A 56,532-nucleotide genomic window follows, 5' to 3' on the forward strand; every position below is an offset into this window, starting at 1 on the left:
CGAGAGGGTAAAATAATGGCCAAGAACCGCAGCCGTCGCTTGCGTAAAAAAATGCATATCGACGAGTTTCAGGAATTAGGTTTCTCCGTCGCGTGGCGCTTCCCGGAAGGCACCAGCGAAGCAGAGATCGATAAAACCGTCGATGACTTCATTAATGAAGTGATTGAGCCCAACGGCCTTGCCTTTGACGGCAGCGGATATCTGGCCTGGGAAGGGCTTATCTGCATGCAGGAGATCGGCAAGTGCACCGAAGCCCATCAGGCCGCGGTGCGCAGCTGGCTGGAAGAAAAGAAATTCGAAGAGGTGCGCACCAGCGAACTTTTTGACGTCTGGTGGGACTAAGTACCTATACCCGTCATACTTCAAGCTGCTTGTGCGTTGGCTGCGCTCGCTCACCCCGGTCACTTACTCCAGTAAGCTCCCGGGGATTCACTCTCTTGCCGCCTTCAAGCAACTCGAATTATTTAGGGTATACCCCTCATACTTCAGGCTGCATGCGCGCTGCTGCGTTAGCCCACTCCGGTTACTGCCTTGAGTGAGCTTTCCGGGATTTACCCACCGGCCGCCAGCATGTCGCTCGAATGATTCAGGGTAGCTAAGGGCCAGCAATCGCTGGCCCGTTTTGTCTTTACAGGAGTTTCTATGATGCGCAAATCCTTGCTGGCAGCGACCTTAGCGCTGTCGGCTTTTGCCGCCCAGGCGGACTATCAGTGCAGCGTCAATCCCCGCGACGATGTGATCCTCAACCCGCAAACCGTGCAGGTCAAAGGGGAGAACGGCGATCTGGTGATCACCCCGGAAGGTAACGTCACCTATAACGGGAAGCAATACACCCTGAGCGCCGCCCAGCGCGAGCAGGCAAAAGATTATCAGACCGCCCTGCGCGCCGCGCTGCCGTGGATTGACGAGGGCGCCCGCGCCCGCGTGGATAAAAGCCGCGCCGCGCTGGATCGCATCATCACCGAGCAGGTGGGCGCCAGCAGCAATATGCACAGCCGCCTGACTAAGCTGGACGCGCAGCTGAAAACCCAGATGAACCGCATTATCGAGCACCGCACCGACGGCCTGACCTTCCACCACCGCGGCGTTGAGCAGGTGCGGGCCGACGGCCAGACGCTGGTCAATCAGGCGATGGGCGGCCTGCTGCAGGACAGCATCAACGAAATGGGCATCAAGGCGGCGACCAAAGGCGGCAGCAACCCGCTGGAAGGTATTCTTGGCAGCATGGGCGGCCTGCAGACCGCGGTGCAGAACGAGTGGAAGAATCAGGAAGCCGACTTCCAGCAGTTCGGCAAAGACGTGTGCAACCGCGTGGTCTCTCTGGAACAGAGCCGCAAAACGCTGGTGGGCAGCCTGAAATAGCGCCCGACCACGCCTGAATAAACGCAAAAAGCGCAGATCGCCTCTGCGCTTTTTTTTCGTTTGTAGAATCGGGAGAGCCCGTCCGAATGGCGGTTATTCTGCGAGGAACAGTTCCAGCAGCGAGTTGAGAAAAAGCTTCCCGTGCTCGGTTATCTGCCAGCACTCGGCGCTTTCCGTAAGATAGCCCTGCGCCAGCGCCGCGTCGATTTGCGGACGAATGACCGACTCGTCCAGCCCGGTAAATGCCGCAAACTCGGCGCGCGGCGCGGGCTCCAGCAGGCGGAAGCGGTTCATAAAGAACTCAAACGGCTTGTCGGCGTCGGCCACGTCGTGCTGGCGCTCCAGATAGCGGCCTTCCATAAATCCGCGCGGATGGCGCGTTTTGGCGGTGCGCAGGATCCGCCCGTCCGGGAAGGTGATTTTACCGTGCGCCCCGCAGCCGATACCGAGGTAATCGCCGAAGCGCCAGTAGTTCAGATTGTGCTGGCACTGGTAGCCCGGCTTCGCATAGGCCGAGGTTTCATACTGCTGGTAGCCTGCGGCGGTCAGCAACTGGTGGCCACGCTCGAAAATATCCCACAGAGCGTCGTCGTCCGGCAGCACCGGCGGGCGTGAGCCAAACAGCGTATTCGGCTCAATGGTGAGCTGATACCAGGAGAGATGCGGCGGGCTGAGGGCAATAGCCTGGCGCAGATCGTCAAGGGCTTCGTCCAGCGTCTGGTCCGGCAGGCCGTGCATCAGATCGAGGTTAAAGCTGCGCAGCCCGAGGCCGTCAGCCAGCCGCGCGGCGCGCTTTGCTTCACCGGCGTCGTGAATGCGCCCCAGCCGCTTCAGTTTCGGCTCGCTAAAGCTCTGTACGCCGATGGAGATACGGTTCACGCCGGCCCGCTGATACTCGATAAAGCGGTCGGCCTCCACGGTGCCGGGGTTGGCCTCCATGGTGATCTCCGCATCCGCTGCCAGGCGCAGTCGGGCGCGAACGCCGTCGAGCAGGGTCTGCATTGCGGCCCCGGAGAGCAGGCTCGGGGTGCCGCCGCCGATGAAAATCGTCGCCACTTCCCGGCCCTGGGCGTAAGCGGCGTCTGCATCAAGATCCGCCAGCAGGTGCTGGACGTAGTCGTCGTGGGGCACCTCGCCCTTCAGGGCGTGGGAGTTAAAATCGCAGTACGGGCACTTCTGTACGCACCAGGGAATGTGAATATAGAGGCTCAGGGGAGGTAGCACGCTCATTAACGCAGGGCTTCCAGCAGCAGTTTCAGCGCTTTCCCGCGGTGGGAAATGGCGATTTTCTCTTCCCGGCTCAGCTCGGCGGCAGTTTTGCCTTCTGAAGGCACGAAGAAGATAGGATCGTAGCCGAAGCCGCCGCTGCCCGCCGGCTGGCGGGTAATCACGCCGGGCCAGGCGCCGTGGCACACCAGCGGCGTTGGATCGTCCGCATGGCGCAGGTAAACCAGCACGCAGTGGAACTGCGCGCCGCGGCGGGCGTCGGGAACATCGTCGAGCGCCACCAGCAGTTTTTGCAGGTTCTGCTCGTCGCTGGCCTCTTCGCCGGCGTAGCGCGCGGAGTAGATCCCCGGCGCGCCGCCGAGGGCGTCCACCGCCAGCCCGGAGTCGTCAGCAATCGCGGGCAGGCCGGTGACTTTCGCCGCGTGGCGCGCTTTCAGGATCGCGTTTTCAATAAAGGTCAGGCCGGTCTCTTCAACGGATTCGACATTCAGCGCCGTTTGCGCCACTACGTCAAAGCCAAAATCATTGAGCAGCGAGGCCAGCTCGCGCACTTTGCCGGCGTTGCCGGTCGCCAGAACTACTTTTTGCATGGAGCTTCCTGAATGGTAAGGGCTTCAATAACGGACGGTATTTGCTGCGGATGCAGAACTTTTACCTGCTTGTGGCGGCCAAGTTCGCCCTTTTCGATGATCACCTGGCTTTTGGCGACCCGAAACTGCTTGGCCAAAAACTTCGTCAGGTGGGCATTGGCCTGGCCGTCTACCGGCGGGGCGGTAATGGCGACTTTCAGTTCCTCGCCGTGAACGCCAACGATGCTGTCGCGGCTGGCCTTTGGCTGAATGTACAGCCGCAGCACCAGCCCGTCAGCGCAGGGTGCAACGGCACTCATAGCGCCATCCACAGCCCCGGCAGTAAAATATTACCGGTTGCCTGCAGCAGCTCGCCGATGCCCATATTCACCGCGTACAGCAGCAGAACCAGCACCATCGGCGAGAAATCAATACCGCCCATGGACGGCAGCAGCCTGCGGATCGGGCGCAGCAGCGGATCGGCCAGCTGCATCAGTACAAACTCCACCGGGCTGCGGCCGCGGCTGACCCAGCTCATAATGGCCATCAGCATCAGCACCCAGAAGATCAGCAGGCCGATAGTTTTAACCAGAATAAGGACCGCAGAGATCCAGATGATCGGCTGAAATGTAATCACCATAAACAGCGCGATGGCTTTCAGCACGCAAAGAACAAACGCCACCAGTAGCGAGGCGCTGTCGATGGGGCCCATTGCGGGAATAACCTTGCGCAGCGGGCCGACAATCGGCTGGGTGGCTTTCACCACAAACTGCGAGAAAGGGTTATAAAAATCACAGCGGGCCCACTGCATCCAGACCCGCAGCAGGACAATCATGGTGTAGAGCTCAATTACCGTAGAGAGCAGGAAGGTCAACGTCTTCATGGCGTTCCTCAGTTTCCTTATTTATTGTTTTGTGTAATCGCGGGCGCCGAAAATGGCGGTACCGATACGAACCATCGTACTGCCCGCTGCAATGGCGGCTTCCATGTCGTCTGACATGCCCAGGGAGAGGGTGTCGACAGAGGCATAGCGCGCTTTGAGGCGTGCAAATGCTACCGCCATTTGTTGAGCGACGGCAAACTGTGTTTGATACTCATGTTCCGGGGCCGGGATCGCCATCAGCCCGCGCAGGCACAGGCCCGGCAGCGCCGCAACCTGCTCGGCCAGCGCGTCCACTTCTTCAGGTACAATCCCGGATTTGCTCTCTTCATCGCTAATGTTTACCTGAATCAGGACGTTGAGCGGCGGCAGGCTTGCCGGGCGCTGCTCGCTGAGGCGGCTGGCGATGCGCAGGCGATCGATGGTGTGGCACCAGTCAAAGTGCTCCGCCACCAGGCGGCTCTTGTTCGACTGCAGCGGGCCGATAAAGTGCCACTGCAGCGCGTGCGGGCTCGCCTCGCTGAAATAGCGAATTTTATCCACGCCTTCCTGCACATAGTTCTCGCCAAACGCGCGCTGCCCGGCGGCGATAGCGTCTGCTATGGCGCTCGCAGGTTTCGTTTTACTCACTGCAAGCAGCGTAATTTCTTGCGGATCCCGGCCGCAAAGGGCCGCCGCCGTTGAGATTTTGTCCCGGACCTGTGCCAGGTTATGCGCAATGTCGTTCATATGTAGGGTGATGATATGGATATTGAAGAAATAGTGGCCCTTAGTGTAAAGCATAACGTCTCGGATCTACACCTGTGCTGCACCGGACCGGCGCGCTGGCGGCGGCGGGGAAGCCTCGAACCCGCGCCGTTTCCGCCGCCGGATCTGGCGGCCCTGATGCAGGGCTGGCTGAATGAAAAGCATCGCCAGCAGTGGCAGATGCAGCAGCAGTGCGATTTTGCGGTTGAGCTGGCGAGCGGGCGGCGGCTGCGCGCCAGCGCGTTCCACCACGCGCGGGGCTTTTCGCTGGTGCTCAGGCTGCTGCCCGAGCGCTGTCCAGCGCTTCCCGATCTGGGCGTTCCCGCGGCGCTAACCGAGCTTCTCAACGAGCCGAGCGGCCTGATTCTGGTCACCGGCGCTACCGGCAGCGGAAAATCCACTACCCTTGCGGCGATGGTGGATCACCTCAACCACCTGCGCGACGGGCACATTCTGACGCTGGAGGATCCGGTGGAGTTCATTCACCGCAGCGAGCGCTGCCTTATCCACCAGCGGGAGATAGGGCTCCACTGCCCCTCATTTGCCGACGGGCTGCGGGTAGCCCTTCGGGAAGATCCTGACGTGATTTTGATCGGCGAGCTGCGCGATACGCAAACCATTCGCCTGGCGCTGACCGCGGCTGAAACCGGGCACCTGGTGATGTCGACTTTGCACACCCGGGGCGCCGCGCAGGCGGTGGAGCGCCTGATTGATGTTTTCCCTGCGGGAGAGAAAGAGCAGGTGCGCAGCCAGCTTGCGGGCAGCCTCTGCGCGGTGCTGGCGCAAAAGCTGCTGCCGGACAGGCACGGCGGGCGAGCGGCGCTGTACGAGCTGCTGGTGAACACCCCCGCGGTCGGGAACCTGATACGCGAAAGCAAGACGCATCAGCTGCCCGGCATTATGCAAACCGGCCAGCAGGCGGGGATGATGACTTTCAGCCAGCACTACCAGCAGCGGCAGGCCGCCGGCGTACTGTAGCGGGCGAGCACATAAATTTTCATAAAATAACGTAGAGTGGCAATTACAGGTGTAATTAAAAGAAACGTCAGGATAAATAGAGTTAAATTTGCCGTTGTGAATGCAGTGTTAATTAATTCCCGCGTCCTGGTGAACTCAATTCCACGTGTGAATGAATTACACATAAAATTAACATCGCCGGCATCAAAAAAAGTAGATAATTCAAAACTCGGGTTGAGGTGAGTGATTTATGAACAGTAAGCGTTCGTGATATATCTTTGACAGCCGTCAGACATTCGTTCTATTCTCCTTGCGTGATTAAGAATTTTCCTGGTAAATTCTTAATACGCATAATAAGGCTGTGAAAAGGTTTTTCCCCCACTTATTTGTTCTTTAACTATTTAATCACCATGAAGGTGAGTTTCAACTATGGAGAGTTTTTAAATGCTTGATGTAACAGAGTTTCCAGACAAATCCCGACTGATTACGCTCATTACTCATCCCTCCATCCAGGCGAACGCATTTGCCAGCCACATTGCTGGCCTGCTTTCGGTACCGGTAACGGTACACAATATTAACAAGCCGCTGACCGAACAGTTAGAGAAGGGAACCGTGGTGCTGTTTGATATTGCGGTATCCAACAAAAAGCTTAATGGGATCTGGCGCGAAATTATTGAATCCCACACCGAGAATCCGCGCCTGCTGATTATTAATAGCGCACAAAAATATGAGCTGTACGAAATGGCGAAGTGGCCGGCGCTGTATGGCGTATTCCGCCACGATGATGATGAATCACGTTTAATTGAGGGCATTAAAGCCGTACTTAACGGTGAACAGACGGCTGAATTGAGCGTGATGCACCCGGCAATGTACGCGGTGGAAAAAAAGCCCCGCGAGCAGGAAAGTATTCCGTTAACCGAGCGCGAGTGCGAAATCCTTAACGAACTGCGCCACGGCGCAACCAACGTCGATATCGCCCGGGCGCTGTTTATCAGCGAAAATACCGTGCGTACCCATCTGTATAACGTGTTCCGCAAGCTCAGCGTTAAAAACCGCACTCAGGCGGTCAGCTGGGCCAACGAAAACCTGCGCCACTGATGCGCCGATCGGGCCCGCAGCGCTGCCGCCGGGCCTGAATCAGTAGCCCTGCTCGAAGAAGCTTTCCAGAATTACTACCGCGGACGCGGAGTCTATCTTGCCTTTATTGAGCGCGCGGTAGCCGCCCTGCTCAAACAGGCCGGCGCGGGCTTCAACCGTGCTGAGCCTTTCATCGTGAAGAATAATTTTTACGCCAAAGCGGCCCTGGATGCGGTTGGCAAACTTGCGGGCTTTGGCGGTAAGCGGCTGTTCGGTGCCGTCCATATTCAGGGGCAGGCCGACAATCACCGCTTCCGGCTGCCACTCTTTCAGCAGGCGCTCAATCAAATTCCAGTCCGGCGTACCTTCCTGGGCCTTCAGCGCCGCCAGCGGTCTGGCCGTGCCGGTGATGCGCTGGCCTACCGCCGTACCGATGCTGCGGGTGCCGAAATCAAATGCGATCAGAGTGCCGCTCATCAGGCATGCCCCGCAACGTCGGGCATGGTGTGAATGTCGATGCCAATCAGGCGCGCTGCGTCGCGCCAGCGGTTGGCTATCGGCGTCTTAAACAGAATGTTCATGTCGGCAGGGGCGGTGAGCCAGGCATTTTCGAGGATCTCCTCTTCCAGCTGTCCCTTCTCCCAGGAGGAGTAGCCCAGCGCCACCAGCACGTCAGACGGCTGATCGGGCGTGCCGAGTGTTTCCAGCACGTCACGCGAGGTAGTGATCACCGTATTGTCGGAGATGCGGATGCTGGAGGCAAAAGAGGACGGCGAGGTATGCAGAATAAAGCCGCGATCTTCCGCCAGCGGGCCGCCAACCATCACCGGCTTATCCAGGCGAATAGACGGATCGCGCGGCTCCGGCGTGATTTTAAGCTTTTCAAGAATGCCTTCAACCTTAAGGTTTTCCATAGGCTTATTGATAATAATGCCCATCGCGCCGTCTTCATTGTGTTCGCAAATGTAGACCACGGCGCGGCGGAACATCGGATCCTGAAGAGCAGGCATGGCAATAAGAAAGTGGTGCTGTAAATTCATTGTCAGAGGTTCTGTTCCTGGTTTAAAAAGCAGCAGCGCCCAGTATGCGATTAAAGCAGGGCGCTGTCACTTAGGATGATGTGGGCGGGCGACGGGCCCGCCGTGAAAAAGCGTTACTGAGCGAGACGTTTCTCAATCGCGTCCATCAGCATGCCGGTGATGGAGATGGGATACTCGGCTTCGATTTCGCGGATGCAGGTCGGGCTGGTGACGTTAATTTCGGTCAGGCGGTCGCCGATAATGTCCAGCCCGACGAAGATCAGGCCTTTCTCTTTCAGCACCGGTGCGACTTTGCGGGCAATTTCCCAGTCGCTTTCGGAGAGCGGGCGCGGTTCGCCGCGGCCGCCTGCGGCCAGGTTACCGCGGGTTTCGCCGCCCTGCGGAATACGCGCCAGGCAGTAAGGTATGGGTTCGCCGTCCACTACCAGCACGCGCTTGTCGCCCTCTTTGATCGCCGGCAGATAGTTCTGCGCCATGCAATAGCGGGTACCCAGCTCGGTCAGGGTTTCGGCAATCACCGGCAGGTTAGGATCGCCCTGCTTAACGCGGAAAATCGACGAGCCGCCCATGCCGTCCAGCGGCTTGAGGATAATATCGCCGTGTTTTTCCCAGAAGCTTTTCAGCTGCGCCTTGCTGCGGGTCACCAGCGTTTCCGGGGTGAGATCGGCAAACCAGGCGGTGAACAGTTTCTCGTTGCAGTCGCGCAGGCTCTGCGGTTTGTTCACGATAAGCGTGCCCTTCACTTCTGCGCGCTCAAGAATATAGGTGGCGTAGATGTACTCCGTGTCGAACGGCGGATCTTTGCGCATCAGCACCACGTCCAAATCCGCCAGCGCGATATCCTGCTCGCCGTTAAAGGTGTACCAGCCGTCGTAGTTCTGCTCGACGCTGAGCAGGCGGGTGGTGGCCCGGGCTTCGCCGTTGGTCAGATAGAGATCGTTCATCTCCATATAGTGAAGCTCGTAACCACGACGCTGCGCTTCCAGCAGCATGGCGAAGCTGGAGTCTTTCTTGATATTGATCTCCGCGATGGGATCCATCACGATGCCGAGCTTAATCATCTCTTGTCTCCTTGAAGCCTTTGATTAGCCGAGGTCGCCAAAACGTACCTGCAGCGCAGTAATTGCGGTCAGCGCGGTGGTTTCCGTGCGCAGTACCCGCGGGCCGAGCAGAATATCTGTAAACGCGTAACGTCCGGTCATGGCAATTTCGTCAGCGGAGAGGCCGCCTTCCGGGCCAATCAGCAGCCGCACCCGCTCAACCGGCAGCGGCAGCGTATTGATGCTGGCGCTGGCGCGCGGGTGCAGATTGAGCTTCAGGCCGCTCTCTTCTTCGGCGCACCATTGCTCAAGGCTCATGGCCGGACGAATTTCCGGCACCACATTGCGCCCGCACTGCTCGCAGGCGGCGATGGCAATTTTCTGCCACTGCTGAATCTTCTTATTCAGGCGTTCGGCGTCCAGTTTAACGCCGCAGCGCTCGGAAGAGAGTGGCGTAATGAGGCTTACCCCGAGTTCAATCGCCTTCTGGATAGTGAACTCCATCTTCTCGCCCCGGGACATTACCTGACCGAGATGAATATGCAGCGGCGATTCGCGATCGTCGGTTTCGCCGCTGAGGATCTTCACCTGCACATTTTTCTTGCTGGCCTCGGTGATTTCGGCCTGAAAAAGCTGGTTGCTGCCATCAAACAGCGCAATAGCCTGGCCCGCGCCCATGCGCAATACGCGGCCAACGTGATTGGCGGCATCTTCGCTGAGGGCGACATGACTTCCCACAGTAACGGGCTCGGGATGATAGATGCGGGGAATGCGCATAGTTCAGAACTTCCGGATATCAGTTTACGTTTGACGCTAGTGTAGGGTAGCTCTTTTGCGCCTGGCAAGCGCGTTGGATGTAAGGATTGTGGTTGCCCTGCACCCGGGCAATGCGCTCGTCGCGGATACACTCCCACTGGCTGACCGGATAGAGCCGGTCCCAGGCGCTGAAAAGCTGGGTCTGCTGGCGGGAGAGGCGCAGCTGATACTGGTCGCGCATATAGAAGTAGGTACGAGCAATAGCACCGCGGGCGCGGGCGGGCGGTTCGGCCACTTTCCCCTTGAAATCGACTTTCATGGCGCACTGACCGTACTGCTGTTCGCCGCCGTTCCACTGGCTGTACTTGAAGTTATTGCGATCGCCATTAACCTCGCCCACCGCGGGCTGAAGATTGTGCATATCGCTTTCCATCTGGCGATAAACCGGATCTTTGGCGCAATTTTTACGCCCGCCGTCCTGCCAGCACTGGCGCTGGTGGCCGAACTCCCAGGCCGGAACCACGTGCTCCCACTCGACCCGTTCGGCGCGCGTCTCATTTTTCCGCACTTTATAACCGCAGGACGCCAGATCGATAACGCCTTTTTTCCCCTGCCAGCTGATTTTACAGCCGCAGTAAAAATCGCCGGGCGCGTCGGCGTTGATCTTCACGCCTGCTTTTTTAGCCTGCGCAAAGTTGTGAATACCGGCCGCCTGGGCCGAAAGCGAAAACAGGCCGGCAGCCATCGCCAGCATTAAAAAACCATTACGGGACATCACGAACTCCGTGTCAAAACGAGCCCGCAACGTAGCGAATGGCAGTGTCAGATGCAATCAGTCAGATCAGAAAACTTCCAGATATTTCCGCAGGTTACTTTTCAGGCACCAGCGGCTGGCCGCAGTGAACACAGCGGTAGATGGCCTCGCCGCGCAGCACACGATTGTGGCGGCGAACGGTCAGCTGGTGCTGCTGGCAGCCGCAGCGGTAGGGGAAGGTGTTTTTACGCACGGAGTCGAGTTCGAACCGGTGGGTGCGGCGGGCGGGCACGCCGAGCACGCTTTCCATCATCCATTTCCACTCTTTGCCGTGGGGCGCCACGCGGCCAAAATGCTTCCACACCAGCAGGTGGGCCAGCTCGTGGGGCACCACTTCGTCGATAAACGCCTGCTGATTTTCCAGCAGCAACACCGGATTAAGGCGAATTTCGTAACTTTCCAGCCACGCGGTGCCCGCGGCGGTGCCGCGCTGCTGCCAGAGCAGCGCCGGTTCTGGATAGTGCCGCTCCAGCTTCTGGTTAGCCAGCGCGAGATTTTCCCGCAGGCAGCGCATAACCGCCTGCTGAAGGGCGATGGGGATTCGGGGGGATTTCATAGCGGGTGATGATAGAGCGCTGCTGAAAGGAGTGCAAATAAAGAACGGGCCGCTGATTGCGGCCCGTGGGCTGGGGATATTCAGGACGCTTTATGCGCCATAATTTCAATAATCTGGCGATCGGTTGCCTGCATGGCGTTTCGGGCCAGCGCGCAGAGGTTGGCGATGGAGTCCTCAACATCGCCGGCGACGATCCCTTCATTGCCGGTCACCGCCGAATCATCCAGTGCCAGCAGGACTGACTTCCACGCGCTGCCGACGCTGGTGGATACCTTCATGGCGCAGCTGTTAGACGCCCCGTCGCAAATCATGCCGCTGACGTCGCCTATCATGCTGCTTATTGCCATTGAAATGCTTCGATAATCGCCATCCAGCAGCAGCGTCATCCCTGCTGCGGCCCCCATTGCCGCGGTGGTCGCGGCACAGAGTGCGGAGAGGCGCGGCAGCTGGTAGTGAATGTAAATCGCGCTCAGATGGGAAAGGATCAGCGCCCTCGCCAGCTCATCTTCGTCGGACTGCAAATGCTCGGCCAGCACTACCACCGGCATGGTGGCGGTAATGCCCTGATTGCCCGAGCCTGAGTTACTCATCGCGGGCAGCGTGGCGCCGCCCATTCGCGCATCGGATGCGGCGCTGGTGCGAATAACGATGCTGGAAGACAAATCCTGGGCTATTAAGCCGCGCAGACCCTGCTTTTGCAGCGTTCTGCCGACGTGAAGTCCCCATTTTCCATGCAGGCCCTCCTGAGAGAGCGCATCGTTAATGCGGGCGGCGTCGAGAATAAAGCGGATCTTATCGAGTGGAACTTCTTGCGCAAAAGTTACGATCTCCTGCAGTGAGGTGCGGGAAAGCGCTTCCAGCGGCGACTGCGCGATGTCTGCCGCCTGCTCGTCAAGAGAAAAGCAGATGCGATCCTGCTTTCTGATTTCAACCACTCGGGTGTGCCCCCCGGAAAGTGTCGCGCTTGCCCACTCTTCTCCGGCGTAAACTTTAGCGCAGGAGTAGACCAGCTCGTCGCAGGGTTCCTGCAGCATTACCCGCACTTTGTTTTGTGCCAGCAGCGCTTTTGCCAGGGCAATATCCTCCTCTGTCGCATCTTTAAGTACCTCAAGGCCCGCATCAGGATTGCCACCAACCGCGCCCAGCGCAGCGGCGACAGGCAAGCCCACCATGCCGGTGCCGGGTACCGTAACGCCTAATCCATTTTTCATCAGATTGGGAGAAACCCAGGCCTCAATATGCGTGATTTCACCCTCAAGCTGACCTGCCGCGATGGCGCTAGCCAGCGCCAGAGAAACAGGCTCTGTACAGCCGAGCGCGGGTTTAACCTCTTCATGCAGGATGAGAATAAAGGCATTCCATAATGGGTTCAGTGGCTTATACATTGTGTTGACCTTAATAACGACTCATGAAAACGCGAGAAATGGTGATACGCAAAGCAGCAGGCCGGTAATAACGATAATGACCAGCGATACTCCTTTGTATTTATGCAAAGCGGGTACCTTCCACACCAGCCAGGCGGGAATTAAGCAGCCAACCATGCCAAAGATGGGACTGCAGATTGAGGTAAAGCTGAGGACCGGCGCGTTCAGCACGATGGCGCTCCAGGCCAGCAAGATAGCGAATAACATGATGCCGCGCTGTACGGCGCGGGTGTTGATTTTGTCTTCGGGCATTTTTCTGCGCAGCACGTTCATCACGATGCCCTGAGTGGCTTCCCGAAAGCCGAGATAAACGCCGAAAAATGCCGTCATCACCGCAAAAATATTGAGGATCACGCTAACAATTTTGACCCAGCTCGCGCCTTCCCCGTTAATAAACTGGGCCGCAATCGCCAGTGCTGAAATGTTCTGCTCGTAGGCTTTTACTGCTTCATCGTGGCCCATGGCCAGGGTGAAGGAGACTGCATAGAAAAAGACCGTCACGAACAGAATGCCGAACGCAATATTCATTGCTCTGAGCGCTTTGTAGCGAGCAACTTCTACGGACTTTTCCCGCGAGCGGTAGGAGATAACCATCGGGCTGAGTGTCTGAATAAAGAGAATGGACGTTAAGGTGAAGGGCAGCGTGATGATGGCATTTTTAATTAACAGCCCGACCGGCGGGAGCGCACCAACGTTATACAGATGCCACATGCCAATCATTGAAAGCCCGAGCGCAGCAACCACAAACAGCTTGGTTAGTACCATCAGGCTGGAGATTTTAAACAGCAGCTTTTCACCGCGGGAAGAGATAGCCACCAGGATGCAGATCAGCAGCAGACCATAGAACGGATTTTTAGATAACAAATCGTCAGTCACGCCGAAGGTATGCAAATAAGAGGCGCTGTCGTTAGTGATCGCCGTGGAATAGACGAACATCCAGATAACCAGCATCACAAAATAGAGCGCACCGAGCAGAATGCCCCAGTTTTTACCGAGGTAGCCGCTAATCACGCTGGGATAATCTTTGCATTCCGGCGATTCAGCCAGCGTGTTTATAAAAAGACGCTGGAAGAGGTACATTGCCGGATAGCCAATAACAGAGGAGAGCAGAAAGACCCACAGGCCCATCAGCCCTACCTGCACGGGTAGGAAAACTATTCCTGCGCCAATGGCCATACCGATACTCATAATGATCCAGCCGGTATCAGTACTGTCGAATTTAATGGCTTCGTGCCACTCCGCTTCACGCATTCCGGAAGGGTGCCGCTGTGAGGCACTTCCTGTTGACTGGATATTGCTCGCCGTTTCCATGAGGCTCTCGCTTATATTTGTAGGGTAGAAGAATTTTTATTATTGAATTCTGTTCACCAGCGATAATGAGTCAGAGGGGCAGGCGTTTATTATTGGAATAGAAACGATAATAGCGGGGAGGGGAGAGAAAATTATTGCAATGTTTATATGGTTTTTGGCGACTGTTAGAAAAAAATTCTCTCAAAAATGAGTAATAAAGAAAAAATCAGGATAAATGTGCCCAACCTCAAAAAAGAAAACAAAAAAGGCATCCGGATGACGGATGCCTTTTTATGTCAAATGCCCTTAATCCTGCGAACCAATCTCCCGCAGCTTGCGGCCGCGCATCAGGTTGCGCTCGATATGCTCCAGCGACACGTGCTTGGTTTCCGGTACCAGCCACAGGGTCAGCAGAATGAACAGCACGTTCAGGCCGCCGTATACCCAGAAGGTGTTGGCGTTGCCCAGCGTGTTGAGCATGGTGAGGAAGGTTGCACCGACGATCATGTTGGCAATCCAGTTGGTGGCCGTTGAGCAGGTGATACCGAAGTCGCGGCCTTTCAGCGGCTGGATTTCAGAACACAGCACCCAAATCAGCGGGCCGGCGCTCATGGCGAAGCCGACAATAAACATCAGCAGCATCGCTACGGCAAAGTACTGCGCCGTCGGCGAATGAATGCCGGTGTGGATCATGGTGCCCAGTACGCCCATGCCGACCGCCATCACCAGGAAGCCCAGCACCAGCGTCGGCTTGCGTCCCCAGCGGTCTACCAGGCCGATCGCAATAAAGGTTGCCAGCACGTTGGTCAGGCCGACAATCACCGTGCCCCACATCTGCTCGGTGGTGTTGGTGTAGCCGGCGATTTCGAAGATTTTCGGCGCGTAGTACATGATGACGTTCATACCGGTGAACTGCTGCATCACCTGCAGCAGCACGCCGAGGAACACCGCGCGGCGGAAGTTGCTGTTGTCTTTAAACAGCGCCCAGCCGGTCTGCTTGATTTTCAGGCTTTCGCGGATCTCTTCCAGCTCCTGCTTTGCCTCTGCGCTGGTGTCGCGCAGGCGCTGCAGCACGCGTTCGGCATCGTTAAACCGCCGCTTGGCGGCGTACCAGCGCGGGCTGTCCGGCAGGAAGATCACCCCAACCAGCAGCAGTATGGCCGGAATGATGATGACGCCCAGCATCCAGCGCCACGCGCCGCTGTAGCTGAACGCGGTATCAGACAGATAAGCCGCCAGAATACCGATGGTGATCATCAGCTGATACATGGAGATCATGCTGCCGCGAATTTTCTCCGGCGCAATTTCCGACAGGTAGAGCGGGGCGGTGTAAGAAGCAACACCCACCGCCAGGCCCAGCAGAACGCGGGAGATAAGCAGGATCTCAACGTTTGGCGCTGCCGCGGAGCAGAGGGAGCCTAAAACAAACAGCACTGCGCCAATCATCAGGCTCTTCTTACGACCGAGGCGATAGGAGAGCCAGCCGCTGCCGACCGCACCCACTGCTGCGCCAAACATCATCGAGCTGACTACCCACTCCTGAGTATGAGAGTCAATCTGAAAGTCTTTGGCGATGAACGGTAGGGCACCCGCAATAACGCCGATATCAAGCCCAAACAGCAATCCCGCCAGGGCCGCGAGGAAGCAGACAAAGAACGTTACTGCCTTATTTGAACGCCCTTTTTTATTATTGCCAGGCATATGCTCTCCAGTTGGATTATCAATTTTTACGATGTAAAGGGTAGGTTAGGGCCCGGTAAAAAGATGTGAGGCTAATCACAATGGTGTAATCGCTTACACTATTGTCAATTTGGGTAAGTTGTTTTTGTTGTTATAAAACAGTTAAATAGAATTATAGCTTAACAAAAGTAGACAAAGTGTTAGGAAATCGCTGAAAAGAATGTAACTGGTAACAACTGGAATGTTTCAACGTATTCAGGGGCAGGTGGAAAGGGTAATCGCTTCCACAGCGTGGTTAGCGGGTTCAATTAAGCGTAGCGTCTTTAGGGTGAAACGGCAGCATATCCGCACGATAAGCTCATCGTTTGATAAACCGGCGTAAAGCGTGCGCCGCCGCCGCACAGGTCGCGCGGCGGCGGATTTTACCGCCGTACTCAGGCGTAGCGCGCGATATTGCGCTCAATCAGCGCCAGAAGGCGCGCGTTATCGACGGTTTCGAGGATGGTTACCGGCGCGCCTGCGGGCGCGGGCACGTTGACCGACAGGCGCAGGCTCTCCGGGCCGCAGCGGAAGCTTTTGCCGCGGCTGATGCCCTGCAGCGAAACCTCAACCGTATCCTCGGCAGCGGTGGCGAGCGTGGGGTCCAGCAGCCAGGCCACCGTCAGCACGTCGTGGATCCAGCAGCCCGGCAGCTGGCGGGTCTGCATCGAAAAGTCCATCCACGGGCGGATGGTTTGCACCAGATAATCGGCGAGCGGGTTGCCGAGGGCGGCCAGCTGGTCTAAATCTGCGTGGGTCATCATCGTTCGGGTAGTAACGTCCATCGGCACCAGCACTATGTTTGCGCCGCTGACGAGCACTGCCCGGGCGGCCTCGGGATCGAGCCCGAAGTTGGTGTCCTTCAGGTAGCCCGGTACGTTAAACGCGCCGCCCATAATCACAATCTGCTTCACGGCGCTGGCCATTTGCGGATAAAGCTGCATCGCCAGCGCCACGTTGGTGAGCGGGCCGATTGCCACGAGCGTTATCTCGCCGGGATGGTTGCAAATCAGCTCGCCCATCTTCTGCACCGCCAGCGGCGCAACGTCGGGAACCGTCTCCGGGGCCTGAACATCGTTCCACAGGTGGCGCAGCCCCGCGCTGTCGACCTTGCCGTCGAGCTGCCTGCGCCACGGCGCGGCGGGCTCTACCAGCGCGGAGGAGGCACCGCGAGCGACATCGGCCGACGCATTAAAGCGGCGCACGAAGTCCAGCGCCACGCTGTAGCCCACCTCGCCGGGGGTATTTCCCGAGACGGTGGTGATCAGCTCAAGGCTGATTTCCGGCGCGGCCAGCGCCAGCGCCAGGGCCAGGCCGTCGTCGACGTTAGCACCGGCAATGCCGTTGCCCGGATCGCAGTCAATAATTAAACGTTTCATATTACTCAGCTATCGGTAAGTGTCCGCCGGGGCGGCAGCCGCAGGACTCGCCGATCTCCAGCTCGAAGGTAAATTCGCAGCGGCGCGGCTCGCCGTCCCACTGCTTGAGCATCTCAATGGCTTTTTTCGCCATCCGGGCGACCGGCTGGCGCACGGCGGTGAGGGACGGTACGCAAAAGGCCGATTCATCGGTGCCGTTAAAGCACACCAGCGCCAGATCGCCCGGCACCGTAAGGCCGCGCTCCGCCAGCGCCCGCAGGCAGCCGAAGGCCTGCTGCTCGTTGCTGGCGAACAGCGCCCGGGGCAGGTTGCCCTGCAGCATCTGTTGCGCGGCATCGTAGCCGCCCCGGCGGGTGTAGTCGGTGGAAAAAATCCACTCGGGACGGGCGGGCAGTCCCGCCTCTTCCAGCGCCATTTGCCAGCCGGCGAGCCGGTCCCGGGTATTCAGCATCTCCCGCGGCCCGCAGATTATGGCAATCTCGCGGTAGCCGTGCTGTATCAGGTGGAGAGTGGCCTGCCGCGCGGCCTGCTGCTCGTTGACCTGAATGGCGCTAACCGCAATCTCCGGCGCAACACAGTCCAGCATCACCAGCGGGGTGCCGCTGGCCTGGATCATATCGATATAGGGATGGCGATCGACGCTGGTGTAGATCAGGCCGTCGACCTGGCGGTGCAGCAGGTTGTTGATCAGCTCCCGCTCCCGCTGGCGGTCGTCGCCGGCGTCGCCCAGCAGCAGCACTCTGCCATCGGCAAAGGCCTCGCGCTGCAGGGCGTGCGCCATAGAGGAGATAAACGGATTGGCGATGTTTGGCACCACCAGCCCGTAGGTGCGCGTGGTGCCGCTGGCGAGAGCCCGGGCAATGCCGTTAGGCCGGTAGCCGGTTTTCTCGATCGCCGCCAGCACCCGCTCGCGGGTGGCGGGCGCCACCGGGCGCGGGCCGTCGTTAATCACGTAGCTGACCACGGCCACTGAGGTCCCGGCTTCTCTGGCGATATCGGCGCGGGTTACGCGCTGTACGGGAGGCTTGCTCACAAAACACCTGCTCTGTTGCGGACGATGAGCGCCACAGCATAAAGCGTTGCCCGCGGATTGAGAATCAAATGGCGTCTTCCGGCAGGTTTAAATCGCGGCCGCGAGTTTCCGGCGCAAAGAAGGTGGTCACGAAACCGATGCCCGCCATCACCGCAAAGTAAACCGCAATCGGCCACCAGTGTCCGGTCCAGGAGAGCAGGGCAGAAGCCACCAGCGGCGCGGTGCCGCCGGAGAGAATCGAACCCAGCTCTTTGGCGAAGGCCATTTTGGTATAGCGGTTGGTGACGCCAAATAGCTCAACGCCCCAGGCCGCCTGCACGCCGAAGATGCCCAGCGAGGCCAGTCCCATGCCGACCACGATCGTCGGAATGATGACCGCCGGATTGAGTGAGTCCAGCAGCATAAAGGCCGGGAACGCATACAGCATCAGTAAAAAGCAGAAGGCGCGATAGACGATGCGGCGACCGTAGCGGTCCGAAAGCCAGCCCGCCAGCGGAATAATGGCAAACCCGAGAATCGAGGCGATCAGCACCGCCAGCGTCGGCACGGATTTGTCCACCATCAGCACTTTGGCTACGTAACCGATAATAAAGCCCTGGGCGAGATAGGAAGGGCCGTTCTCGCCGATGCGCAGGCCGACCATCGTCCAGAAGGCGCGGGTGCGCTGCCAGAAGCTGCGCGGATCCCGCTGCTGCTGCACCCGTCCTTTTTCCCGACTCTGCGCGCGCTGCTCTGCCAGCAGGGCTTTCTGCCGCTCGAAGACCGGGGTTTCGCGAAGCTGGTGGCGGATCAGCAGCGCCACGATGGCAATCAGCATGCTGCACAGGAACGGAATGCGCCAGCCCCAGGCGAGCAGGGACTCTTTATCCATCTGCAGGACTAAAAGCCAGGTGAGAGAGGCCAGCAGGGTACCGCTGTTGGAGCCGAGTCCGATAATCGACGAAACCAGACCGCGGCGCTTCGCCGGGGCGTATTCGCCGAGCATCACGGTGCCGCCGGAGAGCTCCGCGCCCGCGCCAAGCCCCTGGGAGAAGCGCAGAATAACCAGGCAGGTTGGCGCCCAGACGCCGATTTGCGCGTAACCGGGGATAAGCCCGATAAGCGTAGTAGAGACGCCCATCAGCGCGATAGTAATCACCATCACCAGCTTGCGCCCGTAGCGATCGCCTATCCAGCCGAACAGCAGCGCGCCGATAGGGCGGGCAATAAAGCCCACCGAGTAGGCGGCAAAGCTGGAAAGCAGCGCCATTACCGGCGTGGCGTCCGGGAAAAAGACGTCGCCAAAAATAATGCCCGCCGCCAGGCCGTACAGGGCGAAGTCGGCGTACTCCATGGTGGTGCCGAGCCAGCAGGAGAAGGTGGCGCGGATAAAGTCGCGCCTGCCTTCCGGGGTTGCCAGCCGCTCTTCCGCCGCGTGCTGCGCGTCCGAAGGGGCGTGAGAGTGTGAGGTTGTGGTCATTGCAATACTCGCTGTCATCAGATCGCGCACAGTGTATCTACGCGCGTAGATTGATCAAATAAATCCTTCAAAACTGAGACTGCGGTAACTAAATGACGAGAATATGACGGCGGGAAGAAAAGAAAAAAGGCTCATGCCTGCGCATGAGCCCTGTTGCGAACAGCCTGTAAGGAATTACAGACCGGCAGCCTCGCGCAGCAGCGCGGCTTTGTCGGTTTTTTCCCACGGGAAGCTTTCGCGGCCGAAGTGGCCGTAGGCGGCGGTCTGCTGATAGATCGGGTGCAGCAGATCCAGCATCTGGATCAGGCCGTACGGACGCAGGTCGAAGAACTCGCGTACCAGCAGGGTCAGCTGCTCGGTCGGCACTTTTTCGGTGCCAAAGGTTTCTACCATGATAGAGGTCGGTTCGGCCACGCCGATGGCGTAGGAAACCTGGATCTCGCAGCGGTCGGCCAGACCTGCGGCAACGATGTTTTTCGCCACGTAGCGTGCCGCGTAGGCCGCAGAGCGGTCAACTTTAGACGGATCTTTACCGGAGAACGCACCGCCGCCGTGGCGAGCCATGCCGCCGTAGGTATCAACGATGATTTTACGGCCGGTCAGGCCGCAGTCGCCCATTGGTCCGCCGATCACGAAACGGCCCGTCGGGTTGATGAAATATTTGGTGGCGCTGGTCAGCCATTCGGTCGGCAGGATCGGTTTGATGATCTCTTCCATCACCGCTTCCTGCAGGGATTTCTGATCGATAGATTCCGCGTGCTGGGTGGAGAGCACTACCGCATCAATACCGACGATTTTGCCGTCGTCGTACTGGAAGGTTACCTGGCTCTTCGCATCCGGGCGCAGCCACGGCAGGGTGCCGTTTTTACGCACTTCAGCCTGACGCTCAACCAGACGGTGCGCGTAGGTAATTGGCGCCGGCATCAGCACGTCGGTTTCGTTAGTGGCGTAGCCGAACATCAGGCCCTGGTCGCCCGCGCCCTGCTCCAGCGGATCGGCGCGGTCAACGCCCTGGTTAATATCCGGAGACTGCTTGCCGATGGCGCTCAGTACGGCGCAGGAGTTGGCGTCAAAGCCCATGTCAGAATGCACATAACCAATTTCGCGAACCGTGCTGCGGGCGATCTCTTCGATATCGACCCACGCGCTGGTAGTGACTTCGCCACCCACCAGCACCATGCCGGTTTTGACGTAGGTTTCACACGCAACGCGCGCTTTCGGATCCTGAGTCAGGATCGCATCAAGTACGGCGTCGGAGATTTGGTCAGCGATTTTATCAGGATGCCCTTCAGAGACGGACTCGGACGTAAAGAGGTGTTTTGCCATGTTTAATTTCACCTGAAAGGAAGACGGTTAGCTCAAACTGTCGTGCATTATTGGGGCTTTCACGATGGCCAGCAGGCATAAGCACAAGAAGTCTGAGTGTTAATCGGTATTTACCTTAAATAATTCGGGCTGCATGAAGGCGGCAAGTGAGTGAATCCCGGGGAGCTTGACTTCTGTAAGCGACCTGGGTGAACGAACGCAGCCAACGCATATGCAGCTTGAAGTATGACAGGTATAGATGGATTAACATCTGGATGGCTATTCTAGGTCACTTAATTGACGCATTGCCAGTTTTTTTTGATGCACATCTCATCTTGCAGCATCACCGCGGCGCCAATCTTCGCCGAGAGTGCTGAAACTCTGCACATTTTTATTTTGCTTTTTATCCGCCGTCCCGGTATAAATCGCCGCGCGCGGCTACTACAAAAGCACACGTTGAGTTCTCTCGTGTCGCCACTTCCAGCCGGGTTTAAGCAGTGTACTGATTGGCTTTGGCTTGTCGCTGGTCCCCGGTGTCCGGCGTGGAGGTGATACGAAATAATGAACCCACGTTCTTCGCTGAATCCGCAGCACCGTTCAGGCGCGCATGCGATCCCCGCACTCTGCATCCCCGCGATGCAAACCTGCCGACGTTTTCCCATCATGGCACATCCCTGGAACCCCGAGCCGTAAAGGCGCAGAGGTAACCGGACAAGGGCGCTCCTGCTTCAGGAGTATTCTCGTGGTTTCTCCGGCGATGTCTCCCGGAGTACGTGTTGTCGATTTGAAATGAACATAAAACCGGTCGCCCCGGCCCACTTTCAGCATAGTCTGCTGGATGTCGGCGCCGCTTATAGGTTGTTATCGCAGAGCAACATTGCGATAGTCATTAGCTGTTTTACACTTTCAACACAATGTGAGGTTCGCTATGTCTGACGACATGTCTTTCTCTTCCCCTGCGTCAGCCGGCGAACAGGGTGTACTCCGCTCCATGCAGGAGGTAGCAATGAACTCTCAGGAAGCCAGCAAAATGCTGCGCACGTACAATATTGCCTGGTGGGGCAACAACTATTACGACGTCAACGAACTCGGGCACATTAGCGTCTGCCCGGATCCTGACGTGCCGGATGCGCGCGTCGATCTGGCGAAGCTGGTAAAGGCCCGCGAAGCCCAGGGCCAGCGCCTGCCGGCGCTGTTCTGCTTCCCGCAGATCCTCCAGCATCGCCTGCGCTCCATTAACGCGGCGTTCAAGCGCGCCCGCGAATCCTACGGCTACCACGGCGACTACTTTCTGGTGTATCCCATCAAGGTTAACCAGCACCGCCGGGTGATTGAGTCGCTGATCCACTCCGGCGAACCGCTGGGACTGGAAGCCGGCTCTAAAGCCGAGCTGATGGCGGTGCTGGCCCACGCCGGCATGACCCGCAGCGTGATCGTCTGCAACGGCTACAAAGACCGGGAGTATATCCGGCTGGCGCTCATCGGTGAGAAGATGGGCCACAAGGTCTACCTGGTCATTGAAAAGATGTCCGAGATCGCGATCGTGCTCGAAGAAGCGGAGCGCCTGAACGTGGTGCCGCGCCTCGGCGTACGTGCACGTCTGGCGTCGCAGGGCTCCGGCAAGTGGCAGTCCTCCGGCGGCGAAAAATCGAAATTTGGCCTGGCGGCCACCCAGGTGCTGCAGCTGGTGGAGATCCTGCGCGAGGCGGGCCATCTCGACAGCCTGCAGCTGCTGCACTTCCACCTCGGCTCGCAGATGGCCAACATTCGCGACATCGCCACCGGCGTGCGCGAATCGGCACGCTTTTACGTCGAACTGCATAAAATGGGCGTCAATATTCAGTGCTTCGACGTCGGCGGCGGGCTCGGTGTGGACTACGAGGGCACGCGCTCCCAGTCCGACTGCTCGGTCAACTACGGCCTGAACGAATACGCCAACAACATTATCTGGGCAATTGGCGACGCCTGCGAAGAGAACAATCTGCCGCACCCGACGGTGATCACCGAGTCCGGCCGCGCGGTCACCGCGCACCACACCGTGCTGGTGTCGAACATCATCGGCGTTGAGCGCAATGAATACACCACGCCGTCCGCGCCGTCCGCCGATGCCGCGCGCCCGCTGCAGAATATGTGGGAAACCTGGCAGGAGATGAACGAGCCGGGCACCCGCCGCTCCCTGCGCGAGTGGCTGCACGACAGTCAGATGGATCTGCACGATATTCACGTCGGCTACTCGTCGGGCAACTTCAGCCTGCAGGAGCGCGCCTGGGCCGAGCAGCTCTACCTCAGCATCTGTCACGAGGTGCAGAAGCAGCTGGATCCGAGCAACCGCGCCCACAGGCCGATTATCGACGAGCTGCAGGAGCGGATGGCGGACAAAATGTACGTCAACTTCTCGCTGTTCCAGTCAATGCCGGATGCCTGGGGCATCGATCAGCTGTTCCCGGTGCTGCCGCTGGAAGGGCTGAACCACTCGCCGGAGCGCCGCGCGGTGCTGCTGGACATCACCTGCGACTCCGACGGCGCTATCGATCATTACGTGGACGGCGACGGTATAGCCACCACCATGCCGATGCCGGAATACGATCCGGAAAATCCGCCGATGCTGGGCTTCTTCATGGTGGGCGCCTACCAGGAGATTCTGGGCAACATGCACAACCTGTTCGGCGATACCGAAGCGGTTGACGTGTTCGTCTTCCCGGACGGCAGCGTCGAGGTTGAACTCTCGGACGAAGGCGATACCGTGGCGGACATGCTGGAGTACGTGCAGCTGGATCCGAAAACCCTGCTGATCCAGTTCCGGGATCAGGTTAAGCAAACCGGGCTGGACGAAGCGCTGCAGCAGCAGTTCCTTGAAGAGTTCGAGGCGGGCCTGTACGGCTACACTTATCTGGAAGATGAGTAAGCGGGCGGCTTGACCGGCCGGCAATTATGGCGATAATTTGCCCTTATCAGCAGTAACGCACTTCAAACCCTTCCTCGTCGGGCCTAACGACGCGGAGGGGTTTTTTTATTTATCTCATTCACGACTCGAGGTCATCACAATGAGTACGCTTGGTCATCAGTACGACAATTCTCTGGTATCGAACGCGTTTGGTTTTTTACGGCTTCCGCTGAACTTCCAGCCCTACGACAGCGACGCGGACTGGGTTATCACCGGCGTGCCGTTTGACATGGCCACGTCCGGCCGCGCCGGCGGCCGCCACGGCCCGGCGGCAATTCGCCAGGTGTCAACTAACCTGGCCTGGGAGCACTACCGCTTCCCGTGGAACTTCGACATGCGCGAGCGCCTGAACGTCGTGGACTGCGGCGATCTGGTTTATGCCTTCGGCGACGCCCGCGAAATGAGCGAAAAACTGCAGGCGCACGCGGAACGACTGCTGGCAGCCGGCAAGCGGATGCTCTCCTTCGGCGGCGACCACTTCGTAACTCTGCCGCTGCTGCGCGCCCACGCGAAGCACTTTGGTAAAATGGCGCTGGTGCACTTCGACGCCCATACCGATACCTACGCTAACGGCTGCGAGTTCGACCACGGCACCATGTTCTACACCGCGCCGAAAGAGGGCCTGATCGATCCGAACCACTCGGTGCAGATCGGCATCCGCACCGAATTCGACAAAGATAACGGCTTTACCGTGCTGGACGCCTGCCAGGTTAACGATCGCGGCGTGGACGACATCATCGCCCAGGTGAAGCAGATTGTTGGCGACATGCCGGTGTATCTGACCTTTGATATCGACTGCCTGGATCCGGCCTTCGCTCCGGGCACCGGCACGCCGGTGATCGGCGGCCTGACCTCGGATCGCGCCATTAAGCTGGTGCGCGGGCTGAAAGATCTGAATATCGTTGGTATGGATCTGGTAGAGGTTGCTCCGGCCTACGACCAGTCTGAGATAACCGCGCTGGCCGCGGCTACGCTGGCGCTGGAGATGCTTTATATTCAGGCGGCGAAAAAAGGCGAATAGCCCGGGCTAGACGCCGACTGCTGCTGCGCGACCCATGCGCAGCAGCAGTACGCTGCCGGCGAACAGCGTCAGCAGCTGTGACAGCACCAGTATTGAAAAGCCCGAACTTACTGAGCCCGCCGATTTCATCACCATCCCCATCAGCAGCGGAATAAATGCCGCGCACAGGTTGCCGATACCGTTAATTACGCCGTAGGCGCTACCCACAGCCTCCCGCGGCGCGTGGTGCTGCACCAGCACCGGGATCGCCGCGCCCTGCAGGCCCCAGCACAGATTAGCCGCCAGCATAAACAGCGCCAGCAGCCCCGGCGAGTGGCTCAGCATCAGCGCGACAATGGAGACGGCGGTCAGGCTGCCGCCCGCCACAAACAGCAGCGGAGCCCGCTCCGGGCGCATGTTGTCGAGCAGCGCGCCGCCGAGAAATTTGGCGCCCAGGCTCAGCAAGAACGGCAGCGCGGCGAGCAGCCCGGTCTGCTGCAGCGAAAAATGGTGCTCGTCGCGCAGCCACGCCGGCAGCCACGCGCTGCTGCCCCACAGGTAGCTCAGGGTGGCTATCTCAATCAGCAGGATCCAGCCGAGCTGCGGCGTGCTCCAGGCCAGCCGAAACGTGGCGCCGATCGCCGGCCCGGGGGAGGTTGATGCACGTTGAGGCGCGGGCAGAAAGCGCCAGACGAGGCCGCCACCGAGCACGATATTCAGCGCCGCCAGCGCGATAAACGAGCCCTGCCATCCCCACTGCACTACCAGAAACGTTACCAGCGGAAACCCGACCGCCAGCCCGAGGGAAACGCCCATTGCCGTTACGGCGTTAGGTTTGCCAATCTCGTCGGGGGCGAAGTTATCGCCGATAAAGCGGGTTTTAAGTGAGAAGAGCGGCCCTTCGGCGATCCCTAAAATGAGCCGGGCCAGCAGCATGCCCATCAGCGAGCCCAGCAGCGGCGACATCGCGCATACTCCAGCCCAGATAACAATGCTGGCCAGTAATCCCCGCCGGTACCCCATCCGGTTTTCTATAAGCGGTGTTAATAACAGGGCTGAAATCCCGTAGCCGACTAAAAAACAAGTCATTAACATTCCCTGCAAAACTCTGTTCTCGTTAAGATGAAAATGAGCAGCAAAATCTGCATTCAGTACCAGTACGGAAATATTAACCCGATCGATGTAGGAAATAACGATCAGCATAAACAGGGTCACAGCGCCCTGCCAGCGTGCGCTCAACATCTTTTCTCTCCACTAAGATAAAAAATATTTTTTATTTATTATGCAAATAAGTGATAGTTTCGCTTGTATATTGGTTGACAGGTGAAACTTGTTGTTTTTAAAGTAATTTTATTCGATATGTTTCACGGGTGAAACGCTGTGAAAATTATTTTAATTCTGTATTAGCGGGTCTTTTATCGACTTGTCAACTGCCCATTTTCCGTTTTTTTCTTGTATAAAAATAAAATATCACGACGCATCTCTGGTGAAATAAAATCCTCTCTCAGATGATTTTCGTGATCTTTTGCACAGTTAGCTGCTAATTCTATCTCGCGTTAACAAAACCCCTACATTTGTGCTTGACGAAACATTCACGGTTTTTATATTTATCTGTATTAAATAAGAAACAAAGTTTCATATATGAAACAAAGCCTGGAGGATCGCAATGAGCTGGATAGGCGTATGTGACGCAGAACAAGTACAGGAAGATTTCCCTTTTAGCGGCAGTGTGGACGGTAAAGAGATCGGTATTTATCTCATCGACGGCGAGTATTTCGCCCTTGAGGATGTTTGCCCTCACGCGTATGCGCTGCTGAGCCAGGGGTTTGTTGAAGACGGTAAAGTAGAGTGCCCACTGCACGAGGCGGTATTTGATGTCAAAACCGGCCAGTGCCTGCACGGCCCCGGCGGCCGCAGCCTCAACCGCTATCCGGTGAGGGTCTTTGAAAACCAGATCCAGATTACTTTCATTGAGGAGACCGTGGCATGAGCGAGCGCCTGGATTTCAACCCGGCCCTGCCGGAAAGCCGCCAGTTTACTCCCCCCGCCGAAGGGGGCAACGGCCAGATTCATGCCCCAGGCAGCTATCAGAATCTCATCTGGCAGACCCGCAGCCGCGCCCCGGAGCACTGGGAGCAGCAGCTTATCGCGACGCTGGAAACCCTGTTTGAGCAGGGCGCAGAAACCCTGCCGGCGCTGGTCAGCGGCCTGAATGCTGCAAGGATGTACGACCAGCTCGGCGAGCCGTGGAGCGATGAAAGCTTTGGGGCATTTCTACAGGTCAACGGTTACTGAGGGCAGAGCAATGACGACAGCAGTACAACACTATCTCGATAAAGGTCTGCGCGATCTCTGGTATCCGGTGCTGGCCAGCTGGGAAGTTCAGTCCACGCCAGTAGGGATCACCCGCCTCGGCGAGCAGATTGTTATCTGGCGCAATCAGGACGGTCAGGTGCAGGCGCTGGAGGACCGCTGCCCGCACCGCGGCGCGCGGCTCTCCATGGGCTGGAATCTCGGGGATCGGATCGCCTGCTGGTATCACGGCGTGGAAGTTGCCGGCAGCGGTGAAGTAAAAGATGTCCCGGCGGTGGACCGCTGCCCGCTGGTGGGCCAGCAGTGCGTGCGCAGCTACAGCGTGCAGGAAGCGCACGGCGCGATTTTCCTCTGGTTTGGCGCGACTGCCGATACCCCGCCTGCCGAGCTCAGCTTCCCCGACGAGCTGGCGGACGGCGACAGCTACAGCAACTTCCTCTGCACCGCCGCGTGGAAGTGCAACTATCAGTACGCCCTTGAAAACGTGATGGACCCGATGCACGGCACCTATTTGCACTCCTCCTCCCACTCGATGGCGGAAGGGGATCGCAAAGCGGACATGGTGCTGCAGCCGACCAAAACCGGCTTCATCTTTGAGAAAAAGGGCCAGAGCGGGATCAACTTCGACTGGGTAGAGCTTGGCAACAATGGCAGCTACTGGATGCGCCTCTCCATTCCTTACAAAAAGCGCTTCGGGCCGGGCGGTCACTTCTTCATCGTCGGCATGGCGGTGCCGGAAGATAACGACAACTGCCGGGTATTCTTCTGGCGCATCCGCCGGGTGCAGGGCTGGCAGCGCGACATGTGGCGCTTCATGTATCGCAACCGGCTGGAGAAGCTGCACTGGGAAGTGCTGGAGCAGGATCGGGTGGTGCTGGAGAGCCTCGCACCGAACGCCCGCGACCACGAGTATCTCTACCAGCACGATGTCGGGCTCTCGCGCCTGCGCCGCATGATGCAAAAAGCGGCCAAAGAGCAGCTCGCTGCGATTGAAGCCCGGCAGGGAGTCTCCTGATGAACGGTCTGCTCGACGGCAAGCGCATCGTCGTGACCGGCGCGGCGCGGGGACTGGGTTTCCACTTTGCCAGAGCCTGCGCGGAGCAGGGCGCGCGGGTGGTGATGTGCGACATTCTCGACGGCGCGCTGGCGGAAAGCGCCCAGCAGCTGACTGCCGAAGGCTACCACGTTGAAGCGCAGCGTATCGATTTGGCCAGCGCCGATTCTGTCAACGGCGCTTTCGCGGCCATCGGCGCGACGGGAAACATCGACGGCCTGGTGAACAACGCGGCGCTGGCTACCGGCGTCGGCGGTAAAGACATGCTGGATTACGATCCGGACCTGTGGGATCGGGTGATGACGGTAAACGTGAAGGGTACCTGGCTGGTAACCCGCGCGGCGGTGCCGCTGCTGGCGCCGGGCTCCGGCATTGTTAACGTGGCGTCTGATACCGCGCTTTGGGGCGCGCCGCGGCTGATGGCTTATGTCGCCAGCAAAGGCGCGGTGATTGCCATGACCCGCTCGATGGCGCGGGAGCTGGGTGAAAAGCGCATTCGGATTAACGCCATCGCGCCGGGTCTGACCCGGGTGGAGGCGACCGAGTACGTGCCGGCGGAGCGCCACCAGCTGTATGAAAATGGCCGCGCGCTTGCCGGCGCGCAGCAGCCGGAAGACGTCACCGGCAGCATCGTCTGGCTGCTCAGCGGCTTGTCCAGCTTCGTGACCGGGCAGCTGCTGCCGGTCAACGGCGGTTTTGTCTTTAACTAGTGGAGGTCCTGTGGCGAACGAGCAAGATGTGAAATACCTGGTGCCCGGGCTTGAGCGCGGCCTCCAGATGCTGCTGGCCTTCAGCGAGCAGCACCGGGATCTGACCTTTTCAGAGATGCACCGGCTGGTGGACATGCCGAAAGCCACGGCCTACCGGGTGGTGCAGACGCTGGAATACATGGGATTTCTCGAACGTAACCCGCGCAGCAACACCTTTTCGCTGGGGATGAACGTGCTGCGGCTCGGCTTTGAATATATGGCCTCGCTGGACGTGGCCCAGGTCGGGCAGCCGGTGATTGAGCAGCTGCGCGACAGCAGCCAGTGCAGCAGCCATCTGGCTATTCGCGACGGGCGGGACATTATCTATATCGCTCGGGTGAGCGCGGCGGGCTCGCGGGTAAATCAGGTGAGTATCGGCACCCGCCTGCCGGTGCACTGCACCTCCCTCGGCCGCATGCTGCTGACCGATCTTTCCCGCACCGAGTTTGAACACCTTTTTCCCGATGAGCGCCTGCCGGGCAGCGCGGCGGGGCAGCTTCACGATCGTGAAGCCCTGTGGCAGATGGTGCAGCAGGATAAAGCCCGCGGTTACGTTATCGGCGAGTCGTTCTATCGCCACGGCATCTCCTCCATCGTGTGCCCCGTCTACGATCGCAGCGGCCGCGTCGCCGCGGTGGTCAGCATTCTGGTGCCCGCCGAAGAGGTGCCCGAGGGCGATCGGGAGCGGCTGCTGACCGACGTGCAGACGGCGGCGGAAAAAATATCCGGTTTTTTAGGGCATCTGGCTAAAGCCAGCTAAATCAACAGATTAATCACAGGCGCATCGCGGCGTCGGGCTACTCCTGCGCCTGAAGTCGGGCGGCTAAACGGTTAAGAGGCAACGATCTATGAGCATCATCGGAATTGAAAAGCTGGAATTTGGCGTCGATAACCTGAGCGACTGCGCCCGCTTTATGCAGGATTTCGGCCTTGAAGCGGACGCGGGTGAACGCGCATTCAGCACCCTGAGCGGCGCGCGGGTGGCGCTGTATCCCCTTGATGAACCCGACCTGCCTCCGGCGTTCGAGGCGGGCAATACGCTGCGCCGCATGAGCTGGGGCGTGGAGAGCCGCGCGGCGCTTGAGGCGCTCAGGCCTCAGCTCGCCCGCCAACCGGGATTTCGCGAGGTTGGCGGGGCACTGGAGTGTCAGGATCCGAACGGCATGACGCTGCGGGTGCAGGTCAGCGAACAGAAAGCGGTAGAGCTGACAGTTGAGCCCATAAACCAGTGGGGCGACGCGCGCCGCATCGACACCCCGAGCCCGGTTTATGAACGGGCGGCGCCAATTAACATCGGCCACGTGGTCTTTTTCGTCGAAGAGCTGGCGGCGGTGGAGCATTTCTATCGCGACGTGCTGGGCTTTCAGGTGTCCGACCGCTACGTGAACCGGGCGGTTTTCCTGCGCTGCGGCCCCCGCGGCGGCCACCACAATTTGTTTTTACTCCAGCTGCCAAACCGCAGGCGCGGCCTGAACCACGTCGCCTTTAACGTGCGCGACATCCACGAGGTGATCGGCGGCGGCATTGCGATGAATAAAAAGCACTGGAGCACCTTTATCGGCCCGGGTCGCCATCCGATCTCCTCGGCCTACTTCTGGTACGTGAATAGCCCCACCGGCGGGGCGTTCGAATACTACACCAACGAGGACTACCTCACCGGAAACTGGCAGCCCCGCGAGCTGGAGCACTCTCTGGTCTCCTTTACCGAGTGGGCGGTGGAGGGCGGAATCGATCACGATACCCGCCGCCAGCAGAAGAAGCCGGAGGCGGTATGACCGCGCGCATCGTGATTATCGGCGGCGGCCAGGCGGGCGGCTGGGCGGCGAAAACCCTGCGTGATAAAGGCTGGCAGGGAGAGATTGCCATCGTCGCTGACGAGCCCTGGGACTTTTACGAGCGGCCTCCGCTGTCCAAAGCGGCCCTGCTGGACGACGAGCCGCTGCTGCCGCGCCTGTTCAGCGAAGAGGTACAGCAGGGGCTGAACCTGACCTGGCACCGCCCGCAGCGGGCCGAGAGTATCGATCCGCAGGCCCGCACCGTGACGCTCGACAGCGGCGAGCGCCTGGCCTATGACCAGCTGCTGATCGCCACCGGCGGCAGCGCGCGCCTGCCGGGACCGCACTGGGCCGATCATCCGCAGGTGTACACCCTGCGCCACTGGCAGGATGCCTGTCGGCTAAAAGCGCGGCTGCGCGACGGCCTGCGGCTGGGGATTGTCGGCGGCGGTTGGATCGGGCTGGAGATAGCCGCCTCCGCCCGGGCGCGCGGCGCGGCTGTGACGATTTTTGAACAGCAGCCGGCGCTGTGCATGCGCTCGGTGGGGCCGGAAGTGTCTGCGTATCTGCAAACGCTACACCAGCAGCAGGGCGCAGACGTGCGCTGCGGCTGCGGGGCGATAGAGCTTGAAGACAGCGGCGGGCAGCCGGTCATTTACTGCGACGGCGTGCGGGAGATCTTCGATGCAGTAGTCGTGGGCATCGGCGTCGATCTGAATCTGGCCCTGGCCCGGCAGGCGGGGCTGCGCGTCGAGTGCGGGATCGTGGTCGATCCCCGGGGGCGCACGTCCGATCCGCACATCTTTGCCGCCGGTGACGTGGCCCAGCACCCGCAGTTCGGCGTGTGCATTCAGTCCTGGGCTTTTGCGCAGAATCAGGCGGTGGCAACGGCGAAAACGATGCTCGACGCTGCCGCGCCGGGCTACGACGAAATTCCGTGGCTGTGGTCGGATCAATACCAGAACAATATCCAGATCCTCGGGATCCCCGATCCTGAAAGTCGGATGATTGTTCGCCATGATGCGAAGGGGCCGCTGTTTTTCTCGCTGGCGCCGGATGGCAGGCTCAGGCAGCTGGTGGCGTTTAACGATGCCCGCACCGTAAAGCTGGCTAAGCGCTGGATGGCCGCCGGACGCGATCTGCGCGATGCGCCGCTGGGCGATCCGCAGTTTTCACTGATGTCATTGCGCTAACACCCGCACGCCCGTAAGGGGGAGAAATGACCACATTAGAGACCAACGTCGCCTCCGCTGCGGAGCGCGATGAGGGCGCGGTCGCGCCTGAAAAAGCCGTTCGCTGGTCGATTCCGCTGTCGCTGCTGGCCTGCGTGCTGCTGGCCTTTTTCGACAAAATCAGCATCGCGGCGCTGTTTTCCGACGTTCACTTCCAGCAGGCAATGGGGATCGATTTTGACACCACCCGGCTCGGGATCCTGATGAGCGCCTTTCTGCTCAGCTACGGCATCTCGTCGGTGCTACTGAGCGGGCTCGGGGACAGAATTGCGCCACTGCGCCTGCTGACCGGGATGATGGTTGTCTGGTGCGTGCTGATGCTGCTGATGGGGTTCACCCACAGCTACTCGCTGATGATCGTCCTGCGGGTGCTGCTCGGTATTGCGGAAGGCCCGCTGTTCCCGCTGGCCTTCGCCATCGTGCGGCAGAACTTTCCCCAGCACATGCAGGCCCGCGCCACCATGCTCTGGCTGCTGGGCACTCCTTTTGGTGCAGCGGTGGGTTTTCCGCTCTCGCTGCTGCTGCTCAACCACTTCGGCTGGCAGAGCACCTTCTTTGCGATGGCGATATTGACCATTCCGGTGCTGCTGCTGGTGCGTTTTGGCCTGCGCGGCATCCGGGTTGAGGCTAAAACCGGCAACGGTCCCGACGCCGGCCGCGCACGCCGGGCTTCGCGGCGGGAGCTGCTGACCAGCCCGCACTTCTGGCTGATCTGCATCTTTAACGTCGCTTTCCTGACTTACCTGTGGGGGATTAACGGCTGGCTGCCGGGCTACCTCATCAACGGCAAGGGGATCCATCTGGAGCACGCGGGCTGGATGTCGTCGATGCCCTTTGTGGCGATGCTGTTTGGTGAAGTGCTGGGCGCCTGGCTGTCGGACCGGCTCGACAGGCGCGCTGCCGCCTGCTTTATCGCCATGGCGGGCGCCGGCGCGGGCCTGTACGCGGTCATGCACCTTCACACTCCGCTGTCGGTGATTGCCGCCATGAGCGTCAGCACCTTTATGTGGGGTATCGGCGCGCCGAACATTTTTGCTCTGCTGGCGAAAGCGACCCACGCCCGGGTCAGCGCCACCGCCGGCGGCATCTTTAACGGATTAGGTAATTTCGCCGGCGCGCTGTCGCCGGCAGTAATGGGGGCTCTGATTGCCTTCACCGGCAACATGGATTCCGGCTTTTTCTTTCTGGTGGTAATGGCCGCGCTGGGCTGCGCGCTGCTGCTGCCGCTGCTGACACGCTACTGAGGAGATACTCATGTCTGATTCAACCGTTACCGCCAATTCGGGCCTCAAGCCCGATCATCTGAGCATGGAAGAGTGGGTCGAGTCGCGCATTGCCCGCTTTGAAGGCCGCAAATACGACTGGAACGCGCTGAAGTTCCAGGCGGATTTCGACCCGAAATACCGCCGTGCCCAGATGCGCTACATCGGCACCGGCGCCACCGGCGTGGCGAGCGACACTAATACCATTCCTTCCGAGCATTTTACGTTCTCCACCATGGTGCTGCCGTCGAAATGCGAAGGCCCGCTGCACCTCCACGACGACGTGGAAGAGGTGTTCTTCATGCTCAAAGGACAGATCACGCTGATGATCCAGGACGGCGAGCACTACACCGAAACCGTGCTGCGCGAGCGGGATCTGATCTCCGTTCCGGCGGGGATCTACCGCGGCCTGTTTAATCACGGCGAAGAAGAGGCGCTGATGTGCGTGATGCTCGGTACATCGAAGCCCCATATCCCGACCTACCCGGAAGATCATCCCCTTTCGAAAGTGAAGCGCGGCTGAGGATCTGGCGATGATCGGCTTTCGCGAACAAGGCGACGGCGCGCCGCTGGTGCTGCTTCACGGTATCAGCTCCGGCGCGGCCTCCTGGCATAAACAAATGGCGCTGCCGGGCTGCCGGGTGCTGGCCTGGGATATGCCCGGCTACGGCGACAGTCCGCTGCTGGCGCGAAAAGAGGCCGACGCCGGTGACTATGCCGATGCCCTGGCGGAGCTGCTGGACGCTACCGGCATCGATCGGGCGGTGCTGGTGGGCCACTCGCTGGGGGCGCTGGTGGCCTGCGCCTTCGCGGTGAAATACCCGCAGCGGGCTCAGCACCTGGTGCTGGCCAATCCAGCGCAGGGTTACGGCCGGGCGGAGGCTGAAAAACAGTCGCAGGTCTGGCATTCGCGCCAGGCGCTGATGGCGCTGGGCGGCGAGACGATGGCGCAAACCCGGGCGGCGAGGCTGCTGCGGCCCGGCGCCTGCGCGGACGACATCGCCACCGTGGCGGCAGGCATGCGCAGGCTGCGGGCTGAGGGCTATCTGGCGGCGGCCAGAATGCTGGTCCACGACGATATTCACCGCTGGCTGGCGGAGTATGCCGGCAGCGCCGAGGTGTGGTGCGGCGAGCTGGACACCGTTACCCCGCCGGAAGGCGCCCGCGCGCTGGCGCTGCGCTACGGCATGCCGTGGCGGCCGCTGCCGGAAGCCGGGCACGCCAGCTACCTCGATAACGACATTTTATTTAATCAACAGCTGCGACAGGCGGTAAAAGGAGTGGCGGATGCAGGCACACATTGAAGGGCGGATAGCGGTAGTGACCGGCGGCTCGTCCGGGATTGGTTTTGAAACCCTGCGCCTGCTGCTGGCAGAAGGCGCGAAGGTGGCCTTTTGCGGCCGCGACGCCGACCGGCTCGCCAGCGCCCGGGCGGCCCTGCTGAGCGAATACCCGCAGGGGGAGATCCTCGCGCAGCAGTGCGACGTGCTCGACGAGCAGCAGGTCAGCGCGTTTGCCGCCGCGGTGGCGGCGCGCTTTGGCGGTACCGACATGCTGATTAATAACGCCGGGCAGGGCTTTGTTGCCCATTTTGCCGACACCCCGCGCCACGCCTGGCTGCACGAAGCGGAACTAAAGCTGTTCGGGGTGATTAATCCGCTGCAGGCGTTTTTGCCGCAGCTTGAGCGCTCGGACATCGCCTCGGTGACCTGCGTCAATTCGCTGCTCGCCCTGCAGCCGGAGGAGCACATGATTGCCACCTCCGCCGCCCGGGCGGCGCTGCTCAACATGACCCTTAACCTCTCTAAAGAGCTGGTGGGGAAAGGCATCCGCGTGAACTCGATTTTACTGGGAATGGTGGAGTCCGGGCAGTGGCGCCGCCGCTTCGAACAGCGCGCGGACAAAAGCCAGGACTGGGCGACGTGGACGGCGGAGATTGCCCGCCGGCGCGGTATTCCGATGCAGCGCCTCGGCAGGCCGCAGGAGCCGGCGCAGGCGATGCTGTTTCTCGCCTCGCCGCTGGCGTCCTTCACCACCGGCGCGGCGCTGGATGTCTCCGGCGGCTTCAATCGTCATCTTTAAGGAGCGGCAATGAAAAAAATTATGTTGCTGGGATACGGGGCAATGGCCCAGGCGGTGATCGAGCGCCTTCCGGAGCAGGTATCTGTCGGCTGGATCGTCGCCCGCGAACATCATCACGCGGCGATCCGCGCCCGCTTTGGTGACGCGACGCTGCCGCTTTTGGATCCGCAGGCGTGCGCTGAAACGCCGGATCTGGTGCTGGAGTGCGCCAGCCAGCAGGCGGTGGCGGAGTTTGGCGAGCAGATCCTGCGCCGCGGCTGGCACCTGGCGCTGATCTCCACCGGCGCGCTGGCGGACGGCGCGCTGGAGAGCCGCCTGCGCCGGGCGGGCGGTCGCTTGACCCTGCTGGCGGGCGCGGTAGCGGGCATTGACGGCCTGGCGGCGGCGAAAGAGGGCGGGCTGCAGCGGGTAACGTACCGCTCGCGCAAAAGTCCCGCCAGCTGGCGCGGCAGCTACGCCGAGCAGCTTATTGCGCTGGATGCGGTGCGCGAGGCGACGGTGTTTTTCGAAGGCAGCGCCCGGGAAGCGGCGCGGCTGTTTCCGGCCAACGCCAACGTAGCGGCAACCGTGGCGCTGGGGGGCATTGGCCTGGACGAGACGCGGGTGCAGCTGATGGTCGATCCCGCCACCCGGCAAAATACCCACACGCTGCACGTCGAAGGGATGTTTGGCGAATTTCACCTTGAGCTGAGCGGCCAGCCGCTCGCCAGTAACCCGAAAACCTCTACCCTGGCAGCCCTCAGCGCCGTGCGCGCCTGCCGCGAGCTGGTTCAGAGATAGGAACAGACCATGACAACACGCGATATTTTTATTGGCGGGCAGTGGCGGCAGGGAGGCGGCGCGCTGATGCAGAGCCATTTCCCGGCGGACGGTTCGCTGAACGCCACGCTGCACGCCGCGAGCCTTGAGGATCTGGAGCAGGCCGTCGCCGCCGGGGATCGGGCATGGCGGGATCCGGCCTGGCGCGACACGCTGCCCCACCAGCGGGCGGCGATCCTCCACCGCGTTGCCGATCTGATCAACGCCCGGATCGAGACGCTGGCTGAAATGCAGAGCCGCGATAACGGCAAGCCACTGGCGGAGGCGCGCGGGCTGGTGGCCAGCGCGGCGAGCACCGCCCGCTACTTCGCCGCCGCCTGCGAGCTGCTGGAGGGCGAGCTGCCGACGCCGCGCATTCCGCAGGTGATAACCCTGAGCGGCTACGAGCCGCTCGGTGTGGTGGCGGCTATCACGCCGTGGAACTCGCCGATTGCCAGCGAAATGCAGAAGATAGCCCCGGCGATTGCCGCGGGTAACGCCGCGATCCTCAAGCCCGCCGAGGCGACGCCGCTGATGGCCCTTGAGCTGGCAAAACTGTTTGAAGAAGCCGGGCTGCCCGCCGGGCTGCTGAGCGTGCTCCCCGGCAAGGGGTCGGTGATTGGCGATGCGCTGGCCCGCCATCCGAAGGTACGCAAAATCTCTTTCACCGGCGGCACCTCCACCGGACGCCATCTGGCCCACGTAGCGGCGGAAAAGCTGATCCCCGCGTCGCTGGAGCTGGGAGGCAAATCCCCCACTATCGTGCTGGAGGACGCGAATCTTGAGCAGGCCGCGCGCGGCATTTGCTACGGCATCTTCAGTTCGGCCGGGCAGGCCTGTATTGCCGGCTCCCGGCTGTTTGTCCACCAGTCGGTATACGCTCCGCTGATGGCGCGCCTGCTGGAGCTGACGCGCGGTCTGCGGGTCGGGCATCCGTTCGACGCCGCGACCCACGTCGGGCCGCTTATCAATGAGGGACATCGCCAGCGGGTGATGGAGTACGTGGCGCTGGCCCAGCGCGAGGGCGGCCGGGTGCTGTGCGGCGGCGAAATACCGCCAGATCCGGCGCTGGCAGACGGCAGCTACTTTCAGCCGACCATTATTGACGGCCTGAGCAACGGCGCCCGCGCCTGCCAGGAAGAGATTTTTGGCCCGGTGCTGGTGGCGATGCCGTTTGAGGACGAGGCCGGGCTGATTGCGCAGGCCAATGATTCAGTTTTCGGTCTGGCGGCGGGCATCTGGAGCCGGGACAGCGGCCGGGCGCTGAGGCTCGCCTCGCGTCTCGAAGTAGGCACCGTCTGGATCAATACCTATAAAGTTTTTTCCATTTCCACGCCGTTCGGCGGCTTCAAAGAGAGCGGCCTTGGTCGCGAGAAGGGCATTCAGGGCTTAAAAGCCTGGATGCAGCAGAAGAGCGTTTATCTGGCGACGGGTAGCGATGTGAACCACTGGAGCGATAACAAGAAGGGTGTGCAATGAGCGAGATGATTACCGTTGGCGAGGCGATCGCCAGAACGCTGGAGCAGTATCAGGTTGATGCCCTTTACGGCGTTATCTCTATTCATAATTTGCCGGTGGCGGACGCGATCGGCCAGCGGGGCAAGATACGCTTTGTTCCCTCCCGCGGCGAGGCGGGGGCGGTAACCATGGCAGATGCCCACGGCCGTTTTTCCGGCCTCGGCGTGGCGTTAACCAGCACCGGCGCGGGGGCGGGCAACGCGGTCGGGGCGCTGATAGAGGCAATGAACGCCTGCACACCCGTGCTGCACATCACCGGTCAGGTGGAAAAAGCCTGGCTGGATGCGGATACCGGCTTTATCCACGAAACCCGCGATCAGCTGACGTTTCTGAAAGCCAGCTCGAAGCGCGCGTACCGGATAAGCAGCGCCGGGCAGGCGGTGGCCATTCTGCATAAGGCGATTCAGGACGCGCAGACGCCGCCGTGCGGGCCGGTATCCATTGAGATCCCGATTGATATTCAGAGTGCGAAAATTCCGCTCTCGCTGCTGACGCGTCCGGTCGCGCCGCCGCAGGCCGCAGAGGTGCAGGCGAGTGAAATTGACGCGCTGTGGGCGCAGCTAAAGCAGGCCCGGCAGCCTCTGCTGTGGGTCGGCGGCGGAGCGGTGGGCGCGGTGGAAGCCGTCAGAGCGCTGGCGGATGCGGGCGTCACGGTGATTTCCAGCACCCACGGGCGCGGGATTTTGCCAGACGCGCACCGCGCCAGCCTGCGGGCGTTTCATAACTCCCCGTCGGTAGACGCGATACTGGCGCGCTGCGATTTTACGCTGGTGGCCGGCTCGCGCCTGCGCAGCAACGAAACCCGCTCCTGGACGCTGGCGCTGCCCGAGCCGCGCGTGCAGCTGGATATCGATCCGGCGGCGGCCAGCCGCAACTACCTGATGGACAGCGCGCTGATTGCCGACTGCGTGCCGGTGCTCAACGCGCTGGCGGCGCGGGTGCAGGGGCGCGAGTGGGGCAGCGGCAGCTGGGACGCTGACATTCATGAAGCGGTAAGCCTCGCCGAACGGGCCCTGCGCGAGCAGTGCGGCGCCTACGCCGGGCTCAGCGACGCCATCGACAGCGCGCTGCCCGCCGACGGTATTCTGGTTCGTGACATTACCGTCTCCGGCAGTCTGTGGGGCAGCCGCCTGTTCCGCGCCCACGCGCCGCTGAAAAATATTCACTCTCTGGCCGGGGCTATCGGCATGGGGCTGCCGATGGCGATTGGCACGGCGATCGCCAACCCGCAGCACAAGGTGGTGGGGCTGGTGGGCGACGGCGGCCTGAGCCTCAATCTGGGGGAGCTGGCAACCCTTGCTCAGGAGAAAGCCAACGTGACGCTGCTGATCATGAACGACGGCGGCTACGGCGTAATGCGCGGTATTCAGGATAAGTATTTTGGCGGACGCCAGTACTACAACGAGCTGCACACGCCGGATTTTACCCAGCTGGCGCAGGCGATGGGCCTGCAGGCGTGGAGCGTTTCGGAGGCCGCCGCATTTTCATCGGTGATGGCGGAAGCGCTGGCGATGCCGGGACCGTCGGTGGTTGAGGTGAAGATGGGGGTAATCGGCGCGCTGCGCTTTGCCGGGCCGCCGCAGAAAACGCTGTATTAAGCCTGAGGGAAGAGACCTCCGGCCCGGGGCGGGCCGGAGGTTAAGCACTTAGAAAACGTTGAACGGGTAATCGACAAATACGCGAATTTCGTTACCGCTGACGTTGTAGTCGCTGGCGCGGTCAGATACGCGCAGTACCGAATAGCGCAGCTTCACTTTCAGATCTTTCGCCGGGCCGTCCTGTACCTGATACTGCAGCTGGTTGAACCACTCGTGTTCTTTGCCATTGCTGGTGGCGGAGGTCTTAATGTTATCCCCGCGCACGTAAGCGGTGGTCCAGCTCAGGCCCGGCAGACCCAGACCGGCAAAATCCAGCCCGTAAGATCCCTGCCAGGAACGCTCGTCCTCGCCGTTGAAATCAGACCAGTAGGAGTTCGCCAGCCAGATGGTGTTGCCGCCGTCGCCGACGCCGCCTTTACTGCGGTAGCCGCCGTAGTTGTAGCCGGTGCTGCCGCTGTTTTGCTGGTAGGCCAGCTTGAAGGTGTGAATATCCCAGATATAGCTGGCGGCCATGCTCCAGATGGTGTTGTTACGGCCGGTGTCCAGCGAATCGGCGTAGCCGCGGGTCAGGCGCGAGTTGTAGCCGTTAAAGTCCAGAACCATCTGCTGGCCGGTAGCAAACGGCTGTTTAAAGTTCAGGCCCAGGTACTGTTTGTTCAGCACGTTCTCAACGTGGGAGGCGTAAAACGCGCCGCTGAACTGATCGTTAAACTGGTAGCTGGCGCCGCCGAAGGTCATGCTCTTAAGGCCGCTGTTGTGGCGATCGTCGCTTTTACGCTGTTCGTCGGTGAAGTAACCGGCGTTAACGTCCAGCCCTTCAATTTCCTGAGAGGTTAACAGCGTACCGGTGTACGTTTCCTGCAGCAGGCGCGAGTCGTCGGCGTACAGAATCGGCAGGATCGGGTGCTGAGTACCGTAGCTCAGGACGGTGTTGGAGAAGCGCATTTTGGCAGCGGCGCCAAATTTCGCCAGATTGGTTTTGGCTTTGCCATCGTCATCCTGCTTGAAGAAGTCGATGCCGCCGGCGCCGCTGCGGCCGCGGCCGCCGTCCAGACGCACGGCGTACTGGGCGATACCGTCAACGCCGAAACCTACCACGCCCTCAGTAAAGCCGGATTCGAAGGTGCCGATAACGCCCTGGCCCCATTCGGCCTTATTTTCCAGGCCATCTTTGTAGTCGCGGTTGATATAGGCGTTGCGCAGGAGCACATCTAAATGGCTGTCGTCGACGAAGCCTTTGCTGTCTGACTGCTGGCTGGCGATGGCCGGTACGGCGGCCAATAATCCTAAAGCGATTAAAGAAAGTTGTTTTTTCACTGAGGGAACGTCTCTTAATAATGGGTGTCAAAGCGACTTGCTGTGTAACGGGAAGTTACCTGAATAATAACGGATTGCAATATTAAAGTTGGCATAAGCTATTGCTATGGCTGCAATATCGGCGCGCAGAGAGTAAAGAAACGCGCTGCGGAATGTTTCGCGGGTTAAGCCTTTTTAAGAATAATAAATATATGTTACCCGGGCGGGCTAAAATATTATTCCGGGATGACGAGCTAAGACGAATGATTTGATTTTTATTTTCAGCTGACGGCATTTGCAATAAATGCCGTAGTTTTAACTTTTCGTGCTTTATAAAAAAGGAGGCCGTAACCTCCTCTTACATTAATTAATGCCGTCGGCTTTCATGCGATCGCGAATATGCTGGGCGCGCGCTTCCGAGGCCGGATGGTCGTCAAACATGCTGCTCTGGCGACCCTGTTCAAGGCTCGACAGCTTCTCAAAACTGGTGGCCAGTCCCGCCGGATTGATGCCGCGCTTGCGCAGCAGATCGTAGGAGTAGTCGTCCGCTTCGGACTCCTGGCGCTGGGAGAACTGGGCGTTGACCAGCTTCTCGCCCAGGTCGCCGAGCTGCGACTGGGACAGGCTGCCGATGGCGCCGCCCGCCGACGCAACCGCCACGCGCACCGCGTTGGTACCGAGCTGAACCTGCATCCCTTTCTTCACGTGGCCCAGCGCGACGTGGCCCATTTCGTGGCCGATAACTGCTTCCACTTCGTTGTCATTCATGATGTCCATCAGGCCGCTGTAGACGCGAATACAGCCGTTCGCCATGGCGAAGGCGTTTACGTCTTTGGTGACGTACACCTTGTAGTTGACCGGCTGGCCGTTGATGTTATCGCCCAGCGCGGCGGCGATTTTCGTCAGGCGCTGGGCATATTCGCTGCCCGCCGCCGCGAGGGTGGCTTTGCTGTCCATCTCGGCACAGGCTTTGTCACTTAGTGCGATCACCTGGGCGTCGGTCAGGGTGTAGGCCTGAAAGGCCTCCACGCCTGAGTTCATCAGCCCGTTTGAGTCCATCGTTTCACAGCCGGAAAGGGTGCCAGCGGTCGCCAGAGCAAGGAGTAAAGTACGAAGTTTCATGGTTATTTTCCGTGGGTAAGTATCAACGTAATCCGCGTTGTCGACCGCCTGTCCATACCGGGCGGTGCGGCGAGTATAAAGAATAGCAATTCGTGCTGGCGAGGAGAATGCGCGGCCTGATTCTGCAATGCAGATATTTCCCAGGCGGCACGAGGATGCTCCATGTACATGCCTTTCGGCTTGGGTTACATTGTTGGCACATTTTTCCGGCGTAGCTTAAAACGCGCTGTCGTCAAGCCGTTTTGTGCATGGCCTTCAACAGTACGAACTGGAGTTAAAATGTCCTCACGTAAAGAGCTTGCTAATGCTATTCGTGCGCTGAGCATGGACGCAGTACAGAAAGCCAAATCCGGCCACCCGGGTGCCCCGATGGGTATGGCCGACATTGCCGAAGTCCTGTGGCGTGATTTCATGAACCACAACCCGCAGAATCCGTCCTGGGCCGACCGCGACCGCTTCGTGCTGTCCAACGGCCACGGCTCAATGCTGATTTACAGCCTGCTGCACCTCACCGGCTACGACCTGCCGCTGGAAGAGCTGAAAAACTTCCGCCAGCTTCACTCCAAAACCCCGGGCCACCCGGAAGTGGGCTACACCGCCGGTGTGGAAACCACCACCGGCCCGCTGGGTCAGGGTATCGCTAACGCGGTAGGTATGGCGATTGCCGAGAAGACCCTGGCGGCGCAGTTCAACCGTCCGGGCCACGATATTGTCGACCACTTCACCTACGCGTTCATGGGCGACGGCTGCATGATGGAAGGCATCTCCCACGAAGTGTGCTCCCTGGCGGGCACCCTGAAGCTGGGCAAGCTGATGGCGTTCTATGATGACAACGGCATCTCCATCGACGGCCACGTTGAGGGCTGGTTCACCGACGACACCGCGAAGCGCTTTGAAGCCTACGGCTGGCACGTGGTGCGCGGCATCGACGGCCACGACGCGGACGCCATCAAGCGTGCGGTAGAAGAAGCCCGCGCGGTCACCGACAAGCCGTCCCTGCTGATGTGCAAAACCATCATCGGCTTCGGCTCTCCGAACAAACAGGGTACCCACGACTCCCACGGCGCGCCGCTGGGCGACGAGGAAATCGCCCTGACCCGCAAGGCGCTGGGCTGGAACTACGGTCCGTTTGAAATCCCGTCTGAAATCTACGCCCAGTGGGATGCGAAAGAGGCCGGCCAGGCGAAAGAGTCCGCGTGGAACGACAAATATGCCGCCTACGCGAAAGCCTTCCCGCAGGAAGCCGCCGAGTTCACCCGCCGCATGAACGGCGAGCTGCCGGCTGATTTCGACGCGAAAGCGGCCGATATTATCGCGAAGCTGCAGGAAAACCCGGCGAAAATCGCCAGCCGCAAAGCCTCCCAGAACGCGATTGAAGCCTTCGGCCCGCTGCTGCCGGAATTCCTCGGCGGCTCCGCCGACCTGGCGCCGAGCAACCTGACCCTGTGGTCCGGCTCGAAAGCCATTAATGAAGACACCGCCGGGAACTACATCCACTACGGCGTGCGCGAGTTCGGCATGACCGCCATCGCCAACGGTATCTCTCTGCACGGCGGCTTCGTGCCGTACACCTCCACCTTCCTGATGTTCGTCGAGTACGCCCGCAACGCGGTACGCATGGCGGCGCTGATGAAGGCGCGTCAGGTGATGGTCTACACCCACGACTCCATCGGTCTGGGCGAAGATGGCCCGACCCACCAGCCGGTTGAGCAGGTTGCCTCCCTGCGTCTGACCCCGAACATGTCTACCTGGCGCCCGTGCGACCAGGTGGAAACCGCGGCAGCGTGGAAGTTCGGCGTTGAGCGCGCGGACGGCCCGACGGCGCTGATCCTGTCCCGCCAGAACCTGGCCCAGCAGCCGCGCAGCGCGCAGCAGCTGAAGGATGTTGCCCGCGGTGGCTACGTGCTGAAAGACAGCGACGGCCAGCCGCAGATTATCTTCATCGCCACCGGTTCTGAAGTTGAGCTGGCAGTAGCGGCGTACGAGAAGCTGACCGCCGAAGGCGTGAAGGCGCGCGTGGTCTCCATGCCGTCCACCGATACCTTCGACAAGCAGGATGCTGCGTACCGTGAATCGGTGCTGCCGAAAGCGGTTTCTGCTCGCGTGGCGGTGGAAGCGGGTATCGCCGACTACTGGTTCAAGTACGTGGGCCTGAACGGCGCCATCGTCGGCATGACCACCTTCGGTGAATCTGCGCCGGCAGAGCAGCTGTTTGAAGAGTTCGGCTTCACGGTTGAGAACGTGCTGGCGAAGGCCAAAGCGCTGCTGTAATTCTGAATGCATTAAAGCAAGGCCGGGCATGTCCCGGCCTTTTCATTTATTCAGGCCTGATGTAAACCTGTTGTAAATTATTCCAGCAAAAATGTGATGTATATCAGACTTCACAACACTTCCTCTGGACTAACGTTCCTTTTATTCCATCTTTCGATTACTCTGGCTGAAGCGTTTCAGTCGATTAAATGTTCGACAATTAATCAATCAGTCGCGGTTTGCGACGGCAGGCATTCCTTTCTGCGCGAGGCTGGATTAGGCTTTCAGCCACCGTAATCAGGGAGTGTGTTGCAGGAGATTTATGACCCTACGCGTAGCGATTAATGGTTTTGGCCGCATAGGACGCAACGTGGTTCGCGCGCTATACGAATCCGGGCGTCGGGCCGAAATTACCGTAGTAGCCATCAATGAGCTGGCGGAAGCTGCGGGTATTGCGCACCTGCTGAAATACGATACCAGCCACGGCCGCTTCGCCTGGGATATCCGCCAGGAGCGGGAGCAGCTGTTCGTGGGCGATGACGTTATTCGCCTGCTGCACGAGCCGACCATTGAGGCGCTGCCCTGGCGCGAGCTGTCTGTTGACGTGGTGCTGGACTGCACCGGCGTGTACGGCAGCCGCGAAGATGGCGAAGCGCATCTGGCGGCCGGCGCGAAGAAAGTGCTCTTTTCACATCCTGGCAGCAGCGATCTTGACGCCACCGTGGTGTACGGCGTCAATCATGATGAGCTGCACGCGGAACACCGCATCGTCTCTAACGCCTCCTGCACCACCAACTGCATTATTCCGGTGATTAAGCTGTTAGATGAGGCTTTCGGCATTGAGTCCGGCACCGTCACCACGATCCACTCGGCGATGCACGATCAGCAGGTGATCGACGCTTATCATCCGGATCTACGGCGCACCCGCGCGGCGAGCCAGTCCATCATTCCGGTGGATACCAAGCTGGCGGCCGGGATCACCCGCATTTTCCCGCAGTTTAACGACCGCTTTGAGGCCATTGCGGTTCGGGTCCCGACCATTAACGTGACGGCAATCGATCTTAGCGTCACGGTGAGGAATCCGGTAAAAACCAGTGAAGTCAATCTGTTGCTGCAAAAAGCGGCGCAGGGGGCATTTCATGGTATAGTTGACTATACGGAATTACCGTTGGTTTCTACTGATTTTAACCACGATCCGCACAGCGCCATCGTCGATGGCACGCAAACCCGGGTCAGTGGAGCGCACCTGATCAAAACGCTGGTCTGGTGCGACAATGAATGGGGCTTTGCTAACCGAATGCTCGACACGACGTTAGCAATGGCCGCAACAGGTTTCAGGTAAGGCGCATCAGCGTCTGCAAAACTTTAGAATCAAATAGAGGATTCACCATGTCTGTAATTAAGATGACCGATCTGGATCTGGCTGGTAAACGCGTTTTCATCCGTGCGGATCTGAACGTACCGGTGAAAGAGGGTAAAGTGACCAGCGACGCGCGTATCCGCGCTTCTCTGCCGACCATCGAACTGGCCCTGAAGCAGGGTGCTAAAGTGATGGTGACTTCCCACCTGGGTCGTCCGACCGAAGGCGAGTACAACGAAGAGTTCTCCCTGCTGCCGGTTGTTAATTACCTGAAAGACAAACTCTCCAGCCCGGTGCGCCTGGTTAAAGATTACCTCGACGGCGTTGATGTAGCCGAGGGTGAGCTGGTGGTTCTGGAAAACGTTCGCTTTAACAAAGGCGAAAAGAAAGACGACGAAGCGCTCTCTAAAAAATACGCGGCCCTGTGCGACGTATTCGTAATGGATGCCTTTGGTACTGCGCACCGCGCGCAGGCTTCTACTCACGGTATCGGTAAATTTGCTGATATCGCTTGTGCTGGCCCGCTGCTGGCTGCCGAGCTGGACGCGCTGGGTAAAGCGCTGAAAGAGCCGGCGCGCCCGATGGTGGCTATCGTTGGTGGCTCTAAAGTTTCCACCAAGCTGACCGTTCTGGATTCCCTGTCTAAAATCGCCGATCAGCTGATCGTCGGCGGCGGCATCGCCAACACCTTCGTGGCGGCTCAGGGCCACAACGTGGGCAAATCCCTGTACGAAGCTGACCTGGTTGACGAAGCCAAGCGCCTGCTGACCACCTGCGATATTCCGGTTCCGACGGACGTTCGCGTGGCTACCGAGTTCTCTGAAACCGCTACCGCAACCCTGAAATCTGTTAACGACATCAAAGATGACGAGCAGATTCTGGATCTGGGCTACGTTTCCGCACAGAAGCTGGCTGACATTCTGAAAAATGCCAAAACCATTCTGTGGAACGGCCCGGTTGGCGTGTTCGAATTCCCGAACTTCCGCAAAGGTACCGAAATCGTTGCTAACGCCATCGCAGACAGCGAAGGCTTCTCCATCGCGGGCGGCGGCGATACCCTGGCAGCAATCGACCTGTTCGGCATTGCAGACAAAATCTCCTACATCTCCACCGGCGGCGGCGCATTCCTCGAATTCGTCGAAGGCAAGGTTCTGCCGGCGGTCGCCATGCTCGAAGAGCGTGCTAAAAAGTAAGTTTGTACAGGCGGGGTAACCCGCCTGTTTTTTGCAAGCTGGAGTAAGCGTGCAGTTTGCAACCCCTTTCAACGGTCGAAGATACAAATACGGGACTCAGTAACATGTCTAAAATTTTTGATTTCGTAAAACCGGGCGTCATCACTGGCGACGACGTTCAGAAAGTGTTCCAGGTAGCGAAAGACAACAACTTCGCGCTGCCGGCAGTTAACTGCGTGGGCACCGACTCCATCAACGCTGTTCTGGAAGCGGCTGCTAAAGTTAAAGCGCCTGTTATCGTACAGTTCTCCAACGGCGGTGCCGCATTTATCGCCGGTAAAGGCGTGAAAACTGACGTTCCTCAGGGCGCGGCTGTTCTGGGCGCTATCTCCGGCGCGCATCACGTTCACCAGATGGCTGAACACTACGGCGTGCCGGTTATCCTGCACACCGACCACTGTGCGAAAAAACTGCTGCCGTGGATCGACGGCCTGCTGGACGCGGGTGAAAAACACTTTGCCGCTACCGGCAAACCGCTGTTCTCTTCTCACATGATTGACCTGTCCGAAGAGTCTCTGGAAGAGAACATCGCTATCTGCTCCAAATACCTGGAGCGCATGTCCAAAATGGGCATGACCCTGGAAATTGAACTGGGCTGCACCGGCGGCGAAGAAGACGGCGTGGACAACAGCCACATGGACGCTTCTGCTCTGTACACCCAGCCGGAAGACGTTGATTACGCTTACGTTGAACTGAGCAAAATCAGCCCGCGCTTCACCATCGCGGCTTCCTTCGGTAACGTGCACGGCGTGTACAAGCCGGGTAACGTTAAGCTGACCCCGACTATCCTGCGCGACTCTCAGGATTACGTGTCCAAAAAACACAACCTGCCGCACAACAGCCTGAACTTCGTATTCCACGGCGGTTCCGGTTCTACTGCGCAGGAAATCAAAGATTCCGTCAGCTATGGCGTTATCAAGATGAACATCGATACCGATACCCAGTGGGCAACCTGGGACGGTATCCTGCAGTACTACAAAACCAACGAAGCTTACCTGCAGGGCCAGCTGGGCAACCCGAAAGGCGAAGACCAGCCGAACAAGAAATACTACGATCCGCGCGTGTGGCTGCGTTCTGCCCAGACCTCTATGGTGACGCGTCTGGAGCAGGCATTCAAAGAGCTGAACGCCATCGACGTTCTGTAATTTCTGAATGTATTGCCAGAAGCCCGCTACTCAGCGGGCTTTTTTATTGCTTTTCCAACAGGATAATCCGAATTGATACTGTGAGCTGCTTGGCAAAACTCACACTTTTTGTTTACCCTTAACGGTCTGCTATATCGAAGTCAATTCAGACTTTTTTCCCGAACGGGTAGCTATAAGGAACAGTAAATGGAAGATCTAAATGTGGTCGACAGTATAAATCATGCGGGCTCGTGGCTGGTGCGTAACCAGGCGCTGCTGCTGAGTTATGCGGTAAATATCGTCGCGGCGATCGCCATTGTTATCGTCGGTATGATTGTGGCGAGAGTGGTGTCGAATGCGGTTAATCGCATGATGGTGGCGCGTAAAGTTGACGCCACCGTGGCGGATTTTCTCTCCGCGATGCTGCGCTATGCAATTATCGCCTTTACGCTAATTGCCGCGCTGGGGCGCGTCGGGGTGCAGACGGCATCCATTATCGCCGTGCTGGGTGCCGCCGGTTTGGCCGTAGGCCTGGCGCTGCAGGGTTCGCTCTCGAACCTGGCCGCGGGCGTGCTGCTGGTGATGTTCCGGCCGTTCCGCGCCGGTGAGTATGTCGATCTCGGCGGCGTAGCGGGTACCGTGCTGCACGTGCAGATCTTCTCCACCACCATGCGCACCGTGGACGGTAAAATTGTCGTTATTCCTAACGGTAAAATTATCGCCGGCAACATTGTTAACTACTCCCGCGAGCCGGTGCGCCGCAACGAATTCATTATCGGCGTCGCTTATGATTCCGACATCGATAAGGTGAAATCGCTGATTACCGATATTATGCAATCCGATGAGCGCATCCTGAAAGACCGCGATCAAATCGTGCGTCTGAACGAGCTTGGCGCATCGTCCATTAACTTTGTCGTGCGCTGCTGGAGCAAAAGCAGCGATCTGCAAACCGTGTACTGGGACGTGCTGGAGCGCATCAAGCGCGACTTTGACGCCAATGGCATCAGCTTCCCGTACCCGCAGATGGACGTTAACTTTAAGCAGGTGAAAGACGCGGAAGAGCCGTCCGTCACCCGATAAGCTAGTCGGCCCGCCCGTCCGGCGCGGGCCCATTTTCTTTTATTAGTCAGGCTAATAAAGGATTAAAATTTTCAATTTCCTCTAATGTTTTTCCCGCGCTATAGTCCCGCCATCTTGTAGACCTTTTGGGAAAATCCATCGTGTTATCTTATTTTTTTCAGGGGCTTGCCCTCGGCGCTGCCATGATCCTTCCGCTCGGCCCGCAGAATGCGTTTGTGATGAATCAGGGGATCCGCCGCCAGTATCATCTTATGATTGCTCTGCTGTGCGCGGTAAGCGATCTGCTGCTGATCTGCGCCGGTATTTTCGGCGGCAGCGCGCTGCTGATGCAGTCTCCGTGGCTGCTGGCGCTAATCACCTGGGGCGGCGTGGCCTTTCTCCTGTGGTACGGCTTCGGCGCGCTGAAAACGGCGATGGGCAGTAATATCGAGCTTGCCAGCGCGGAAGTGATGAAGCAGGGACGCTGGAAGATAGTTGCCACTATGCTGGCGGTAACGTGGCTTAATCCGCACGTTTATCTTGATACCTTCGTGGTGCTCGGCAGCATCGGCGGGCAGATGGACCTGGAGCCGCGCCGCTGGTTTGCCCTTGGTACGGTGAGCGCCTCCTTCCTGTGGTTCTTTGGCCTGGCGCTGCTGGCTGCCTGGCTGGCCCCGCGCCTGCGCACCGCACGGGCGCAGCGCATTATCAATCTGCTGGTCGGCTGCGTGATGTGGTTTATTGCGTTTCAGCTGGCAAAAGAGGGTGTTAGCCATATTCACGCTTTATTCAGTTAGCGCACTCTAGGCCTTCTCTTATGGACTTTCATTTCGTAAGGACTAAGCTTGCTTGCAGACGCCCTTTTTTGGGTAAAACAGCAGCATGGAGGAATGCCAGTGAAGTTTAAAGTGATGGCCCTGGCGGCACTGATGGGTTTCAGCACAATGTCGGTTCAGGCAAGCGAATTGCCGGACGGTCCGCACATTGTTATCTCGGGCACCGCCAGCGTAGATGCGGTGCCGGACATGGCGACGCTCGCCATTGAAGTCAACGTGGCGGCGAAAGATGCCGCGTCCGCGAAGAAGCAGGCCGACGATCGCGTTGCGCAATATCTCTCCTTCCTTGAGCAGAACGGCATCGGCAAAAAAGATATTCGTTCCGCCAACCTGCGCACCCAGCCGGACTACGACTATCAGAATGGCAAAAGCATTCTGAAAGGCTACCGTGCGGTGCGCTCCGTTGAAGTGACGCTGCGCCAGCTCGACAAGCTGAACTCGCTGCTGGACGGCGCCCTTAAAGCCGGCCTCAATGAGATCCGCTCCGTATCGCTTGGCGTTGCGCAACCGGATACCTACAAAGACCAGGCCCGCAAAGCGGCGATTGATGATGCTGTCCACCAGGCGCAGGCGCTGGCGGAAGGTTTTCACGCGAAGCTGGGTCCGGTTTACAGCATCCGCTATCACGTCTCTAACTATCAGCCGAGCCCGATGGTGCGGATGATGAAGGCAGAAGCGGCCCCGGCGAGTGATGTTCAGCAAACCTACGAGCAGCCGTCGATTCAGTTTGACGATCAGGTTGATGTCGTATTCCAGCTGGATTCAGCGACCGCTCAGCCGGCGAAAGCAGCCGAGCCGACGAAAGCAGCCGAGCCGGAGAAGAAAGCCGAGTAAAGCAGCGTCAGAACGTAAAAAGCCGGGGAAACCCGGCTTTTTACGTTATTAAGGATAATCAGTCCTGGCGCAGAACCCGGTGACCGTACTCCAGCAGCGCGTCGGTGACCCGGCGCATCATCCGGCTTTCCGGCGCGAAGCGGTGCCAGTAGAGCATCCGCCGCTGATAAAGTCCCGGTGTCAGATCGATAAGCTCGCCGGACGCCAGCTCTCTTTCAATCTGCAGGTGCGGGATCATACAGCAGGTGGTGCTCTGGCGCGCCAGCTGTACGAAAGCTTCCGATGAGTTAACGATATGGCACGGCACGCTGCCCGGCGGCAGATCGAAGTTTTGCTGCAGGAAAGCCTGATGCATATCGTCCAGATGATCGAAGGCGACCACCGGGGCTTTCAGCAGCGCGGAGCGGGTAACGCCGTTCGGAAAATAGCGTTGCGCAAACGCCGGCGAGGCGACGAACAGATAATCGAGCGCGCCGAGCTGGTCCACCAGGCAGCTTGGCAGCGCCTGCGGCTGGATGCTGACCGCGCCAACCACTTCCCCACGGCGCAGGCGATCCTGGGTACGGGTTTCATCTTCGACCTGCAAATTCAGGCGAATCGGCGAGTCGGCCAGCACGCCCGCCAGCGCCGGCAGCAGCCAGGTGGCGAGGCTGTCGGCGTTAATGGCCAGCGACAGCAGCAGCGGAGTAGAGCCAATTTGCTCGTCGCCGAGCCACTCCTCTTCCAGCAGCTCGACCTGGCGCAGCAGCGCCAGCAGCTTCTGGCCCTGCTCGGTAGGTTTCGGCGGAACGGTACGCACCAGCAGCGGCTGGCCAAACATGTTCTCCAGCTGCTTAATGCGCTGAGAAACGGCGGACTGAGTGATACACAGCTTTTGCGCGGCACGTTCAAAGCCTCTTTCCCTAATGACCGCATCTAGCGCCTGCAGTGTTCTGTAGTCCGGACGTTTCATGGTTCTGACTGACTCCTCGAATTTAATTTTCAGCACTATGACATAAATTTAACCGTGTTACAGACGAAAATGGACTTCTGCCCACACTTCCGGCACGGACTTTTGCGCGGGCGATGATCTATAATGCGCGGATCTCATCACCTCACAGGTAAAAAACCATGACGCAGGATGAACTGAAAAAAGCAGTGGGCTGGGCCGCGCTGCAGTACGTGCAGCCGGGTACCATTGTCGGTGTCGGCACTGGTTCTACGGCGGCGCACTTTATCGACGCGCTCGGCACGATGAAAGGGCAAATTGAAGGGGCGGTATCCAGCTCCGATGCCTCCACCGCGAAGCTGAAAGCGCTCGGCATTCACGTTTTCGATCTTAACGAAGTGGACAGCCTTGGCATCTATGTCGATGGCGCTGATGAAATCAACGACCAGATGCAGATGATCAAAGGCGGCGGCGCGGCGCTAACGCGGGAGAAGATTATCGCCTCCGTTGCCGAGAAGTTTATCTGTATTGCCGACGCGTCCAAGCAAGTTCCCATCCTCGGCAAATTCCCGCTGCCGGTGGAAGTAATCCCTATGGCCCGCAGCGCCGTCGCGCGCCAGCTGGTTAAGCTGGGCGGCCTGCCGGAGTATCGTCAGGGCGTGGTAACAGATAACGGCAACGTGATTCTTGATGTCCACAATCTGGAAATCCTTGATGCCATCGCGCTGGAAAACGCAATTAACGCTATTCCGGGCGTCGTTACCGTCGGCCTGTTTGCCAACCGCGGCGCCGACGTAGCGCTTATCGGCACCGCCGACGGCGTGAAAACCATCGTAAAATGATCTGACGGGAGCCGCACCGGCTCCCAAAAATATTTTCCCCGGGTTAAATTCGGTGACTTGTATCACATTTCAGAAATACACTTTATTAACAAACTGGTCATTGTGCTACTGCCAGCATTTTATGCTGAGATTACCCACCGAATACCCCTGCTTCAGGATGCCCAAGCCGCCCGCCAATATTGCCGCGATAGTTTTTTTTGATATGTTGCTGGGGTGAAGATTGATTCACAACACCATCAGTATCAAGACGGACAGGGCGGGGAAATGGCTAAGGTTTCACTAGAAAAAGACAAAATTAAGTTTCTGCTGGTTGAAGGCGTACATCAAAAAGCAATCGATAACCTTCGCGCGGCGGGATATACCAACATTGAGTTTCACAAAGGCGCACTCGACGCAGAGCAGCTTAAAGAGTCGATTCGCGATGCCCATTTTATCGGCATTCGCTCCCGCACTCATCTGACGGAAGAGATCTTCCAGGCCGCAGAGAAGCTGGTCGCCGTAGGCTGCTTCTGCATCGGCACGAACCAGGTGGATCTTAACGCCGCCGCGCGTCGCGGCATCCCCGTCTTCAACGCCCCGTTCTCGAATACCCGCTCCGTTGCGGAGCTGGTGATTGGCGAGCTGCTGCTGCTGCTGCGCGGCGTGCCGGAAGCCAATGCCAAAGCGCACCGCGGTATCTGGAACAAGCAGGCGGTGGGCAGCTTTGAAGCGCGCGGCAAAAAGCTCGGTATTATCGGCTACGGCCACATTGGCACCCAGCTGGGCATTCTGGCTGAATCTCTCGGCATGCACGTCTACTTTTACGACATCGAAAATAAGCTGCCGCTGGGTAACGCGACGCAGATTCAGCACCTTTCAGATCTGCTGAATATGAGCGATGTGGTGACGCTGCACGTGCCCGAAAATGCCTCGACTAAAGAGATGATGGGGCGCGAAGAGCTGGCCCTGATGAAGCCGGGCTCGCTGCTGATCAACGCCTCCCGCGGCACGGTGGTGGAAATTGACGCCCTGTGCGATGCTCTGTCCCGCAAGCATCTGGCGGGCGCGGCAATTGACGTCTTCCCGACGGAGCCGGCCACCAACGCCGATCCGTTTATCTCGCCGCTGAGCGAGTTCGATAACGTGATCCTGACGCCGCACATTGGCGGTTCTACTCAGGAAGCTCAGGAAAACATCGGGCTGGAAGTGGCCGGCAAGCTGGCGAAATATTCCGATAACGGCTCCACGCTGTCGGCGGTTAACTTCCCCGAGGTTTCCCTGCCGCTGCACGGCGGCCGCCGCCTGCTGCACATCCACGAAAACCGTCCGGGCGTGCTGACCTCCATCAACCAGATTTTTGCCGAGCAGGGCGTTAACATTGCCGCCCAGTACCTGCAAACGTCGCCGCTGATGGGTTACGTGGTCATTGATATTGAAGCGGAAGAGGACATCGCCGAGAAAGCGCTGCAGGCGATGAAGGCGATTCCGGGCACCATCCGCGCTCGCCTGCTGTACTGATGCCGCACTCTTCCCGCCATCATCCGTAAAGATAAAGGGCCTTCTTGATAAGAAGGCCCTTACTTTTACCAGCGCCAGATTTTTGACGGCGTCACTATCGCGGGTAGCGGGATATCCCATTTTTCCACGGGTAAATGCGCTACCTGCTGGCAGTCGTGCGCGTAGCCTACGGGCTGCAGCCGGTAGCGGCGCCAGTTTTGCAGGGTTCTGTCATAAAATCCGCCGCCCATGCCCAGGCGCTGCCCCTGCGCGTCAAACGCCACCAGCGGCGTAATAAGCACGTCCAGCTCGCTGAGCGGCAGCACCTCGCGCACGTCGAGCATCGGCTCGCTAATTTTCAGACGGTTGACCACCAGCGGTGAGCGTGAATGATAGCGTAAGAACAGCAGATTGCCGGGGCTAAAGGGGTGTAGTACCGGAAGATAGACCTGCCTGCCGCTGCGCCACAGCATTTCAATCAGCGGCCGGGTATCCAGCTCGCCGTCAAAAGAGAGAAACAGCGCGACGCTGCGGGCCTGCGCCATCGGCGGCCACGACATCATGCGTTCCGCGGCCTGCTGCGCAAATTGCGACTGCTGCCCGGATGTGAGCGCGCGTCTGCGCTGGCGCACAAGCTGGCGAATTTGCTGTCGTTCTGTGGAGGTTGAAGAGGCTGGGGTCATGGTAGTGACAGAAAGAAAAGAGGGAATCTCCGAGATGCCGCCGCAGGCTGTAACCCTTGAACCCTTGGTTCAAGGTGAATGTGTCGTCAAAGTCTTCAGGCTTCTCGGACGAACCGAGCATGCTCACCGACCGTGAGGCGCCACATTCTTGTGGTATGAAATATCGGCTCAGGGGACTGGCCCGCTTGCAAACATCTCAGAGAAATTTTGCTTCAGGGTTAGTCTACCATAGCTAACCATAAAGCGTTATTCAAAGCTGGAACCCGACTTTTCAGATATGCGACCCTGATCGAGTAATGCCTGTTCGATGGTCTGCTGTAACATCCGAATACGGTGTTCCATACTGGCAGCATAGTCGCGCGTTTTGGCTTTTTCCTGAGTCAGCTCATAGCTGATGTTCAGGGCCGCGATAAAGACTAACTGCTCGGTATTTGTGACTCTAGTGCGTTCTTTCAGATCTTGCAACCGCTGATTCAAATCATCCGCAGCCAGCTGCAATGCATCCCTTTGTTCAGGGGGGCAATTCACGCGAAGCGAACGGCCAAAAATTTCGATATCGACGGGTTGTGCAGACATGCCACCTTCCTGCTGATTGACTGCGCTACCTCCGGGCCCTGCACCGGGGCGCCAGAAGGGGCGACACTATAGCTACCCTGCCGGGGACATTCAAGCCCTTTTCTGGTTCGCCAGGGTCCAAAGTGGTAGCATATCATGAATATTCCTCCAACGATGACGATTGAGCATGTCTATACAGAACGAAATGCCTGGTTACAGCGATGTGAACCAGCTACTTAACCAACAGGGAGTAGGGCTGACGCCCGCAGAAATGCACGGTCTGATAAGCGGCATGCTCTGCGGCAACAACAAGGACAGCAGCTGGCTGGCAATGGTCCACGACCTGACCAACGAAGGTCTGGCGTTCGGCCACGAGCTGGCTGAAGCGCTGCGCAAAGTCTACGCGTACACCAGCGACTCGCTGGAGGACGACGGCTTTATGTTCCAGCTCTGGCTGCCGGACGACGAAAGCGCCAGCGTGTTTGACCGCGCCGACGCGCTGGCGGGCTGGGTGAACCACTTTCTGCTGGGTCTGGGCGTTACGCAGCCCAAGCTCGACAAAGTGAAAGGCGAAACCGGCGAAGCCATCGACGATCTGCGCAACATCGCCCAGCTGGGCTATGACGAAGATGAAGATCAGGAAGAGCTGGAGATGTCTCTTGAAGAGATCGTTGAATATGTGCGCGTCGCCGCGCTGCTTATTCACGACTACTTCACCCGGCCGCAGCCCACCGCGCCGGAAGTCCGCAAGCCGACCTTACACTAAAACAACAACGTAAAGGGGAGTGTCATGACACAGCAGGAGTTCGACCGTCGTCGTCAGGCGCTGCTGGCGCAAATGCAGCCCGGCAGCGCGGCGATTATCTTTGCCGCGCCGGAAGCGACGCGCAATGCAGATTCAGAATATCCGTATCGCCAGAGCAGCGATTTCTGGTACCTCACCGGCTTTAACGAGCCCGAAGCCGCGCTGGTGCTGATTAAAAGCGATGACACTCACAACCACAGCGTACTGTTTAACCGGGTGCGCGACCTGACCGCGGAAATCTGGTTCGGCCGCCGCCTCGGCCAGGACGCCGCACCGGCGAAGCTTGGCGTTGACCGGGCGCTGGCGTTCAGCGAAATCGACGAGCAGCTCTATCAGCTGTTGAACGGCCTCGACGCGGTGTACCACGCGCAGGGCGAATATGCTTATGCGGACGAGATAGTCTTCCGGGCTCTCGACAAGCTGCGTAAGGGCTCCCGCCAGAACCTGAGCGCGCCGTCTTCCATTATCGACTGGCGCCCGCAGGTGCATGAAATGCGCCTGTTCAAATCGCCGGAAGAGATTGCCGTCATGCGCCGGGCGGGCGAAATTACCGCCCTGGCCCACACGCGCGCCATGGAGAAGTGCCGCCCGGAGATGTTTGAATACCAGCTGGAGGGGGAAATTCACCACGAGTTTACCCGCCACGGCGCGCGCTATCCGTCCTATAACACTATTGTTGGCGGCGGTGAAAACGGCTGCATTCTGCACTACACCGAAAACGAATCGCCGCTGCGCGACGGTGAGCTGGTGCTTATCGACGCCGGCTGTGAATACCAGGGCTACGCCGGGGATATTACCCGGACCTTCCCGATTAACGGCAAGTTTACCCCGGCCCAGCGCGCCATCTACGACATCGTGCTGGAGTCGCTGGAAACGGCGCTTGAACTCTATCGTCCCGGCACCTCCATTCAGGCAGTCAATGACGCGGTGGTGCGCATCATGGTGACCGGTCTGACGAAGCTCGGCATTCTCAAAGGCGAAGTGGATCAGCTGATCCTCGATAGCGCGCATCGTCAATTCTTCATGCACGGCCTCAGCCACTGGCTCGGGCTGGACGTTCACGATGTCGGCCACTACGGCGCAGATCGCTCCCGCGTGCTGGAGCCGGGTATGGTGCTGACCGTTGAGCCCGGCCTGTATATCGCCCCCGACGCCGACGTGCCCGCCGAAT

Annotated in this window: 57 protein-coding genes and 1 other RNA gene (2 of these 58 running past the window's edge); 33 read left to right on the top strand and 25 right to left on the bottom strand. The window is 59.2% G+C overall.

The window, feature by feature from the left end:
• The 3 genes from trmB to QZ766_RS11070 form a co-directional block, all read left to right on the top strand.
• A protein-coding gene (gene trmB / locus QZ766_RS11060; protein WP_297201672.1) for a tRNA (guanosine(46)-N7)-methyltransferase TrmB crosses the window boundary here: on the top strand, window positions 1-16 show its 3' portion. It extends 704 nt beyond the left edge of the window; the window shows 16 of its 720 coding nt (coding positions 705-720); the start codon falls outside the window, past its left edge; its stop codon occupies window positions 14-16.
• Window positions 16-342, top strand: coding sequence for a YggL family protein (locus tag QZ766_RS11065; RefSeq protein ID WP_297201673.1), 327 nt, complete (start codon window positions 16-18; stop codon window positions 340-342). Before trmB ends, QZ766_RS11065 begins: the two co-directional genes overlap by 1 nt.
• Window positions 343-642: 300 nt before the next feature.
• The gene (locus QZ766_RS11070; protein WP_297201677.1) at window positions 643-1,362 is read left to right on the top strand and encodes a DUF2884 domain-containing protein; all 720 of its coding nucleotides are present in this window, start codon (window positions 643-645) and stop codon (window positions 1,360-1,362) included.
• Window positions 1,363-1,455: 93 nt separating this feature from the next.
• On the opposite strand, the gene hemW is transcribed toward QZ766_RS11070, so the two are convergent.
• From hemW to QZ766_RS11095, 5 genes are read right to left on the bottom strand one after another with little or no spacing between them, the layout of a single operon-like run.
• Entirely contained in the window at window positions 1,456-2,592 is a 1,137-nt protein-coding gene (gene hemW, locus QZ766_RS11075) for a radical SAM family heme chaperone HemW (protein ID WP_297201679.1), read from the bottom strand.
• Window positions 2,592-3,179 (bottom strand): XTP/dITP diphosphatase, encoded by a 588-nt coding sequence (locus QZ766_RS11080; protein WP_297201682.1) that lies wholly within the window; start codon window positions 3,177-3,179, stop codon window positions 2,592-2,594. Before QZ766_RS11080 ends, hemW begins: the two co-directional genes overlap by 1 nt.
• On the bottom strand, window positions 3,167-3,478 hold the full coding sequence (gene yggU / locus QZ766_RS11085) for a DUF167 family protein YggU (protein ID WP_297201685.1): 312 nt from the start codon (window positions 3,476-3,478) through the stop codon (window positions 3,167-3,169). The genes QZ766_RS11080 and yggU overlap by 13 nt, the downstream gene beginning before the upstream one ends.
• On the bottom strand, window positions 3,475-4,041 hold the full coding sequence (locus QZ766_RS11090) for a YggT family protein (protein ID WP_297201688.1): 567 nt from the start codon (window positions 4,039-4,041) through the stop codon (window positions 3,475-3,477). Before QZ766_RS11090 ends, yggU begins: the two co-directional genes overlap by 4 nt.
• A gap of 21 nt (window positions 4,042-4,062) precedes the next feature.
• Entirely contained in the window at window positions 4,063-4,767 is a 705-nt protein-coding gene (locus QZ766_RS11095) for a YggS family pyridoxal phosphate-dependent enzyme (protein ID WP_297202310.1), read from the bottom strand.
• Window positions 4,768-4,782: 15 nt separating this feature from the next.
• On the opposite strand from QZ766_RS11095, the gene QZ766_RS11100 reads away from it, so the two are divergent.
• Window positions 4,783-5,763, top strand: coding sequence for a type IV pilus twitching motility protein PilT (locus QZ766_RS11100; protein ID WP_297201692.1), 981 nt, complete (start codon window positions 4,783-4,785; stop codon window positions 5,761-5,763).
• A gap of 423 nt (window positions 5,764-6,186) precedes the next feature.
• A complete protein-coding gene (locus QZ766_RS11105; RefSeq protein ID WP_297201695.1) occupies window positions 6,187-6,840 on the top strand; it encodes a LuxR C-terminal-related transcriptional regulator in 654 nt (217 codons plus the stop codon).
• Between the two features lie 39 nt (window positions 6,841-6,879).
• Here the strand turns inward: QZ766_RS11105 and ruvX are convergent, their stop codons facing one another.
• The 13 genes from ruvX to metK all read right to left on the bottom strand — a co-directional run bounded on the left by ruvX (window position 6,880) and on the right by metK (window position 20,655).
• Complete coding sequence (gene ruvX / locus QZ766_RS11110; RefSeq protein ID WP_297201698.1) at window positions 6,880-7,296, bottom strand: Holliday junction resolvase RuvX; 417 nt, start codon at window positions 7,294-7,296, stop codon at window positions 6,880-6,882.
• The gene (locus QZ766_RS11115) at window positions 7,296-7,859 is read right to left on the bottom strand and encodes a YqgE/AlgH family protein (protein WP_297201701.1); all 564 of its coding nucleotides are present in this window, start codon (window positions 7,857-7,859) and stop codon (window positions 7,296-7,298) included. The genes ruvX and QZ766_RS11115 overlap by 1 nt, the downstream gene beginning before the upstream one ends.
• 113 nt (window positions 7,860-7,972) lie before the next feature.
• Complete coding sequence (gene gshB / locus QZ766_RS11120; protein WP_297201704.1) at window positions 7,973-8,920, bottom strand: glutathione synthase; 948 nt, start codon at window positions 8,918-8,920, stop codon at window positions 7,973-7,975.
• Window positions 8,921-8,944: 24 nt separating this feature from the next.
• Window positions 8,945-9,676, bottom strand: a complete 732-nt coding sequence (gene rsmE / locus QZ766_RS11125; RefSeq protein WP_297201707.1) for a 16S rRNA (uracil(1498)-N(3))-methyltransferase — start codon at window positions 9,674-9,676, stop codon at window positions 8,945-8,947.
• 19 nt (window positions 9,677-9,695) lie between these two features.
• Window positions 9,696-10,430 (bottom strand): deoxyribonuclease I, encoded by a 735-nt coding sequence (gene endA / locus QZ766_RS11130; RefSeq protein WP_297201709.1) that lies wholly within the window; start codon window positions 10,428-10,430, stop codon window positions 9,696-9,698.
• Window positions 10,431-10,524: 94 nt separating this feature from the next.
• The gene (locus QZ766_RS11135) at window positions 10,525-11,025 is read right to left on the bottom strand and encodes a SprT family zinc-dependent metalloprotease (RefSeq protein ID WP_297201712.1); all 501 of its coding nucleotides are present in this window, start codon (window positions 11,023-11,025) and stop codon (window positions 10,525-10,527) included.
• Window positions 11,026-11,105: 80 nt separating this feature from the next.
• Window positions 11,106-12,410 (bottom strand): L-serine ammonia-lyase, iron-sulfur-dependent, subunit alpha, encoded by a 1,305-nt coding sequence (locus tag QZ766_RS11140; RefSeq protein ID WP_297201714.1) that lies wholly within the window; start codon window positions 12,408-12,410, stop codon window positions 11,106-11,108.
• Between the two features lie 21 nt (window positions 12,411-12,431).
• Entirely contained in the window at window positions 12,432-13,760 is a 1,329-nt protein-coding gene (locus QZ766_RS11145) for a hypothetical protein (protein WP_297201717.1), read from the bottom strand.
• A 285-nt stretch (window positions 13,761-14,045) separates the two neighbouring features.
• Complete coding sequence (locus QZ766_RS11150; RefSeq protein ID WP_297201720.1) at window positions 14,046-15,440, bottom strand: sugar porter family MFS transporter; 1,395 nt, start codon at window positions 15,438-15,440, stop codon at window positions 14,046-14,048.
• Between the two features lie 413 nt (window positions 15,441-15,853).
• Window positions 15,854-16,837, bottom strand: coding sequence for a nucleoside hydrolase (locus QZ766_RS11155; RefSeq protein WP_297201723.1), 984 nt, complete (start codon window positions 16,835-16,837; stop codon window positions 15,854-15,856).
• Window position 16,838: 1 nt separating this feature from the next.
• Window positions 16,839-17,870, bottom strand: a complete 1,032-nt coding sequence (locus QZ766_RS11160) for a LacI family DNA-binding transcriptional regulator (RefSeq protein ID WP_297201726.1) — start codon at window positions 17,868-17,870, stop codon at window positions 16,839-16,841.
• A 64-nt stretch (window positions 17,871-17,934) separates the two neighbouring features.
• The gene (locus tag QZ766_RS11165; RefSeq protein WP_297201729.1) at window positions 17,935-19,329 is read right to left on the bottom strand and encodes an MFS transporter; all 1,395 of its coding nucleotides are present in this window, start codon (window positions 19,327-19,329) and stop codon (window positions 17,935-17,937) included.
• A gap of 174 nt (window positions 19,330-19,503) precedes the next feature.
• Window positions 19,504-20,655, bottom strand: coding sequence for a methionine adenosyltransferase (metK, locus tag QZ766_RS11170; protein WP_297201732.1), 1,152 nt, complete (start codon window positions 20,653-20,655; stop codon window positions 19,504-19,506).
• A 768-nt stretch (window positions 20,656-21,423) separates the two neighbouring features.
• Here metK and yqgB point away from each other — a divergent pair.
• From yqgB to speB, 3 genes are all read left to right on the top strand, one after another.
• Complete coding sequence (gene yqgB / locus QZ766_RS11175; RefSeq protein WP_297201735.1) at window positions 21,424-21,570, top strand: acid stress response protein YqgB; 147 nt, start codon at window positions 21,424-21,426, stop codon at window positions 21,568-21,570.
• The gene (speA, locus tag QZ766_RS11180; RefSeq protein WP_297201736.1) at window positions 21,563-23,539 is read left to right on the top strand and encodes a biosynthetic arginine decarboxylase; all 1,977 of its coding nucleotides are present in this window, start codon (window positions 21,563-21,565) and stop codon (window positions 23,537-23,539) included. Before yqgB ends, speA begins: the two co-directional genes overlap by 8 nt.
• A gap of 139 nt (window positions 23,540-23,678) precedes the next feature.
• Entirely contained in the window at window positions 23,679-24,599 is a 921-nt protein-coding gene (gene speB / locus QZ766_RS11185) for an agmatinase (RefSeq protein ID WP_297201738.1), read from the top strand.
• A gap of 6 nt (window positions 24,600-24,605) precedes the next feature.
• Here speB and QZ766_RS11190 read toward each other — a convergent pair whose 3' ends face one another.
• Window positions 24,606-25,817, bottom strand: coding sequence for an MFS transporter (locus tag QZ766_RS11190; protein WP_297202312.1), 1,212 nt, complete (start codon window positions 25,815-25,817; stop codon window positions 24,606-24,608).
• A 427-nt stretch (window positions 25,818-26,244) separates the two neighbouring features.
• On the opposite strand from QZ766_RS11190, the gene QZ766_RS11195 reads away from it, so the two are divergent.
• From QZ766_RS11195 to QZ766_RS11260, 14 genes are all read left to right on the top strand, one after another.
• Window positions 26,245-26,568, top strand: a complete 324-nt coding sequence (locus QZ766_RS11195) for a non-heme iron oxygenase ferredoxin subunit (RefSeq protein WP_297201741.1) — start codon at window positions 26,245-26,247, stop codon at window positions 26,566-26,568.
• A complete protein-coding gene (locus QZ766_RS11200) occupies window positions 26,565-26,873 on the top strand; it encodes a recombinase-like helix-turn-helix domain-containing protein (RefSeq protein WP_297201743.1) in 309 nt (102 codons plus the stop codon). Before QZ766_RS11195 ends, QZ766_RS11200 begins: the two co-directional genes overlap by 4 nt.
• Before the next feature lie 10 nt (window positions 26,874-26,883).
• A complete protein-coding gene (locus QZ766_RS11205; protein WP_297201746.1) occupies window positions 26,884-27,906 on the top strand; it encodes an aromatic ring-hydroxylating dioxygenase subunit alpha in 1,023 nt (340 codons plus the stop codon).
• Window positions 27,906-28,655 (top strand): SDR family oxidoreductase, encoded by a 750-nt coding sequence (locus QZ766_RS11210; RefSeq protein WP_297201749.1) that lies wholly within the window; start codon window positions 27,906-27,908, stop codon window positions 28,653-28,655. Before QZ766_RS11205 ends, QZ766_RS11210 begins: the two co-directional genes overlap by 1 nt.
• 10 nt (window positions 28,656-28,665) lie before the next feature.
• On the top strand, window positions 28,666-29,454 hold the full coding sequence (locus tag QZ766_RS11215) for an IclR family transcriptional regulator (protein WP_297201752.1): 789 nt from the start codon (window positions 28,666-28,668) through the stop codon (window positions 29,452-29,454).
• Between the two features lie 88 nt (window positions 29,455-29,542).
• Entirely contained in the window at window positions 29,543-30,469 is a 927-nt protein-coding gene (locus QZ766_RS11220) for a VOC family protein (RefSeq protein ID WP_297201754.1), read from the top strand.
• Window positions 30,466-31,662 (top strand): FAD-dependent oxidoreductase, encoded by a 1,197-nt coding sequence (locus QZ766_RS11225; protein WP_297201757.1) that lies wholly within the window; start codon window positions 30,466-30,468, stop codon window positions 31,660-31,662. The genes QZ766_RS11220 and QZ766_RS11225 overlap by 4 nt, the downstream gene beginning before the upstream one ends.
• Before the next feature lie 26 nt (window positions 31,663-31,688).
• Window positions 31,689-32,945: an MFS transporter gene (locus QZ766_RS11230; RefSeq protein WP_297201760.1), complete on the top strand. Its 1,257-nt coding sequence runs from the start codon at window positions 31,689-31,691 to the stop codon at window positions 32,943-32,945.
• Window positions 32,946-32,955: 10 nt separating this feature from the next.
• Window positions 32,956-33,486, top strand: a complete 531-nt coding sequence (locus QZ766_RS11235; protein ID WP_297201762.1) for a cupin domain-containing protein — start codon at window positions 32,956-32,958, stop codon at window positions 33,484-33,486.
• A 10-nt stretch (window positions 33,487-33,496) separates the two neighbouring features.
• Complete coding sequence (locus QZ766_RS11240; protein ID WP_297201787.1) at window positions 33,497-34,267, top strand: alpha/beta hydrolase; 771 nt, start codon at window positions 33,497-33,499, stop codon at window positions 34,265-34,267.
• The gene (locus tag QZ766_RS11245; RefSeq protein WP_297201790.1) at window positions 34,251-35,045 is read left to right on the top strand and encodes an SDR family oxidoreductase; all 795 of its coding nucleotides are present in this window, start codon (window positions 34,251-34,253) and stop codon (window positions 35,043-35,045) included. Before QZ766_RS11240 ends, QZ766_RS11245 begins: the two co-directional genes overlap by 17 nt.
• A gap of 9 nt (window positions 35,046-35,054) precedes the next feature.
• Window positions 35,055-35,825 carry an aspartate dehydrogenase gene (locus tag QZ766_RS11250; RefSeq protein ID WP_297201793.1) on the top strand — a complete coding sequence of 257 codons (771 nt, stop codon included), beginning with the start codon at window positions 35,055-35,057 and terminating at the stop codon, window positions 35,823-35,825.
• Window positions 35,826-35,834: 9 nt separating this feature from the next.
• Window positions 35,835-37,322 (top strand): aldehyde dehydrogenase, encoded by a 1,488-nt coding sequence (locus tag QZ766_RS11255; RefSeq protein WP_297201796.1) that lies wholly within the window; start codon window positions 35,835-35,837, stop codon window positions 37,320-37,322.
• Window positions 37,319-38,959 carry a thiamine pyrophosphate-binding protein gene (locus tag QZ766_RS11260; protein WP_297201802.1) on the top strand — a complete coding sequence of 547 codons (1,641 nt, stop codon included), beginning with the start codon at window positions 37,319-37,321 and terminating at the stop codon, window positions 38,957-38,959. Before QZ766_RS11255 ends, QZ766_RS11260 begins: the two co-directional genes overlap by 4 nt.
• Before the next feature lie 48 nt (window positions 38,960-39,007).
• On the opposite strand, the gene QZ766_RS11265 is transcribed toward QZ766_RS11260, so the two are convergent.
• Both QZ766_RS11265 and QZ766_RS11270 read right to left on the bottom strand, forming a co-directional pair.
• Window positions 39,008-40,276, bottom strand: a complete 1,269-nt coding sequence (locus QZ766_RS11265) for an OprD family outer membrane porin (protein WP_297201805.1) — start codon at window positions 40,274-40,276, stop codon at window positions 39,008-39,010.
• A 342-nt stretch (window positions 40,277-40,618) separates the two neighbouring features.
• Window positions 40,619-41,377, bottom strand: a complete 759-nt coding sequence (locus QZ766_RS11270) for a M48 family metallopeptidase (RefSeq protein WP_297201807.1) — start codon at window positions 41,375-41,377, stop codon at window positions 40,619-40,621.
• Window positions 41,378-41,656: 279 nt separating this feature from the next.
• Between QZ766_RS11270 and tkt the strand changes: the two genes are divergently transcribed.
• The 7 genes from tkt to QZ766_RS11305 all read left to right on the top strand — a co-directional run bounded on the left by tkt (window position 41,657) and on the right by QZ766_RS11305 (window position 50,072).
• Window positions 41,657-43,648 carry a transketolase gene (tkt, locus tag QZ766_RS11275; RefSeq protein ID WP_297201810.1) on the top strand — a complete coding sequence of 664 codons (1,992 nt, stop codon included), beginning with the start codon at window positions 41,657-41,659 and terminating at the stop codon, window positions 43,646-43,648.
• Between the two features lie 301 nt (window positions 43,649-43,949).
• Window positions 43,950-44,969, top strand: a complete 1,020-nt coding sequence (epd, locus tag QZ766_RS11280) for an erythrose-4-phosphate dehydrogenase (protein WP_297201813.1) — start codon at window positions 43,950-43,952, stop codon at window positions 44,967-44,969.
• 47 nt (window positions 44,970-45,016) lie between these two features.
• Window positions 45,017-46,180 carry a phosphoglycerate kinase gene (gene pgk / locus QZ766_RS11285; RefSeq protein WP_297201816.1) on the top strand — a complete coding sequence of 388 codons (1,164 nt, stop codon included), beginning with the start codon at window positions 45,017-45,019 and terminating at the stop codon, window positions 46,178-46,180.
• 104 nt (window positions 46,181-46,284) lie between these two features.
• Window positions 46,285-47,364 (top strand): class II fructose-bisphosphate aldolase, encoded by a 1,080-nt coding sequence (fbaA, locus tag QZ766_RS11290; RefSeq protein WP_297201819.1) that lies wholly within the window; start codon window positions 46,285-46,287, stop codon window positions 47,362-47,364.
• A 186-nt stretch (window positions 47,365-47,550) separates the two neighbouring features.
• Window positions 47,551-48,423 (top strand): small-conductance mechanosensitive channel MscS, encoded by an 873-nt coding sequence (locus QZ766_RS11295; protein ID WP_297201822.1) that lies wholly within the window; start codon window positions 47,551-47,553, stop codon window positions 48,421-48,423.
• Between the two features lie 140 nt (window positions 48,424-48,563).
• On the top strand, window positions 48,564-49,199 hold the full coding sequence (gene argO, locus QZ766_RS11300; protein WP_297201825.1) for an arginine exporter ArgO: 636 nt from the start codon (window positions 48,564-48,566) through the stop codon (window positions 49,197-49,199).
• Window positions 49,200-49,298: 99 nt separating this feature from the next.
• Complete coding sequence (locus QZ766_RS11305; RefSeq protein WP_297201828.1) at window positions 49,299-50,072, top strand: oxidative stress defense protein; 774 nt, start codon at window positions 49,299-49,301, stop codon at window positions 50,070-50,072.
• A 58-nt stretch (window positions 50,073-50,130) separates the two neighbouring features.
• On the opposite strand, the gene QZ766_RS11310 is transcribed toward QZ766_RS11305, so the two are convergent.
• On the bottom strand, window positions 50,131-51,024 hold the full coding sequence (locus QZ766_RS11310; protein WP_297201832.1) for a LysR family transcriptional regulator ArgP: 894 nt from the start codon (window positions 51,022-51,024) through the stop codon (window positions 50,131-50,133).
• 158 nt (window positions 51,025-51,182) lie between these two features.
• On the opposite strand from QZ766_RS11310, the gene rpiA reads away from it, so the two are divergent.
• A complete protein-coding gene (gene rpiA, locus QZ766_RS11315) occupies window positions 51,183-51,842 on the top strand; it encodes a ribose-5-phosphate isomerase RpiA (RefSeq protein ID WP_297201835.1) in 660 nt (219 codons plus the stop codon).
• 264 nt (window positions 51,843-52,106) lie between these two features.
• Window positions 52,107-53,339 carry a phosphoglycerate dehydrogenase gene (gene serA / locus QZ766_RS11320; RefSeq protein ID WP_297201838.1) on the top strand — a complete coding sequence of 411 codons (1,233 nt, stop codon included), beginning with the start codon at window positions 52,107-52,109 and terminating at the stop codon, window positions 53,337-53,339.
• Between the two features lie 65 nt (window positions 53,340-53,404).
• Here the strand turns inward: serA and QZ766_RS11325 are convergent, their stop codons facing one another.
• The 3 genes from QZ766_RS11325 to zapA form a co-directional block, all read right to left on the bottom strand.
• A complete protein-coding gene (locus QZ766_RS11325; RefSeq protein WP_297201841.1) occupies window positions 53,405-54,001 on the bottom strand; it encodes a 5-formyltetrahydrofolate cyclo-ligase in 597 nt (198 codons plus the stop codon).
• Window positions 54,002-54,023: 22 nt separating this feature from the next.
• A non-coding RNA gene (gene ssrS, locus QZ766_RS11330) (6S RNA) lies at window positions 54,024-54,207 on the bottom strand.
• A 40-nt stretch (window positions 54,208-54,247) separates the two neighbouring features.
• Window positions 54,248-54,577 (bottom strand): cell division protein ZapA, encoded by a 330-nt coding sequence (gene zapA, locus QZ766_RS11335; protein ID WP_297201843.1) that lies wholly within the window; start codon window positions 54,575-54,577, stop codon window positions 54,248-54,250.
• Window positions 54,578-54,743: 166 nt separating this feature from the next.
• Here zapA and QZ766_RS11340 point away from each other — a divergent pair, with 166 nt between their 5' ends.
• Both QZ766_RS11340 and pepP read left to right on the top strand, forming a co-directional pair.
• Window positions 54,744-55,322 (top strand): YecA family protein, encoded by a 579-nt coding sequence (locus tag QZ766_RS11340; protein WP_297201846.1) that lies wholly within the window; start codon window positions 54,744-54,746, stop codon window positions 55,320-55,322.
• Between the two features lie 24 nt (window positions 55,323-55,346).
• Window positions 55,347-56,532 carry the 5' portion of a Xaa-Pro aminopeptidase gene (pepP, locus tag QZ766_RS11345; protein WP_297201849.1) on the top strand. It continues 128 nt past the right edge of the window, so 1,186 of the gene's 1,314 nt are visible here — the first part of the coding sequence; its start codon is at window positions 55,347-55,349; the stop codon falls past the right edge of the window.

Source organism: uncultured Pluralibacter sp. (genome assembly GCF_913775985.1).
GTDB lineage: Bacteria > Pseudomonadota > Gammaproteobacteria > Enterobacterales > Enterobacteriaceae > Pluralibacter.

Coding starts and splice junctions, on each gene's coding strand:
- speB (WP_297201738.1), top strand. CDS start 23,679: ATGAGTACGCTTGGTCATCAGTACGACAATTCTCTGGTATCGAACGCG.
- metK (WP_297201732.1), bottom strand. CDS start 20,655: ATGGCAAAACACCTCTTTACGTCCGAGTCCGTCTCTGAAGGGCATCCT.
- QZ766_RS11210 (WP_297201749.1), top strand. CDS start 27,906: ATGAACGGTCTGCTCGACGGCAAGCGCATCGTCGTGACCGGCGCGGCG.
- rpiA (WP_297201835.1), top strand. CDS start 51,183: ATGACGCAGGATGAACTGAAAAAAGCAGTGGGCTGGGCCGCGCTGCAG.
- ruvX (WP_297201698.1), bottom strand. CDS start 7,296: ATGAGCGGCACTCTGATCGCATTTGATTTCGGCACCCGCAGCATCGGT.
- QZ766_RS11270 (WP_297201807.1), bottom strand. CDS start 41,377: ATGAAACTTCGTACTTTACTCCTTGCTCTGGCGACCGCTGGCACCCTT.
- QZ766_RS11230 (WP_297201760.1), top strand. CDS start 31,689: ATGACCACATTAGAGACCAACGTCGCCTCCGCTGCGGAGCGCGATGAG.
- epd (WP_297201813.1), top strand. CDS start 43,950: ATGACCCTACGCGTAGCGATTAATGGTTTTGGCCGCATAGGACGCAAC.
- QZ766_RS11240 (WP_297201787.1), top strand. CDS start 33,497: ATGATCGGCTTTCGCGAACAAGGCGACGGCGCGCCGCTGGTGCTGCTT.
- QZ766_RS11135 (WP_297201712.1), bottom strand. CDS start 11,025: ATGAAATCCCCCCGAATCCCCATCGCCCTTCAGCAGGCGGTTATGCGC.
- QZ766_RS11095 (WP_297202310.1), bottom strand. CDS start 4,767: ATGAACGACATTGCGCATAACCTGGCACAGGTCCGGGACAAAATCTCA.
- QZ766_RS11250 (WP_297201793.1), top strand. CDS start 35,055: ATGAAAAAAATTATGTTGCTGGGATACGGGGCAATGGCCCAGGCGGTG.
- QZ766_RS11165 (WP_297201729.1), bottom strand. CDS start 19,329: ATGACCACAACCTCACACTCTCACGCCCCTTCGGACGCGCAGCACGCG.
- yggU (WP_297201685.1), bottom strand. CDS start 3,478: ATGAGTGCCGTTGCACCCTGCGCTGACGGGCTGGTGCTGCGGCTGTAC.
- yqgB (WP_297201735.1), top strand. CDS start 21,424: ATGAACATAAAACCGGTCGCCCCGGCCCACTTTCAGCATAGTCTGCTG.
- QZ766_RS11260 (WP_297201802.1), top strand. CDS start 37,319: ATGAGCGAGATGATTACCGTTGGCGAGGCGATCGCCAGAACGCTGGAG.
- QZ766_RS11155 (WP_297201723.1), bottom strand. CDS start 16,837: ATGAAACGTTTAATTATTGACTGCGATCCGGGCAACGGCATTGCCGGT.
- QZ766_RS11255 (WP_297201796.1), top strand. CDS start 35,835: ATGACAACACGCGATATTTTTATTGGCGGGCAGTGGCGGCAGGGAGGC.
- QZ766_RS11105 (WP_297201695.1), top strand. CDS start 6,187: ATGCTTGATGTAACAGAGTTTCCAGACAAATCCCGACTGATTACGCTC.
- QZ766_RS11150 (WP_297201720.1), bottom strand. CDS start 15,440: ATGCCTGGCAATAATAAAAAAGGGCGTTCAAATAAGGCAGTAACGTTC.
- speA (WP_297201736.1), top strand. CDS start 21,563: ATGTCTGACGACATGTCTTTCTCTTCCCCTGCGTCAGCCGGCGAACAG.
- fbaA (WP_297201819.1), top strand. CDS start 46,285: ATGTCTAAAATTTTTGATTTCGTAAAACCGGGCGTCATCACTGGCGAC.
- tkt (WP_297201810.1), top strand. CDS start 41,657: ATGTCCTCACGTAAAGAGCTTGCTAATGCTATTCGTGCGCTGAGCATG.
- QZ766_RS11100 (WP_297201692.1), top strand. CDS start 4,783: ATGGATATTGAAGAAATAGTGGCCCTTAGTGTAAAGCATAACGTCTCG.
- QZ766_RS11310 (WP_297201832.1), bottom strand. CDS start 51,024: ATGAAACGTCCGGACTACAGAACACTGCAGGCGCTAGATGCGGTCATT.
- QZ766_RS11080 (WP_297201682.1), bottom strand. CDS start 3,179: ATGCAAAAAGTAGTTCTGGCGACCGGCAACGCCGGCAAAGTGCGCGAG.
- QZ766_RS11195 (WP_297201741.1), top strand. CDS start 26,245: ATGAGCTGGATAGGCGTATGTGACGCAGAACAAGTACAGGAAGATTTC.
- QZ766_RS11140 (WP_297201714.1), bottom strand. CDS start 12,410: ATGTATAAGCCACTGAACCCATTATGGAATGCCTTTATTCTCATCCTG.
- QZ766_RS11145 (WP_297201717.1), bottom strand. CDS start 13,760: ATGGAAACGGCGAGCAATATCCAGTCAACAGGAAGTGCCTCACAGCGG.
- pgk (WP_297201816.1), top strand. CDS start 45,017: ATGTCTGTAATTAAGATGACCGATCTGGATCTGGCTGGTAAACGCGTT.
- QZ766_RS11205 (WP_297201746.1), top strand. CDS start 26,884: ATGACGACAGCAGTACAACACTATCTCGATAAAGGTCTGCGCGATCTC.
- QZ766_RS11235 (WP_297201762.1), top strand. CDS start 32,956: ATGTCTGATTCAACCGTTACCGCCAATTCGGGCCTCAAGCCCGATCAT.
- QZ766_RS11115 (WP_297201701.1), bottom strand. CDS start 7,859: ATGAATTTACAGCACCACTTTCTTATTGCCATGCCTGCTCTTCAGGAT.
- QZ766_RS11200 (WP_297201743.1), top strand. CDS start 26,565: ATGAGCGAGCGCCTGGATTTCAACCCGGCCCTGCCGGAAAGCCGCCAG.
- QZ766_RS11090 (WP_297201688.1), bottom strand. CDS start 4,041: ATGAAGACGTTGACCTTCCTGCTCTCTACGGTAATTGAGCTCTACACC.
- QZ766_RS11245 (WP_297201790.1), top strand. CDS start 34,251: ATGCAGGCACACATTGAAGGGCGGATAGCGGTAGTGACCGGCGGCTCG.
- QZ766_RS11325 (WP_297201841.1), bottom strand. CDS start 54,001: ATGACCCCAGCCTCTTCAACCTCCACAGAACGACAGCAAATTCGCCAG.
- QZ766_RS11340 (WP_297201846.1), top strand. CDS start 54,744: ATGTCTATACAGAACGAAATGCCTGGTTACAGCGATGTGAACCAGCTA.
- QZ766_RS11225 (WP_297201757.1), top strand. CDS start 30,466: ATGACCGCGCGCATCGTGATTATCGGCGGCGGCCAGGCGGGCGGCTGG.
- rsmE (WP_297201707.1), bottom strand. CDS start 9,676: ATGCGCATTCCCCGCATCTATCATCCCGAGCCCGTTACTGTGGGAAGT.
- endA (WP_297201709.1), bottom strand. CDS start 10,430: ATGTCCCGTAATGGTTTTTTAATGCTGGCGATGGCTGCCGGCCTGTTT.
- QZ766_RS11070 (WP_297201677.1), top strand. CDS start 643: ATGATGCGCAAATCCTTGCTGGCAGCGACCTTAGCGCTGTCGGCTTTT.
- QZ766_RS11065 (WP_297201673.1), top strand. CDS start 16: ATGGCCAAGAACCGCAGCCGTCGCTTGCGTAAAAAAATGCATATCGAC.
- QZ766_RS11295 (WP_297201822.1), top strand. CDS start 47,551: ATGGAAGATCTAAATGTGGTCGACAGTATAAATCATGCGGGCTCGTGG.
- zapA (WP_297201843.1), bottom strand. CDS start 54,577: ATGTCTGCACAACCCGTCGATATCGAAATTTTTGGCCGTTCGCTTCGC.
- gshB (WP_297201704.1), bottom strand. CDS start 8,920: ATGATTAAGCTCGGCATCGTGATGGATCCCATCGCGGAGATCAATATC.
- hemW (WP_297201679.1), bottom strand. CDS start 2,592: ATGAGCGTGCTACCTCCCCTGAGCCTCTATATTCACATTCCCTGGTGC.
- QZ766_RS11220 (WP_297201754.1), top strand. CDS start 29,543: ATGAGCATCATCGGAATTGAAAAGCTGGAATTTGGCGTCGATAACCTG.
- serA (WP_297201838.1), top strand. CDS start 52,107: ATGGCTAAGGTTTCACTAGAAAAAGACAAAATTAAGTTTCTGCTGGTT.